Below are 54,528 nucleotides of genomic sequence, written 5' to 3'. Positions count from 1 at the left end.
GCTCGTGCCGATGGCCACCGCCAGGTAGTCGGCCCCCGTGCGCTCCATGAAGATCCGGGCCTCCTCGGGGTTGGTGAGGAGGGCGTCCTTCTCGTCCACGGCCACGTGCTCCTCAATCCCCGCAAGCCGCCCGAGCTCCGCCTCCACCGTGACCCCCACGGCGTGGGCCGCCTCCACCACCCGCTTCGTCTCCCGGACATTCGTCTCAAAGTCCTCGTGGGACTTGTCGATCATGACGCTGGTGAAGCCCTCCCTGAGGGCCTTGAGGACGCTCTCGTAGCTGGAGCCGTGGTCCAGGTGCACGGCCACGGGCACCCGGGCCTCCTGGGCCAGGGCCACCACCATGCGGGTGAGGGCCCGGCCCCCGTACTTCATCGCCCCCTCGGAGAGGGCGAGGATCACGGGGCTTTTTATTTCCTCGGCGGCCTCGAGGATGGCCTGGGTGAACTCCATGTTGTTGGTGTTGAAGGCCCCGACCCCGTAGCCTTCCGCCCGCGCCTTGCGCAAGATCTCTAGACCCGTTACCAGCATAAACGCCTCCCGCCCGATTATACCCCCTCTGGAAGCGTGGAACGGCCCCACCCCCTGGGGGCCCGGAAAAGGGTTCCCAGGGGGCTTCTTCGGGGCCAGGCGGGCAAGGGAAAGGGCGTCAGTAGGTCTGCCCCGTGGCCTTGGTGAGGAGGAGCCGGAACTCGTGGGGGCTGGTGGCGGCGGAGAGGGCGTCCTCCAGGGAGATGAGCCCCTCGGTGTAGAGCTCCACCAGGTGCTGGTCAAAGGTGCGCATCCCGTAGAGGGCCCCCTCCATCATGGCCTCCTTGATCTGGGGCGTCTTCTCCTCGTCCTTGAGAAGCTCCCGCACGTAGGGCGTGGCGATGAGGATCTCCAAGGCGAGGACCCGGCCCTGGCCGTCGGCCTTGGGGAGGAGGCGCTGGGAGAGGATGCCGAGGAGGGACTCGGCGAGGAGAATCCGCACCTGGCGGTGCTCGTGCAGGGGGAAGAAGTCGATGATCCGGTTGATGGTGCGCCAGGCGTCCAGGGTGTGGAGGGTGGAGAGGACCAGGTGGCCCGTCTGCGCCGCCATGAGGGCGGCCTCCACCGTCTCCCGGTCCCGTATCTCCCCCACCATGATCACGTCGGGGTCCTGGCGGAGGGCGTACTTGAGGCCGGTGTAGAAGCTGTCCGTGTCCAGCCCCACCTCCCGCTGGACCACGAGGCTCTTCTTGTGCTTGTGCAGGAACTCAATGGGGTCCTCAATGGTGATGATGTTCTTGGCGTAGTGGAGGTTGATGTGGTCAATGAGGGCCGCCAGGGTGGTGCTCTTGCCGCTCCCCGTGGGCCCCGTGACCAGGATGAGGCCCCGCTCCTTGGCGGCGAGGCTTTCCATCACCTCCCGGGGGAGGCCCAGGGCCTCAAAGCTCGGGATCACCTCGGAGACCACCCGCATCACCAGGCCCAAGCTCCCCCGTTGCCTCAGGAGGTTGCAGCGGAAGCGGGCCACCCCGGGGATGGTGTAGGCGAAGTCCATCTCCTTGCGGTACTCCAGCTCCTCCAGCTGTTCCGGGGTGAGGAGGGCCCGGGCGATGGCCTCCACCTCCTTGGGGGTCAAGGGGCGGTTGCCGAAGGGGCGGAGCCTGCCGTCTATCCGGACGGTGGGCGGGGCCCCGGCCTGCAGGTGGATGTCCGAGGCCCGGGCCTGGACCATGGCCTTTAGCATCTCCACGAGGCTCTGCTTGCCCTGGCCTTGGGCCTCGCTCATGGGTAGACCTCCAGGTTGTCTATAAGCCGCGCCTCGGGGAACCTCCCGGCCACGATCCCCCTGGCCCCCGCGACCCAGTCGGAGAGGGGCAGGAGGGTCTCGGGGTGGACGATGGCAAGGTAGTCCTTGCGGAACTCGGGCACCTCTGCCAAAACCCCCTCGCCCGCCCGCAAGGCCTCGGCCACGCTTCCCCCCTTTAGTGCCACCTCCCGCATGGCGGAAAGGGCCCGGTAGAGCACGGAGGCCTTCTTGCGGGTCTCGGGGGAAAGGTAGACGTTGCGGCTGGAAAGGGCGAGGCCGTCCTCCTCCCGCACCGTGGGCACCCCCACCACCTCCACGGGGAAGCCCAGGTCCCGGACCATCCGCCGCACCACGAGGAGCTGCTGGTAGTCCTTCTCCCCGAAGTAGGCCCTCTGGGGCTGGACCAAAAGGAAAAGCCGCGCCACCACCGTGGCCACCCCCTGGAAGTGGCCGGGGCGCACCGCCCCCTCCCAAAGGGCGGTGAGGGGACCCTCCACCTGGACCCGGGTGGCGAAGCCCTCGGGGTACATCTCCTCCACGCCGGGGGCGAAGAGGAGGTCCACCCCCGCCTCCTGCAAAAGGGCCCGGTCCCGCTCCAGGTCCCGGGGGTAGCGGTGGTAGTCCTCCCCGGGGCCGAACTGGAGGGGGTTGACAAAGATAGAGACCACCACGAAGGGGTTCTCCCGCCGGGCCCGTTCCACCAGGGCGAGGTGCCCCCGGTGGAGGTAGCCCATGGTGGGGACGAAGCCCACGCCCTCCCGGGGCAGGGCCGCCCGCAGCTCGGCCACGGTGCTCACGGTTCTCACGGTCCCCAGTATACTTTCCCCGTGGGCAAGAAGAAGCGGCAGGAGAAGCTAAAGAAGAAGGCCCTGAAGGAGTGGGAGGCCCGCAGGCCCAAGACCTTCCGGCAGTTCCTCCCCTACCTTCCCGGGATCTTCCTCCGGACCACCCTGGTCATGACGGCGGCCGTGACGGTGATCGTGGTCCTCGGGGCCCTGGGCCTCCCTTGGGCCGCCCACTTCTGGTTCCAGTTCGCCGTCTACCTGGCCTTCTACCTGGTCTTCCAGCGGTTCATCATGGGGCCCCTGGCCCCGCCCAAGGTCTGACCCTACCCCCACGCTGGCTTGCGCCCGCGTGGGGCGGTTCCCAGGGGGCTGGGGTACTTAAAGCCGCTCGGCGTCGGCCCAGAAGCCCTCGAGGTCGTAGTACTCCCGGGCCTCGGGGGTCATGAGGTGGACCACCACCTCCCCGTAGTCCAGAACCACCCAACGGGGACTCTGGCCCGCAGTGGGCCGGGGGCGGAGGTCCTCCTCCTCCAGCTTTTCCAGGAGGTGCCGCTCCAGGGCCTGCAAGTGGGGGGTGCTGGTGGCGCTGGCGACCACAAAGTAGTCCAGGGTCTCCGAGACCCGGCGCAGGTCCAGGGCCACCACGTTTTCCGCCTTCTTTTCCGCGAGGAGCTCCTTGATCCGCTCGATCAGCGCTACCGCCTCCTTGGCCTTGACCATCTGCCCTTAGTGTAGCAGGTCCGGCCCGAGCTCCACCACCACCTCGGCCAAGGGCCGGTGGGGGGCGATGACGGAAAGGTGGAACAGGCCCGCGTAGTAGCGGCCCACCGCCGGGTCGCTGGCGTAAACGGCGCTCCGGGCCACCTCGGCCTCCTCCGTCCGCACCTCCACCCCCTCCCGCTCCAGGAAGGCCCGGCCCCAGGCGATGAGCCCGGCGTCCCCCCGCAGGCGCACCGGGAGGCCGGGGGGCGGGGCGAGGGGCGGCCCCCCGAAAAGGGCGGCAAGAAGCTCCCCCCTGCGCGCCTCGTCCACGTAGAGGTAGGTGCCCGCCCCCTCCCGCGTGGGCAGGGTGGCCAGGGCCACCTGGAAATCCCGGGCGTAGGGGAGGTAGTCCAGAACCTCCTCCAGGCTGAGGTCGGTGTCCAGCTCGCGCCACACCTCCCGCAGGGCGGCCGCCAGGGCGGGCCAGACCCGGGGGTCCTGGGCCTTTCGGGCCACCTGGGTGGCCACGGCCTTGATCCGGTCCAGGCGGGCGTAGTCCCCGAGGGCGTCGTGGCGGAAGCGCATGTACTTCACCGCCTCCTCCCCGGAGAGGTGGAGCCTGCCGGCGGGGAAGTCAATGTAGAGGTTCGCCGCCCGGTCCACGTAGCGCATGGGGCGGTCCAGGTACACCTCCACCCCCCCACGGCGTCCACCACACGGGCCACCCCCTCCAGGGTGAAGATGAGGTGCCGCTCCGCCACGAGGCCCGTGGCCTCCTCCACCGCCCGCTTCAAGAGCTCAGGGCCTCCCCGGCCGTAGGCGGCGTTGATCTTCCCGCCCACAAGGGGGCTGTAGAGGTCCCGGGGGATGGCCACGCCCACGGCCTCCCCCCCGCGGACGCGGACGTAGAAGATGGTGTCCGTCCGGCTTCCCGGGCCGCAAGGGGTGCGGGGGGCGCAGTAGTCAATGTCCCGGGCGGCCACCACCACCCCCATCTCCGGCACCGGGCCCGTCCGCTTGGAGGCGGAGGTGGAAAGGGCGGCGGGCCTCGGCCAGGAGAGGACCCCCCCAAGGGCGAAAAGGGCCAAGGCGAGGAGGAGGAAGGAGAGGCGGGGACGCATCAGAGGCTGTGGTAGACCTCCAGGGTTCTGGGGTGGATGGGGATCTTCTTGGCCTTGAGGTAGTGGACCTTGTTCCGCACCGCCAGGCGGTACGCCTCCTTAAGCCGGCCCGCCAGGGCGAGCTCCCGGATCTCCTCGTTCACCCCCCGGCCGGGCTCGGAGACGTCCGCCACGTAGAGGGCCATGCCGATCCCGTTTTCGGGGTCCACGCCGTAGACGTGGCCCTCGATGGCCTCGAGGACCTCCTCGTCCCGCACCCCCCAGGAGGCGGCCAAGACCCGGGCCGCCCGCCCGTGGAGGGCGAGGGGGTGGGCCTCCTCCACCTCGTTCTCCGGGGGGGCGAGGCGCCTCAGCTCCTCCTCCGGGAGGTCGCGGGCGGCGTCGTGGAGCAGGCCCGCCAGGTAAGCCCGTTCGGGGTCCAGCCCGTTGTTGCGGGCAATCTCCCGGGCGAGCTCCGCCACCCGGCGGATGTGCTCCATGCGCTCGGGACGGACGAGGCTTTGGACCTTGGCCTCCAGATCAGCGATAGAGACCGTGCTTTTCAATGTACACCTCCACCGCGCGCGGAACCCAGTAGCGCACGCTCCTTCCCTCCTTCAGCCGGCGGCGGATCTCGGTGCTGGAGATGCCCACCTCGGGCACGAAGAGGGGCACCACCGGGAGGGGCGCCTCCTTCAAAGGGTAGCCGGGCCGGGCCACGGCCACCAGGGTGGCGTACTCGGGAAGCCGCTCTCCTTCTTTCCAGGCAAGGACGTCCCGGTAGGCGTCGGCCCCGGTGATGAAGAAAAGCTCGTCCTCAGGGAAAAGGCGCCGCGCCTCGCGCAGGGTGTCCACCGTGTAGCTCGGGCCCGGGCGGTCCAGCTCCAGGCGGGAAACCGTAAACCGCGGGTCCTCCGCCACGGCCAGGAGGGTCATCTCGTAGCGGGCCTCGGCGGGGGCCACGGGGACCTTGTGGGGCGGGCGGGCCGCCACCACGAAGAGCACCCGGTCCAGGCCCAAAACCTCCTGGGCCTGGCTCGCCGCCAGGAGGTGGCCCAGGTGAATGGGGTCAAAACTCCCCCCGAAAAGCCCGATCCGCACTCAGACCTCCGGGATGTACTCAAACTCCAGCCCGCCGATGCGCACCAGGTCCCCCGCCCGCACGCCCTTGGCCCGGAGGGCGGCCTCCACCCCGTGGCGCCGGAAGACCTCCTGCAGGTACCCGGCCGCCTCCATCAAATCCCCCTTGATCCGGGCGAGGTACCGTTCCACCTCGGGGGCCCGGACCTCGTAGACACCCTCGGCCACGGGCACCACCTCCACCCCGGCCTGGACCCCCTTCCGGGGCACGGGCTTGGGCATCTCCGGCGGAGGCGTGGAACGGACCAGGGCGTGGAGCGCCTCCTTGAGGGCGGCAAGCCCCGCCCCCGTGAGGGCGCTCACGGGAAGCACGGCGAGCCCCTCCCGGGCCAGGGCGTCCGCCAGGGCCTTCACCGCCCCCTCCTCGAGGAGGTCCACCTTGTTGAGGGCCACAAGGCTCGGCCGGCGCAGGAGGGCGGGGTCGTAGGCCCCAACCTCCTTCCTGAGGGTCTCTAGGGTCTTGAGGGGTTCGTCTGCGGCGTCCAGCACGTAGAGCAGGACCCGGGTGCGGGCAATGTGGCGCAGGAACTCGAGGCCCAAACCCTTCCCTTCGCTTGCCCCCTCAATGATCCCGGGAATGTCCGCCAGGGTGAAGCGCTCCTCGTCGGAAACCTCCACCACCCCAAGGTTGGGGCTCAAGGTGGTGAACGGGTAGGGGGCGATCTTCGGGTGGGCCCGCGTCATGGCGGCGAGGAGGCTGGACTTCCCCGCATTGGGGTAGCCCACGAGGCCCACGTCGGCGATGAGCATGAGCTCCAGCCGGAGCCTGCGCTTCTCCCCCTCCTCCCCCGCCTCGGCGAAGCGGGGGGCCTGGCGGGTAGGGCTGACGAAGTGCATGTTGCCCCGGCCGCCCGCGCCGCCCCGGGCCACCAGGACCGTCTGCCCTTCCTCGGTGAGGTCGGCGAGGAGTTCCCCGGTGTCCGCGTCAAAGACCCGGGTCCCCCGGGGGACCTCAATGATAAGGTCCTCCCCCCCGCGGCCGTGCTGCTGGCTTCCCCGGCCGTGTTCCCCGTCCTCCGCCTTGTAGGTGCGTTTGGAGAGGCGGGAAAGGGAGTCCACGCTCCCCCGGGCCCGGAGGTAGACGGACCCTCCCCGGCCCCCGTCCCCCCGTCGGGCCCCCCTTTGGGAACAAACTTCTCCCGGCGGAAGGAAACGGCGCCGTCGCCACCCCTACCGGCGGCGACGGTGATCACCAGGACGTCTTGGAACATTACGCCCGCTTAGGCCAAGGGGCGCACGTGAACGTACCGGCCGAGACGGCCCCGGTCCTGGAACTCCACCACCCCGTCCACCAGGGCGAAGAGGGTGAAGTCCCGGCCCATGCCCACGTTCTTGCCGGGCTTGAACCTGGTGCCCCGCTGGCGCACCAGGATGTTGCCCGCCCGGACCACCTGGCCCTCGTACCGCTTGACCCCAAGACGCTTGGCCTGGGAGTCGCGGCCGTTCTTCGTGGAACCTAGACCCTTTTTATGCGCCATGCCTCACCCCCGGATCTCCTTGATGAGGAGCTCGGTGTAGGGCTGGCGGTGGCCCTTCTTCCTGCGGTACAGGACCTTGGCCTTGAACTTGGAGACGAGGATCTTCTTGCCCCGGCCGTGGCCCAGCACCTCGGCCACCACGCTGGCCCCCTCCACCACCGGGGTGCCCACCACGGTCTTCTCCCCGCCCAGGAGGAGGACGGGAAGCTCCACGGTGGCCCCGGGCTCCGCGTCCAGCTTCTCCACCCGAAGCTTAAGGCCGGGCTCTACCCGGTACTGTTTGCCGCCAGTCTTCACGATCGCGAACATGCCACACCTCTGCCGGGCCCCCGGGCCCTACCGGTCTTCCACTATAGACCAGCGGGGGCGTAACCGCAAGCTAAAACCCCCCTTGCGGGGGGTGTTTTGGTGGAGCCGAGGGGATTCGAACCCCTGACCTCCTCAATGCCATTGAGGCGCGCTCCCAACTGCGCCACGGCCCCAGGCAACGCCCATGGTACCGGGGAGGGCCCGCTTTGTCAACGGGGCCAGAGGCCGATGACCAAGGCCAGGGCCGCGAAGACCACCCCCAGGATCACCGTGAGGCGGTAGAGCCCTCCCGTCACGCCCCGGGCGGAGAAAAGATCGGCCGAGCCCCCCATGAGGTCCCCGGCTCCCTGCTTGGGCTCCTGCACCAGCACGAGGTAGACCAATAGCCCGGCCACGCCCAGGTAAAAGAGGATGACCAAGGTGTAGAGCAGGTCCATGCCCCCCACTCTACCAGAGGGGCACCGGTTGCGGGAAGTGGCCCCTTGGTTTACACTCTCTAGGGGCGGGCCGGTGTAGCTCAGCGGTAGAGCAACCGCCTCGTAAGCGGTAGGCCGCCGGTTCAAATCCGGCCACCGGCTCCAGCCGAGGCCCCGGGCGCGCCCGGGGCTTTCTCCTTGCCCTCAGGCGCAAGCCTTGACGCATAACGCATACGAGCTTAGCTTAAGGGTAAGCCCGGGCCGGTTGGCCCGGACGTTGTTTTTAGAGGAGGGCCTTATGTTCTTTGAGAAGATCGCCCCTTACACCTACCGCATCCCCCGGCAGGGGAAGATGCGGGTGGACGCCGTCTTTTTCGCCTCCGAGGCGATTTTGAAGGACCTCGAGGCGGAAAACTTCGCCTCCTTGCAGCAGCTCATGAACGTGGCCACCCTCCCGGGCATCGTGGAGCCCGCCCTGGCCATGCCCGACATCCACTGGGGCTACGGCTTCCCCATCGGGGGAGTGGCGGCCTTTGACCCGGAGGAGGGCGGGGTGGTGAGCCCGGGCGGCGTAGGGTTTGACATCAACTGCCTGCCTCCGGGAACCCGGATCCTCTTCCGCGACGGGTACACCCGCCCCATAGAGGAGCTGGCGGAGGAAAGAGCCCCCAACCTGGTGGTGTGGCGGCTTGGGGAGCGCCCGGAAGCGGCCCAGGCGGCGCTTCTCCTTTCACGGGAAGCGGAGGAACTCCTTAGGCTCCGCACAGAGGGCGGGTTTGTCCTGGAGGCGACCCCGGACCACCCCCTCTATACCCCTGAGGGGATGCGGCCTGCGGGCACCCTGGGGCCGGGGGACCGGGTGGCGGTCCACCCCTTCCGGGGCCTTCCCTACGAGCCCCCTCCACCCCTATCCCTCCTCGAGGAGGAGGAAGCGGAGGCCTGGGCCCGAACCCTCGGCTTTCCCCAGGCGCCCCGGGAGCTCCGGGCGCGGGGCCTTCTCCCCCTTCGGGCGGACCATCCCCACCTTCCGGCCATCCTCCGCCTCCTGGGCTACGCCCTGGGGGACGGCACCCTCTACCGCTCCGGGGGGCGGGCCTACCTGGTCCTCTACGGGGAGGAGGAGGGGTTGCGGGAGGCCAAAGCCGACCTGGAACGTCTGGGGTTCCGGGCAGGGGGACCCTACTTGCGCCGCCGCAACCACACCTTCCGGGGGCGAACCTTTGACGCGGTGGAGGCGGGTCTGAAGGTGTCCTCTCGTGCCCTCTTCCTCCTCTTCCGTGCCCTCGGCCTCCCCGAGGGGGCCAAGGCCAAGCAGGGCTTCAGACTGCCCGCTTGGCTCTTTGCCCTTCCCCCCTGGCTTAAGGCGAACTTCCTCGCAGGCCTTTTCGGGCAGAGCTTTCCGCGCCCAAGGCCGTAAGCGGCCACGGGTACAACCTGATCCCTCCGGTGCTTTCCCAGTCCAAGCGCCGAAGTTTCCTGGAGGAAGGGCGGGCCTTCATGGAGGACCTGGCCCGCCTGGTGGCCTCCTTGGGCCTCGAGGTCCAGGACCTTCGCGAGGAAGCCGACTGGGAGGAACCCGAGGACCCTTCTCACCGCTTCAAGCTCATCCTTCGCTCCACCCCGGAGAACCTCGCCCGGCTCTACGAGGAGGTGGGCTACGCCTACGCTCCTAAGAAGGCGCGCCTCGCCCTTCTCGCCGCCCTTTACCTCCGCCTGAAACAGGCCCACCTGGCTCGGAGGGAGGCTATGGCCGCGGAGGTTTTGGCCCTGCGGGAGGCCGGCGAGAAGGTGGCGGCCATCGCCCACCGGCTTGGGGTCTCCCGCCGCTTCGCGGAGCGGACGCTTTATGAGAAGCGGGGCGCTTTCCGGCCCCAGGGCTTTTCCACCTTCCCCGAGTTCGTGGCCGCCAACCCGGGGATGCTCTTTGACCGGGTGGTGGCCGTGGAGCGGGTGCCCTATGGGGGCAGGGTTTACGACCTTTCCATGGCCCACCCGGACCACAACTTCGTGGCCGAGGGGTTCGTGGTCTCCAACTGCGGGGTCCGCCTCCTCGCCTCCCACCTCACCCTAGAAGACCTCCTCCCCCGCCAGAAGGAGCTCGCCGACACCCTCTACCGCCTCGTCCCCTCGGGGGTGGGAAGCGAAAGAAGGGACGTGCGCTTTAGCAAGCGGGAGCTCAAGGAGATCCTCAAGGAGGGGGCGGGCTGGCTCGTGAAGCGGGGGTACGGCTACCCCGAGGACGTGCGCTTCATTGAGTCCCAAGGCCGTCTTCCCTGGGCCAACCCCGACAAAGTGTCGGAAAGGGCCTTTGAGCGGGGGGCGCCCCAGATCGGCACCTTAGGAAGCGGGAACCACTTCCTCGAGGTGCAGTACGTGGACGAGGTCTACGACCTTGAGGCCGCCGAGGCCTACGGGCTCTTCAAGGGCCAGATCACCGTCCTCATCCACACGGGAAGCCGGGGCCTAGGCCACCAGGTCTGCCAGGACTACGTGGAGCGCTTCCTTAAGGTGGCCCCCCGCTACGGCATTGAGCTTGTGGACAAGCAGCTGGCGGCGGCCCCCATCAAAAGCCCCGAGGGCCAGGACTACCTCCAGGCCATGGCCGCCGCCGCCAACTTCGCCTTCGCCAACCGCCAGCTCATCGCCCACTTCGTGCGGGAGGCCTTTGAGAAGGTGGGCTTTACCCCCAGGGACCACGGGCTCAGGGTCCTCTACGACCTCGCCCACAACAACGCCAAGTTTGAAGAGCACAGGGGTAGGCGGGTCCTCGTCCACCGCAAGGGGGCCACGCGGGCCTTCGGCCCCGGCCACCCGGAGGTCCCCGAGGAGTACCGCCGGGTGGGGCAGCCGGTCCTGGTGCCCGGGGACATGGGTCGCTACTCCTACGTCCTCGCGGGGACGGAGAAGGCCATGGCGGTTTCCTTCGGGAGCAGCTGCCACGGGGCCGGGCGCAAGATGAGCCGCCACCAGGCCAAAAAGGTGGCCCGGGAGCGGAACCTGGTGAAGGAGCTCGCAGAAAGGGGCATCCTGGTGCGGGCCGCCACCCGGGCTACGGTGGACGAGGAGATGCCCGAGGCCTACAAGGACGTCTCCTTGGTGGTGGAGGCGGTGGAGGGGGCGGGGATCGGGAAAAAGGTGGCCCGCCTCAGGCCCCTCATCGTGGTCAAGGGGTAATACCACCCCATGCTGGCTTGCGCCAGCATGGGGGCCCCGGCAAAGGGCTTCCTCGGGCTGGCTGGGCCAAGGAAGCTCGGGAAAAGGGTATAAGGCTCCATCCGCTTCTCAGAAAGATTTGGTTTCCTAGGAGGATGAGGCGGTTCGCCCTCCTCCTCTTTTTTGGCCTCGCCCTGGGCCAAACCCTCCTTCCCGTGGAAAAGCTGGGGCTCACCTTCCGGGAGGAAGGGGGGGCCTGGGTGTACCAGGGGGGCGGGAAGCGCTTCGTCTACGTCCCCGGGGTGGGCTGGGCCGAGCCCCTTGGGGCGGAGCTCCCCCCGCCCCAAGAGGGCCTCTTTCCCTTGGAGGCCCTAAAGGCCCTGGGCCACTTCCGGGTGCCCGAGGCGGGGGTGCGCTTCGGGGAGAAGCCCAAAGGCCTCCGGGTGGTCCTGGACTTGCCCGCCCCCTACCCGGCCGAGCCTCGGGAAGAGCGGGGTAAGGCGGGGGCCACCCTCTACCTGCCCTACCTCGCCCCGGACCTCCTCAAGGCCCCCTGGCCCCCAGGCCTAAAGGCCAGGGTCCGCTTTCTTCCCGAGGCCACCGAGCTCGCCTTGAGGGCGGAACGGGGCCAGCTCTACTACCGCCTTTTTCCCCTCGAGGACCCCCCCCGCCTGGTCCTGGACCTCTACCTCCTCGCCCCCGAGGTGGAGGAGGTTCTGGCCCCCGGGGTGCGCTACCGGGAGGTCTACGGCTTCACCCCCGAGCCCCTGAGGCTTTACCTGGTGGAGGCGGAACGGGGAAGGCTCCTCCCCGTGGGCACCCCGGGAAAGCGGGCTTTGCCCAGGGACCTAGCCCCGGGGGCCCTCGCCGTCCTGAACGGGGGGTACTTTGACCCGAAGACCGGGACGCCCATCGGCCTTTGGGTCCAGGACGGGGTGACGGTGGCCTACCCCTACGGGCGGGTGGCCCTCCTTTGGGACGGGTTTTCCTTCTTCCTGGGCTTTCCCCAGTTCGTGGCCGAGGTGGTGGGGCCCAGGGGGGAGAGGGCCCGGGTGGGGGTGAACGCCTCGAGGGCCCGCTACACCGCCCACACGGTGCCGGGCCTGGTGGGCCGGGAAGGGGAGGCGGTGGCCCTGGTGGAAGGGGACCGGGTGAAGGCCATCCTTCCCGCCCCCGCCGAGCTTCCCCCAGGGCTTTGGGCCCTTAGCTTCCCCAAGGGAAGCCCCCCCTTTCCCCTCGCCGTGGGGGACCGGTTAAGCCTCTACGCCAGGCTGGACCCCCCTTTCCGCTACGCCCTGGAGGGAGGCCCCCTCCTCCTCAAGGAGGGCCGGTACGCCTACGACCCCGCCAAGGAGAACTTCAAGGACCCGAGACCCCTTCAGGCCGTGGCCCTCCAGGCGGCGGTGGCCTGGACCCGGGAGGGGAGGCTTTGGCTTGTGGTCTCCGAGCCCACCACCCCGGGTGTTTTGGCCCGGGCCCTCCTCTCCTTGGGGGCCTGGAACGCCCTCCGGATGGACGGGGGCGGCTCGGCCCAGCTTTGGGTGCGGGGCGCCTTGCGAAGCCCCTACCAGGGAAGCCCCCGGCCCGTGGTGAGCGCTTTGGCCCTGTACCTGGAGTAGCCCCTTAAAATAAGGGGTATGGCTTTAGCCCCGTTTTTGGGCCCGGCGCACCTTTGGGAAGCGCCAAAAGCGGGATCAGGGGGGTAAGAGCGCTATGCCTTTGGACATTTCCACGCTGGAAAACTGGCTTTGGGAGGCCGCCTGCGCCATCCGCGGCCCGGTGGATGCGCCCAAATTCAAGGACTACATCCTGCCCCTCATCTTCCTCAAGCGGCTTTCGGATGTCTTCGAGGACGAACTGGCCCGCCTGGCCCAGGTATACGGCAGTCCTGAGGTGGCCGCGCACATCGTTGAAGACGAGCGGGAGCGGGGGATCATCGCTGCAGGCCGCGGGTCGGTGCGCTTTTACATCCCCGAAGCGGCCCGCTGGCCCCACATCCGCCGCCGCACCACCGGCCTGGGGCAGCACCTGACCGACGCGGTGCGCGCCGTGGCCCGCGAAAACCCCCGCCTGCAGGGCGTCATCGACATTGTGGATTTCAACGCCACCACCGCCGGGCAGCGCATCGTCCCCGACGAATACCTCGCCCGACTGGTGGAGGTGCTCTCCCGCCACCGCCTGGGCCTGGACGATGTGGAGCCCGACATCCTGGGCCGGGCCTACGAGTACCTTTTGCGCAAGTTCGCCGAGGGCCAGGGCCAAAGCGCCGGCGAGTTCTACACCCCCCGCGAGGTGGCCGTGCTCATGGCCCGCATCCTGGAGCCCCAACCGGGCATGACGGTGTACGACCCGGCCTGCGGCTCAGGGGGGCTCCTCATCAAGTGCCACCTGCGCCTGCTGGAAACGCACGGCGTGGAACAAAATGGCCACCGTCGCCTGCCCTCCCAACACGCGCCTTTGCGCCTCTTCGGCCAGGAGATCAACCCCACCACCTTCGCCATGGCCCGCATGAACGCCGTCATCCACGACATGGAGGCCGACATCCGCCTGGGCGACACCATGCGCCAGCCAGCCTTCCGAGACAACGCCGGCCGTCTCCAGACCTTCGACCTGGTGGTGGCCAACCCCATGTGGAACCAGGAGTTCCCCACCGACGTCTACGAGAACGACCCCTACGAACGCTTTGCCTTCGGCATTCCGCCAGCTTCCACCGCCGACTGGGGCTGGCTCCAGCACATGTACGCCTCCCTCAAGGACGGCGGCCGCATGGCAGTGGTTTTGGACACCGGCGCGGTGAGCCGGGGCAGCGGCAGCCAGGGTTCCAGCCGGGAGCGGGACATTCGTAAGGCCTTCGTCGAGCGGGACCTGATTGAAGCTGTGATCCTGCTCCCAGAAAACCTCTTCTACAACACGACGGCGCCCGGGATCATCCTGGTGATCAACAAGGCCAAGAGGCACCCGCGCGAGATCCTGTTGGTCAACGCCTCGCAGCTGTTCCTGAAGGGCCGGCCAAAGAACTACCTCGGCGAGGAGCACGTGGAGCGCATCGCCGCTGTTTACCACGGCTGGACGGCTGAGGAAGGGCTTTCCGCGATCATCTCCCTCGAGGAGGCCGCCCGCAACGACTACAACCTCTCGCCGAGCCGGTACGTGGCCCAAAACGGCGGCGAGGAGGTCCTTTCGCTGGAGGAAGCGGTTCTGCGGCTGCAGGAGGCGGAGGAGGAACGGGCGGCCGCCGACCGCGAGCTGCAGAGGATCCTGGAGTTCCTGGGGATGGGAGGTACCAGACGGTGGAAACGGTAGCGGAGGCAACGGCGGACCTCCCGAGGATTTCAGGTTCACTGAGATTGGGCGCCTGCCCGAAGAGTGGCAGGTGGTACGGGTTGGAGATTTGTTCGAGATCCAACAGGGTAAAGCGCTTTCCCCCAAACATCGAAGGGGTCAGAGCTTAAGGCCATTCTTGCGTACGGCCAACGTTTATTGGGGTCGCATCGACATCACAAAACTGGACTACATGGATTTCGACGATGATGAAGTGAAGCGTCTTGCTTTACGACCAGGAGACCTTCTTGTCTGCGAGGGTGGTGATATTGGGCGAACGGCCATGTGGGAAGGACAGTTGCCCCTGTGTTTGTTTCAGAACCATCTGCACCGACTTCGATCAAGGAGTGCTGATGTTGAGCCGGCTTTCTACATGTACTGGATGCAGGCAGCCTGGACTTTGCTGAATCTCTACAGTGGTGCTGGAAACAGGACTACCATTCCTAACCTTTCAAAGTCACGACTTGCGTCTTTTCTGGTTCCATTTCCGCCGCTAAATGAGCAGCGCGCAATCGCGCATGTTCTTCGGACGATCCAACGAGCTAAAGAAGCGACCGAAAAAGTCATTATCGCCACGAGAGAACTAAAGAAAAGCCTCATGCGGTACTTGTTCACCTACGGCCCGGTGCCGGTGGAAGAGGCCGAGCGGGTGCCGTTGAAGGAGACGGAAATTGGTCCTATTCCAGCCCACTGGCGGGTAGTGAGGCTGGGTGACATCGGTAAGGTCATCACGGGGCGTACACCGTCTACTTCTTGTCCGGAGTACTGGAATGGTTCAATTCCTTTCATAACTCCAGTCGACCTGAAAGGTGGGCCAGTTCGAGTTGCCCAGCGTTCTATCACGGAGGAGGGACTCCGAGAGGCGAAGGCCCTTCCTAAAGGTGCGGTGCTCGTCAGTTGTATTGGCTACATTGGGAAAGTCGGTGTTGTAGATGCGGAAGTTGCTGCTTCAAATCAGCAAATTAATGCTGTGATTTGTCAAAAAGCAGATAACTGGTTCGTCGCCTACGCAATAATGCACGAGGTACCACTATTAGAGTCTTTTGCCAGGATGACTACCATTCCGATTCTAAGCAAAACAAACTTGGAACCAGGACTTTACCCACATCTCCGTTTCGTGGTAAATCTCCCCTTGCGGGCGCAGCCCGTATCTGGTACCGGGGGTGATCCATGGACATGCTCAAGGTGGCCGAGGCCAGGCTCCAGGAGTTCACGGGCCGTTTTGCGAGCGTTTTCCCCCGATAAGCGCCTCCACCGACGGTTTGAAGAGGTGGTGCGGGGCGCCTTGGCCGCAGGCTCAGCCCGGGTGAGCGAGATGGTGGCCTCGCTCCCTTCTCCCCTCCAGAACCGCTTCCACCAGGCCAAAGCCCTTTACCGCTTCCTGTCCAACCCACGGGTGGAGGCAGAAGCCCTCCTTGACCGGGTCTATCAGGAGAGCGCGACTGCTCTGGAGGGTGAGGAGGTTCTGGTCCTCCTGGACCTGAGCCCGGTGGCCAAGCCCTATGCCCGGGCCCTGGAGGGGATAGCCCGGGTGGGGAAGGATAGGCGGCCCGGGTACGAGCTCCTCACCGCCCTGGGGTTGGACCCCGCGGGGCGGCTGGCCCTGGGGTACGCCCACCTGGTGGCCTACGGGGAGAGGGGGTTTGCCAGCCTGCCCAAGGAGGTGGAGGGAGCCATTGAGGCGGCCCGGGAGCGATTGGGGGGCGTGGGCAGGAGGCTGGTGTATGTGGCGGACCGGGGGTTTGACGACCGGAAGGTGTTTGGGCAGGTGCTGGCCCTGGGGGAGGAGTTCGTGGTGCGGGTCTACCGGGACCGGAAGCTTGGGGAGGGGGGTTCTCTGGCGAAGGTGGCTTCTTCCCTGGCCCTTCCCTGTGGGGAGGAGGTGGAGCTGAGGGTAGGGGGCAGGTACCAGCGGGTGCGGCTCCACTTCGGATGGAGGGAGGTGGAGGTGGAGGGGAGGCGGCTCCACCTGGTGGTCTGCCGGGTGCCAGCCCTGGGGCGGCGTGGGGAGTGGTGGCTACTGACCAGCTTGCCGGTGAGGGGGAGGGAGGAGGCGGCGCAGGTGGTGGAGGCGTACCGCAGGCGGTGGGAGGTGGAGCGGTTCTTCCGGCTTTTGAAGACGGGGCTGGGGCTTGAGACCTTCCAGGTGCGGGGGCTTGCCCGGATCCGGAAGGTGGTGGCGGTTTTGCTGGGGCTGGCGGTGTTCCTTTGGGAAGTTGAGCGGTTGGGGGATCCGTTCAAGGGGTTTCTTTTGCAGCTCGGGGGCAAGCTGGGGCTGCCCAGCGAGAGGGATGGTCCGTACCTGCTCCTGAGGGGCCTGGTTCGCCTGCTCAACTATGAAGTCACCCAAGAACTCTTGAAGCAGGCTAAGGGAGGGCGAGGAAGGAGTTTTGGGTAAAGCCCTGTTGGAACGTGTCCCCATCCCATTCCCCCCTCCTTCCGAACAACGCGAAATTGCCTGCATGCTACGCGAGGTGGACCGCAAGATCGAGGCCGAGGAAGCTCGATTGCAGGCCCTAGATACCTTGTACAAGACATTGCTCCACCTTCTCATGACCGGCAAAATGCGTGTAAAGGACCTGCCCATGCCCGAGACGAAGGGAGTGACGTGATGCCTCTCGGCGGTGAACGCGGCGCAGTGCAGAACCCCCTCATCCGCTACGCCGTGGAGGCCGGCTGGACGTACCTCCCGCCGGATGAGGCCCTACGCCTGCGGCGGGGCGAGACAGGCATCGTGCTGCACGAGGTCCTGATCCGGCAACTCCAGCGGCTCAACCCCGGCGTGGTGGATGACGCGGTGAAGGCGGAGGAAGTCGCCGGGCGGCTGACCCGTGTCATGCCCAGCATCGAGGGCAACCTCCAGGCCTGGGAGTGGCTGAAGGGCCTGAAGACGGTCTTCGTGGAGGCCGAGCGCCGGGAGAAGAACCTGCGCCTTTTGGACACGGAGCGCCCGGAGGTCAACACCTTCCACATCACCGACGAGTTCCGCTTCACCAACGGCCGCTTTCGCATCCGGGCCGATGTGGTCCTCTTGGTGAACGGCATCCCCGTGGTGGTGGTGGAGACCAAGGCCGCCACCAAAGAGGAGGGTATCACCGAGGCTTGGGACCAGATTCGGCGCTACCATGAAGAGGGTCCCGAGCTCATGGCCCTGGCCCAGCTTTTCGCCCTCACCCACCTGGTGCAGTTCTTCTACGGCCCCACCTGGAACCTCAGCCGGAAGGCCCTCCTCAACTGGCGGGACGAGGCGGCGGGGGATTTTGAAACCCTGGTCAAGACCTTCGTGGCCCCAAGCCGGCTCCTTAGCGTGCTTCGCGACTACATCCTTTTTGTGCGCAAGGACGGGGAGCTTTCCAAGGCGGTCCTCCGCCCCCACCAGATGCGGGCTGTGGAGAAAGTCCTCGCCCGCTGCCAGGACCTCAAAAAGCGCCGCGGCCTCGTCTGGCACACCCAGGGCTCGGGCAAGACCTACACCATGCTCACCGTGGCCAAGCGCCTTTTGGAGGACCCCCACTTTCAAAACCCCACCGTGCTTTTGGTGGTGGACCGGAACGAGCTCCAGCAGCAGCTTTTCCAGAACCTCGAGGCCGTGGGCTTCGGCCACGTGCACGAGGCCAAGAGCAAGCGCCACCTCCGCCAGCTCCTAAAGAACGACACCCGGGGCCTCATCGTCACCATGATTCACAAGTTTGACGACGCGGACGCCAACCTCAATACCCGTTCCAACATCTTTGTGCTGGTGGACGAGGCCCACCGCTCCACCGGGGGGATTTGGGCAACTACCTGATGGGCGCCCTGCCTAACGCCACCTTCATCGGCTTCACCGGCACCCCCATTGACAAAAGCGCCCACGGCAAAGGCACCTTCAAGGTCTTTGGCGGGGAGGACCCTAGGGGCTACCTGGACAAGTACTCCATCCGGGAGTCCATCGCCGACGGCACCACCGTGCCCCTCTACTACCAGATGGCCCCCAACGACCTGGTGGTGGACCGGGAGACCATGGAGCGGGAGTTTTGGGCCGCTGCTGAGCTGGAGGGTGTGGCCGACATTGAGGAGATCAACCGGGTCTTGGACCGGGCCGTCACCCTCAAAAACATGCTCAAGAACCGGGAGCGGGTGGACAAGATCGCCCGCTTCGTGGCCGAGCACTTCCGTAAGTACGTCCAGCCCATGGGTTACAAGGCCTTCCTGGTGGCGGTGGACCGCGAGGCCTGCGCCCTCTATAAGGAGGCCCTGGACCGCTACCTGCCGCAGGAGATGAGCCAGGTGGTCATCAGCCGTGGGCATAACGACCCGCCTGCCTTGCGCCGTTACCACCTGACGGACGAGGAAGAAGCGCAGGTGCGCAAAACGTTTCGCAGACCGGACGAGAACCCCCAGATCCTCATCGTCACGGAAAAGCTTCTCACCGGCTACGATGCCCCCATCCTCTACTGCATGTACCTGGACAAGCCCATGCGGGACCACGTGCTCCTCCAGGCCATCGCCCGGGTCAACCGCCCCTACGAGGACGAACAAGGGCGGCGCAAGACGAATGGGCTCATCGTGGACTTCGTGGGGGTTTTCGCCAACTTGGAGCGGGCCTTGGCCTTTGACTCCCAGGACGTGGAGGGGGTGGTTGAGGGCTTGGAGGTGCTCAAGGAGCACTTTGCCCGCCTGATGGAAAGGGGGCGGCAGGCCTATTTCCCCCTTGTCCGGGGCCAAGGCGGCGACAAGGCGGCGGAAGCGGTCTTAGAGCACTTCCGGGACAGGGAGGAGCGGGAGGCCTTTTACGCCTACTTCCGCGAGCTGGAAGAGGTCTACGAGATCCTCTCCCCCGACGCCTTCTTGCGGCCTTACCTCGAGGACTACCAGACCCTGGTGGAAATTTACCGGCTGTTGCGGAGCGCCTACGAGCCCCATGTTCCGGTGGACAAGTCCTTCCTGCGCAAGACGGCGGAGATCGTCCAGAAGCACACAGCTACCCCCGGGGTGGGGGAACTCACGGAAACCCACGTCCTTGACATAGCGGCCCTGCTCGCCCTCGGGAGCAAAGACGCCCCCGACACGGTCAAGGTCTTCAATCTGCTCAGGGCCCTCCACCACCTGGTGGAGGCCAAGGGGCGGGAAGCGCCCTACCTCATCCCCATCGGGGAGCGGGCCGAGGCCATCCGCCGCGCCTTCGAGGAGCGCCAAGTGAACAGCCGGCAGGCCCTGGCCGAACTGGAAGCCCTGGTGCAAAGCCTGGGCGAGGCCGAAGAAGAGCGCCGCCAAAGCCACCTGTCGCCCGAGGCCTTTGCCGTGGCCTGGTGGCTGCGGGTGCAGAAAGGGCTGGCGGCGGATCGGGCCCAGGCCATCGCAACCGCTGTCGACCCCCTCTTTCGGCAATATCCCCACTGGACGGTGAGCACGCGCCAGGAAGGTGACCTGCGCAGGGCGCTTTACAAAGTCCTCATCGATCACGGCATCCGCGAGGTGGTGGCCTGGGCCGACGAGCTACTCACCCTGCTAAGGAGGGCCGCCGCATGAGGCCCACTTCTCCCCTGCAAGAGGCGGTCAGCCGCGACGTCCTGGTCGCCGAGGTGTGGGCCTGGGCCCGCCGCATCGGCGTGGAAGACCGCCTGCGCGAGGTGCATGTGCGCCCCATGAAGCGCAAATGGGCCAGCGTCTCCACCCGGGGACGGCTTACCTTGAACGCTGAGCTGTTTCGCCAGCCGGCGGCGTTCCGTCGGGAGGTGATCGTCCACGAGCTGGTGCATCTCAAGCTCAACCAGGGGGCGCACACGAAGCTTTTCCGCGCCTTGGTGAAGGCGTATCTGGCCCAGGCCCTCGAGGCGCAAGGTCCGCTTTAAAGCCTCCTTCCAAGGCCTAAAATGCCCTTGTGGGCCCCGGCTTCCACCGCGCTTACGCGGGCCGCCTCGCCTGGCGGTACCGCTTTCTCCTTGCCACGCTCCTTGCCCTCCTTGGGCTTCTCCATCCGCTTTTCGCCCTCCTTTCTCCCTTGGGGCTTCTGGTTCCAAGCCGCCTCTTGGAGGGTAGGGCCCTAAGGGAGATCGCCCGGATAAGCCTCGCTTACCCCACGGCCTTGGCCTACGGGGAGGAAAGGCTTTGGGCCGAGGCAAGGAGGGTCCCGGCGAGGCTTCCCCCCTTCCCCTGGGGCCTCCTCCTGGCCTACGGGCTGGCGCTCTTTCTTGCCTTAGGGTTCCACCTGGCGAGGCCCGCCCCCCTCCCCTTCCCCAGCCCCGCCGGGGCGGAAAGGGTGGCCCCCCTATCCCGGGAAGACCAGGCCCAAGACGGGGCCGCCGGGAAAGAGGCGGCCCAGAGCGGGGCGAAGAGCGAAGGCCAGGCCGCTCCCTCGGAGGGCGAGGAGCAGGCCGCCCCTTCGCAGGGGAGGGAGCAGGGCGCCCCCTCGGAAGCTCCCGGGGAAGGCGCCCCCCAGGCCGAGGGCCCAAGCCCCGCCCGGCCTAAGGAAGGCGCCCCCGCCCGGGCCCTCCCCGGGACCGGAAGCCCGGGGGAAGAGGCCGGGCCTGCGGAAGCCCCCCCTAGGGAGGACGGAGGAGGCCAGGAGACGCCTTTGCCCCAGGCCTCGAGGCGGGGGCCCAACGCGGGGGGCGCCCTGGGGGAGAAAGAGGGCAGCCTCACCCCCACCCAGGCCCAAGGGCCGGAAGTGGGGCTTTTGGGCGAAGGAGAGGACGGGGACAAGGCCGCCCTCCCCTCCCCCTGGCCTGGGGGCCAGCCCCCGGAGAAGGTGCGCCGGGGGGTGGAGGTCTACCTGGAGAAGACCCTCCTCCCCCCGAGGCCCGGGAGCTCCTTAAGCGCTACTTCTCTCCTTGAGGCGGGAGAGGGCCTCTTCCAGGGAGACCGCCCCCACCTCCACCCGGTCGGCCACGGGAAAAGCCCCCAAAGAGCCCCCGTGGCCGAAGCGGGCCCCCACTTTGAGGGCCACGTCCTTGAGGAGTTCCCGCATCTTGGCGTGCTTCTCCTCCCCGTGCTCCTTGGCGTAGGGGTTTTCCCGGATTTCCAAAAGCCGGAGTTCCTCCTCGGGCCCCACCTCGTAGATGGCGTACCGGGGGGCGTGGCCGAAGGGGCCGGGGTAGACCCGCTCCCCCTCCTTGGTTAAGGCGATGGCGATCCGCATATCCTCAGAATACACCCCTGGGGTAGGACTATTCCTCCCTGCGCCACTCCCCGCTCTTACCCCCCGCCTTGTGGAGGAGCTGGACCTTAGAGATTACAAGCCCCTTGGAGGCCGCCTTGAGCATGTCGTACACGGTGAGGGCGGCGACAGCGCAGGCGGTCATGGCCTCCATCTCCACCCCCGTTTCCGCCTTGGTCTTCGCCGTGGCCTCCACGCGCACGCGCCTCGCCTCCTTAAGGAGCTCCACCTTGACCTCCACCCCGGTGAGGGGCAAGGGGTGGCAGAGGGGGATGAGGTCCGCCGTCCTCTTGGCGGCCATGATCCCGGCGAGCTGGGCCACGAAAAGGGGGTCTCCCTTCCCCACCCCGCCCTTTTCCAGGGCGGAAAGGGCCTCCTCCGTAAGCTCCACGAAGGCCTCGGCGGTGGCGGTGCGGAAGGTCTTGTCCTTTTCCGTCACGTCCACCATGTGGGGCTTCCCATCCTTGAAGTGGGTAAGGTCCATGCCCTGAGTCTATCCCCTCGGGGTGGGGAGCCTCAGGCCAAGCCTCCGGCCGAAGAGGCGGAGGGCCATGGTGGTCCCGGCGCCCAGGAAGAGGGCCAGGCCCGGCCCCAAGGGGTAGGCCAGATAGACCACCCAGGCCCCGAGGAGGGCCGCCGAGGCGTAGAGGTCCCCCGCCCGGTAGAGAATCCCAGGCACCTCCCCCGAGAGCACGTCCCTTAAGACCCCGCCCCCCACCCCAGAGAGGGTGCCCGCCAAGGCCACCCCGAAGGGCCCAAGCCCCGCCTGCAGGCCCCGCTCCGCCCCCAAGGCGGCGAAGAGGCCAAGGCCTAGGGTGTCCAGGTAGTAGATGAGGGGCCCGAGGGCCTGCACCCGGGGGTGGAAGCGGAAGACCAGAAGCCCCACCAGGACCACGCTCCAGAGAAGGGGCTCGTTCCTCAGGGCGGTGGGGGGCAGGGTGCCCACCAGGACGTCCCGGATGGACCCACCCCCCACCGCGGTCACCGTGGCCAGGACCAGGACCCCGAGAAGGTCAAACCCCTTCTCCACCCCCTTGAGGGCCCCGGTGGCGGCGAAGACCAGGGTGCCGAGCCAGACCAGGGCCTCAACCATCCAAAAGCACCACCGCCCGGGCCTGGACGTGGGAAGGCGCCAGGCCCTCCGAGGTCTTGAAGGTGAGGCCGATGCGGTCCTGGGGAAGGCCTAGGAGGCGGGCGAGGTTCTCCACCATGGCCTCGCGGTAGGGGTCGAGCTTAGGCCGGTCCAGGATGAGAACAAGGCTTGCCTGAACCAGCCTCCCCCCCCGGGCTTCCACGAGGCGGAGGGCCTCCCGGAGAAAGACCTCGCTCCGTTCGCCCCGCCAGCGGGGGTCGGTGTCGGGGAAGAGGAGGCCGATGTCCCCAAGGCCGTAGGCGGAAAGGAGGGCGTCGGTGAGGGCGTGGAGGGCGGCGTCCCCATCGGAGTGGGCCAGGGCCCCCACGGGGCTTGGAATGAGGAGGCCGCAGAGGTAAAGCGGCCTCCCCTCCTCCAGGCGGTGGCTGTCCTCGCCGTAGCCGATGCGCATGGATATACTTTAGGGCATGCCGAGCTTTGAGGAAGCCCTCGCCCTCATGGAGGCCTGGACGGAAAGCGCCTCCCTGAGACGGCACATGCGGGCGGTGGAGGTGGCCATGCGGGCCTACGCCCGCCGCTATGGGGAGGACGAGGAGCTTTGGGCCATCGCCGGCGTCCTCCACGACATGGACTACGAGAAGTACCCCGAGGAGCATCCCTACAGGGCCGTGGAGGAGCTTAGGCGCCTGGGCTACCCCGAGGAGGTCCTCGAGGCCATCCTGGGCCACGCCAGCTACACCGGCACCCCCCGCAGAACCCGCATGGCCAAGGCCCTCTTCGCCGTGGACGAGCTCACGGGCCTCATCACCGCCGCGGTGTACGTACGGCCGGACCGGTCCATCCTGGGCCTGGAGCTCCCCAGCCTCAAGAAGAAGTTCAAGGACAAGGCCTTCGCCAAGGGGGTGAACCGGGAGGAGATCCGGCTTGGGGCCGAGGAGCTCGGGGTGCCCCTGGAAGAGCACATGGCCTTCGTCCTCGAGGCCATGAAGCAGGAGGCCCGCCTCCTTGGCCTAGAGGGCGCCTAACGGCCCGGGCGCAAAAGGGCGCTTGCCCCGCCGCCCTCCCCGCGCTAGGGTGGGAACCGTGGAGCTACCCGACCTCACCCCCTACCTGGGCCAGATCACCTTTGGCGGCCTCGCCGGCTACGCCGTGGGCTACGCCCTGAAGAAGGTGGGGCGGCTTCTGGCCATCGCCCTCGGCCTCCTCTTCGTGGCCCTCCAGCTCCTGGCCCAGGCGGGCTACGTGGAGGTGGACTGGACCCGGATCCAGCGGGACGTGGAGCCCCTTTTGCAACAGCCCGCCCTCCAAAACCTTTGGGACAGGCTCCTCGCCACCCTCACCTACAACCTCCCCTTCGGCGCGAGCTTCGTGGGCGGCCTCGTCCTGGGCCTCAGGGCCGGCTGAGCCAAGCCACCCCCAGGGCGAGCAGAAGGAGCCCAGCCGAGGCCCAAAGGGCCCCCACCCCCGAGCCCACGGCCTCGGCCGCCAGGCCGGAAAGCCCCGGGCCTAAGGCCTGCCCCAGGGCGAAGGCGGCGGTGGAAAGCCCCATGGCCCGGGGCCAGGCCGGAGGCGGCAGGACCGCCCGGAAGGCCTGGGTGATGGCGGTGATCACCCCGAGGAAGGAAAGGCCGAAGAGGAAGGCGCTCAAGGGGAGGAGGTGGAGGGCGAGGGGCGGGAGGCTCCCGAGGAAGAGCAGGGAAAGGACGTGCACAAGCCCCCGCCTTCCCCCCACCCGCTCCACCCAGGGCCCCCAGAAAAGGCCGGTGAAAAGCGCCCCCACGCCCAAAAGGCCGAAGAGAAGGGCCCAGTCGCCCACCGCCGTGGTGACGAAGGTCATGTAGCCGATGTACCCCGCCCCGTAGAGGCCGTAGGCCCAGAGGAGGGCACGGACGGGCCCGAGGTCCCCCTTCCCCCTTACCGGGGGCGGGGGCTCTTGGAGGAGGGGAAGGGCGGGAAGGGCAAAGAGCCCCAGGGCCCCGGCGCCAAGCCCCAGCCGGACCCAGGCCACGGCGGGGTCCTGGACGGCAAGGAGGAGCCAAGGCCCCAGGAGAAGCCCGAGCCCCACGCCCCCGTAGTAGGCGCCAAGCGCCCGGCCCGAGCGGCCCAAGGCCATGAGGAGGGCGGCCCCGCCCACGAAGATCCAGGCCCCGAGCACCCCCTGGACGAACCGGAGGAGGAGGGCGGGGAGGTACCCCGTCCCGGTGAGGGCGAGGACCGGCCCCTGGAGGAGGAGGGCCCCGTAGAAGCCCAGGCGGTAACCCACCCGGCCCCACACCAGGGGGCTGGAGAGGGCCCCGAGGAAGTAGCCCAGGGTGTTGGCGCTCCCGAGGAAGCCCGCCTCCGCATAGGAGAGCCCCCAGACGGCCTGCATCAGGGGCAGGACCAAGGCGTAGGCGAAGCGCCCGAGGCCAAGCCCCGCCGCAGGGCCCCAAGGCGAGGAGGAGGGCCCTAGCCGCCATCCTTAGGGGTCCAGCGCGAGCGGTCCCGGGCCCGGTACTTGGCCATGACCCGGCGGAAGGCGGCCTCGAGGTCCACCCCCTCCCGGTTCGCCAGGGAGATGAGGACGAAGAGCAGGTCGCCGAGCTCCTCAGCGAGGTCCCCCTCCGCCTCCCCCGGCTTCGGCGTCTTGCCGTGACGGTGGGCCAGGACCCGGGCAAGCTCGCCGAGCTCCTCCGCAAGACGGGCGAGCATCAGGAGGGGCGGGAAGTAGCCCTCCCGGAACGAGGAGATCCAGGCGTCCACCTCCTCCTGGGCTTCGCGGAAGGTGAGGGCCATGGGCTACCTCCCACCCCTGTTCCCGGCCCTAAGCGCCCCACCCCGGCTTTCGCCGCGGTGGGGTCTCCCCCAAGCCCCAGCCTGGGCGTCCCGTGTGGCGAAGCCAACCTGCGGACCTCCAAAACCCCAAAGCGCGCGCCCCATGCCCCAAGCCTACAATATGCCCATGAAGGCCCTGGCCCTCATCGCCCACGACGCCAAGAAGGACGAGATGGTGGCCTTTTGCCTGCGGCACAAGGACGTCCTGGCCCGCTACCCCCTACTCGCCACGGGGACCACGGGGGCCCGCATCCAGGAGGCCACGGGCCTTGCCGTGGAGCGGGTGCTCTCCGGTCCCTTGGGCGGGGACCTGCAGATCGGGGCCCGGGTGGCCGAGGGAAAGGTGTTGGCGGTGGTCTTCCTCCAGGACCCCTTGACCGCCAAGCCCCACGAACCGGACGTCCAGGCCCTGATGCGGGTCTGCAACGTGCACGGGGTGCCCCTGGCCACCAACTTGGTGGCGGCGGAGGCCCTCATCGCCTGGATCCGCAAGGAAGCCCCCCTATAGCGCGGCCGGAATTTGCGCCTCGGCCCCAATCCTGCTAGCCTAAGAAAGTGCGCGCCGGGATGCCCAGGAAGCGCTCCGTGGCCCTGGCCGCTTGGGGCGAGGAAGGGCTCCTCCTCGTCCTCCGCCCCCAGGACGACCCCGAGTTCGCCGGGGCCTGGGGGCTTCCCGCGGTGAGCCTCGAGGGGGAGGAGACCCTGGAGGAGGCCGCCTTAAGGGTCGCCCGGGAGAAGCTCGGCGCGGAGGTGGCCGAGGCCGGGCCCATAGCCTTCGGCGTGGAGGAGCGGCCCGGCTACACCCTGGAGCTTTGGGTCTACGAGGGAAAGCTTCTGGGAAGGCCCCGCCTCCCCGAGCCCAAGCCGGGCAAGACCTACTACGCGGCCTTCCGCTTCGGCCGGCCCGAGGAGCTTAAGGCGGCCGCGAGGCAAGGCTCCCTTTGCAGCCGGCTCTTCCTCGCAGTCAAGGGGCTTTGCCCCTAGAAAGGACGTCATGGAAACCCTGCTTCTCGTGCAACTCTTCCACGAGCTCGCCCTTAAGGGGAAAAACCGCCCCTTCTTCCTCAAGCGGGCCAAGGCCCACGTGCGGCGGGCCCTAAAGGGCCTGGGGGTGGCCCTCGAGGGGGAGTGGCCCATGGCCCTCCTCTTCCGCCTCCCCGAGGAGGCCTGGTCCGAGGCCAAGGCCCGCCTCCAGGACACCCTGGGGGTGGAAAGCTTCGCCCGGGTCTACAGGACCCCGCCCGACCTCGAGGCCCTGAAGGCCGCCCTAGAAAAGGCCCTGGAAGGCCAGGCCTTCGGGAGCTTCCGCATCACCGCCAAGCGCTCCGACAAGGCGTTTCCCCTCACCTCCCCGGAGATAGAACGGGCCCTCGGGGCCTTCGTGAAGGGGAAAACGGGCGCCCAGGTGCGGCTCAAGGGGGCGGAGCGGGAGTTCGTGGTGCGGGTGCTCCCCGGGGCGGCCCTCCTGGAGGTGGAGCGCCACCCGGGCCCCGGGGGCCTTCCCCCGGGGTCTCGGGGCGGGTGGTGGCCCTCCTCTCCGGGGGGATAGACTCTCCCGTGGCCGCCTACCGCCTCATGCGCCGGGGGGCGGAGGTGGTCCTCGTCCACTTCCACCCCTTCCCCCTCCTCTCGGGGGCGAGCCGGGAGAAGGCCAAGGCCCTCGCCGAGCGCTTGGCGCGCTTCCAGCACCGCCTGAGGCTCCACCTCGTCCCCTTCAGCGAGGTCCAGCGCCACATCATCGTGGAGGCCCCCACGGCCTACCGGGTGGTCCTCTACCGCCGCTACATGCTGAGGATCGCCGAGGCTATCGCCAGGGAAGAAGGGGCCCTCGCCCTTTGCACCGGGGACAGCCTAGGCCAGGTGGCCTCCCAGACCCTGGAGAACCTCCACGCCGTGAACCAGGCGGCCACCCTCCCCGTCTTCCGGCCCCTCATCGGGTGGGACAAAGAGGAGATCGTGGCCGAGGCCCAGAGGATCGGCACCTACGAAACCTCCATCCTCCCCGACGAGGAGTGCTGCACCCTCTTCGCCCCCAAGCACCCCGTGACCCGGGCGAGGCTGGAGGTGGTCCTAGAGACGGAGGCCCGCCTGCCCACGGAGGAGCTTTTGGCCCTGGCCCTAAAGGAGCGGGAGGTCCTCACCTACACCTGGCCCGGAAAGCCCCTACCCGAGGAGCCGGAAGGCGCTTTTATAATGGAGCATGGACCTGCTTGAAGCGAAGCGGCTTCTGGAGACCGGGGCCACCACCCCCATCGCCCTTTTGGAGGAGGCCCTGGAGCGGGCCAAGGCCTTCCAGGACCGGAACGCCCTCGCCTACCTGGACGAGGAGGCCGCCCGCAAGGAGGCCCTGGCCCTCACGGAGGAGCTCAGGCGGGGCCAGGTGCGGGGGCCTCTCCACGGCCTTCCCCTCACCATAAAGGACCTCTTCCCCGTGAAGGGGATGCCCACCCGGGCGGGGACGAAGGCCCCCCTCCCTCCCCTTCCCGAGGAGGCGAGGGCGGTGCGCCGCCTGAGGGAGGCCGGGGCCCTCCTCTTCGCCAAGACCAACATGCACGAGATCGCCCTGGGCATCACCGGGGAGAACCCCTGGACGGGCCCGGTGCGGAACGCCGTGGACCCCACCCGCCAGGCCGGGGGGTCTAGCGGCGGGAGCGCCGTGGCCGTGGCCTTAGGGATCGGCCTCGCCTCCCTGGGCACGGACACCGGGGGGTCCATCCGCATCCCCGCGGGCTTCAACGGGGTGGTGGGCTTCAAGCCCTCCTACGGCCGGGTGAGCCTGGAAGGGGCCCTTCCCCTCTCCCGCTCCACGGACCACGCCGGGCCCCTCACCCGGAGCGTGCGGGACGCCCACTTCCTCACGGAGATCCTGGCCGGGGAGAGCATCCCCTTGGAGGGCCCGCAGAACCCCACCTTTGGCGTGCCGCTGGACTTCCTGGAAGGGCGGCTCGGGGTGGAGGTACGAAAGGCCTTCCAGCGCCTGCTGGAAGACCTCCCCTCCTTGAGGGCCGAGGTGCGGGAAGTCGCCTTGCCCCTCCCCGGGGTCTACGAGGTCTACACCCGCCTGGTGCGCTACGAGGCGGCCCGCATCCACGAAAAGGCCCTGAAGGAGCACCCCGAGGGCTTCTCCCCTCAGGTACGGGAGGCCCTTTTGGCGGGGCTTGCCCTCACGGAAAAGGACTACCGGGATGCGGTGGCGGAACGGGAGGCCCTCCGGCTCCAGCTGGTCAAGGCCCTGCGGGGCGTGGACGCTCTCCTCCTTCCCGCCCAGCCTCTCCCCGCCCCTCCCTTGGGCACGGAGGAGGTGGAGCTGGAATCAGGGAGGAAGAGCCACCGGGAGGCCTTCATCACCCTCACCCTGCCCTTCAGCCTCCTTGGGGTACCCACCCTCACCCTACCCTTCGCCCGGGTGGAGGGGATGCCCGTGGGGCTTCAGGTGGTGGGCCCCTATGCGGAAGACGGCCGGGTGCTGGCCATTGGGGGGTGGCTCGAGGCCCGGCTCAGGTAGCGGTAGACCTCGGGGTCAAAGTGGCGCGGGAAGGTGGGCGAGGCTTAAGGGCTCCAAGCGCACGTACCGCCCCTCAAAGCGTTCGGGGAAGGCCCACATGAGGCCATTATGCTGGGAAGGTGGAGGCGCTGGAAGAGGTCTTGGAGCTCCTTAAGCTCCCCCACCGGGGAAGCGCCACGGCCCTCGAGGCCGAGGCTTTCCGCAGGCTCCGGGGCTTCCTGGAGGCGCAGGGCCTTAAGCCCTCGGAGATCCCCTTCCGAGGCATGCCAAGCTATGGCCCCGAGCTTTTGGCCCTAAGCCTCCTCCTGGGCCTCGGCTTCCTCTCTCCCCTTTTCCCCCTGGCGGGGGCCTTGGGCTTCTACCTCTACTTCACAGGCAGGAGGCCCTGGGGGCGGCTTTTGGACCGCCACCCCTCGCGAAACCTCCTTGCCTGGAAGGGGGAGGGAACAAGGGCCCTTGTCCTCATGGCCCACGTGGACACGGCCAAGACCTACTTCCTCTACCACCCCAAGCGGGTGAAGGGCTTCCGGAGGAGCTTCCTCCTCAACGCCTGCCTCGCCCTTCTCTCCCCCCTTTTGGCCCTCACCCCCCTGAAATGGCCCCTAAGCCTCTACTTCCTCCTCCAGGCCGCCCTCCTCCTGCACCGGGAGCTTTCTGCTCCCTACGTGGAGGGGGGCAACGACAACGCAAGCGGCGTGGCCGTGGCCACGGCCCTCTTCCTGGAGACCGACCCCCCTCCGGGCTTCCGGCTCGGCCTCGCCCTCACGGGGTGCGAGGAGGTGGGGGCCTTGGGGGCCAAGGCCCTCCTCCCCCACCTGCCCGAGGGGACGCTCGTCCTCAACCTGGACAACGTGGGCCGGGGGGAGCTCTTCTACGCCGAGGGGGAGGGGATGCTCCGCTACGTCCCCTACCGGGGGCCGCTCCTCGAGGCCGCCCGCAAGACCCCAGGGGCGAGGCCCGTGCGCTACCGCCTGGCCTACTTTGACACCCTCCCCCTGGCGCAAAGGGGCCTTCCCACCCTCACCCTGATCCGGCTGGAAGGGGGTGTGCCCCCAGACTGGCACTGGCCCACGGACACCTTCGCCCGCCTGGACCAAAAGGCCCTAAAGGACACCTTGGCCTACGCGCGAAGCCTCCTTAAGGCCCTGGTTGACAAAGGCCAAGGGGATTTGCTACATTAATCAATGGCGACGCGGGGTGGAGCAGCCTGGTAGCTCGTCGGGCTCATAACCCGAAGGTCGCGGGTTCAAATCCCGCCCCCGCAACCAGAACCAAGCCCCGGACACCATGGGTCCGGGGCTTTTCCCTTACCCTGGAAGGCATGGACTGGGAAGAGCGGGAAAGCCCCAGGCGGCTCGTCAAGACCTTCGCCTTCCCCAACTTCCGGGAGGCCCTGGACTTCGCCAACCGGGTGGGGGCCCTGGCCGAGCGGGAAAACCACCACCCCCGCCTCACCGTGGAGTGGGGCCGGGTGACGGTGGAGTGGTGGACCCACTCCGCGGGCGGGATCACCGAGAAGGACCGGGAGATGGCGAGGCGCACCGACGCCCTCCTCCAGCGGTAACCTGGGGAGGCTATGGAGGCGCGAACCCTAGAGCTCGTCTTCCCCGAGCACACCAACCCCTTGGGGGCCGCCTTCGGCGGCTTTGTCCTCGGGCTCATGGACAAGGTGGGCTCCTACGCCGCCGCCCGCCGGGCCAGGCGCCCCGTGGTGACCGTGGCGGTGGGCAGCGTGGAGTTCAAGGTGCCCATCCGCACCGGGGACCTCCTGGAGGTGGTGGCCCGGGTGGTGCGGGTGGGCCGGACCTCCCTCACCGTGGAGGTAGAGGTCTACAAGGAGCGCTTTGGGGAGGGGAACCAAAGGGTCCTGGCCACCCAGGGGGTCCTCACCTACGTGGCGGTGAACGAGAAGGGGGAGCCGGTCCCGGTGGAGGCCCATGCGGGTACTGATTGACGGCGCCTGCCCCTACTGCCGCGCCCTGGGGCGGACCCTCAAGGCCCTGGACCTTGGGGGCACCCTCCAGGTGGTGCCCTTGCAAGAGGCCTCCGGCCTGGACCCGAAGGCGCTTCTGGAGGAGCTTCACGTCCTGGAGGGGGACCGGACCCACCGGGGCTACGCCGCCCTCCTCGCCCTGGCCCGGCGGCTTCCCCTCCTCTGGCCCCTTTACCCTTTTCTCCTCCTCCTCGTCCCCTTCGGGACGGGCGAGCGGCTCTACCGCTTCCTGGCGAAAAGGAGGCCCCGTGCCCGAGCTTCCCGAGGTGGAGACCACCCGTAGGCGGCTGCGTCCCCTGGTCCTGGGCCAGACCCTTAGGCAGGTGGTCCACCACGACCCCGCCCGCTACCGGAACACGGCCCTCGTGGAGGGGAGGCGGGTCCTGGAGGTGGACCGCCGGGGGAAGTTCCTCCTCTTCGCCCTCGAGGGCGGGGTGGAGCTCGTGGCCCACCTGGGGATGACGGGGGGGTTTCGGCTGGAGCCGACGCCCCACACCCGGGCGGCCTTGGTCCTCGAGGACCGGACCCTCTACTTCCACGACCCCCGGCGCTTCGGGCGCCTCTTGGGGGTGCGGCGCGGGGACTACCGGGAGATCCCCCTCCTCCTCCGCCTCGGCCCCGAGCCCCTCTCGGAGACCTTCGCCTTTCCCGGGTTCTTCCGAGGGCTGAAGGAGAGCGCGAGGCCCCTCAAGGCCCTCCTCCTGGACCAGCGCCTCGCCGCCGGGGTGGGCAACATCTACGCCGACGAGGCCCTCTTCCGCGCCCGCCTAAGCCCCTTCCGCCCCGCCCGAAGCCTCACCGAGGAGGAGGCGCGGCGCCTCCACCGGGCCCTGCGCGAGGTGCTGGCGGAGGCCGTGGAACTCGGGGGAAGCACCCTCTCGGACCAAAGCTACCGCCAGCCCGACGGCCTCCCTGGGGGCTTCCAGACGCGCCACGCCGTCTACGGCCGGGAGGGCCTCCCCTGCCCGGCCTGCGGGCGCCCGGTGGAGCGGCGGGTGGTGGCCGGGCGGGGCACCCACTTCTGCCCCACCTGCCAAGGGGAAGGCCCCTAGCCGAACCGCCCCCGGCCCCGGTCCAGCAGGTAGAAGAGCCCGGCGGAGAGGAGGGCGAGGACCAGGGCCAGGGCCACCGCCTCCCGGAAAGGGCCCTCCCCGGGGCGGCCCAGCCGCTCGTAGATGGCCAGGGCCAGGGTGGTCCACTCGGGCCGCCAGAGGACGAGGCTCGCCCCGAACTCCCCCAAAAGGGCCGCCAGGGCCAAGGCCGTCCCCGAAGAGAGGGCGGGGAGGAGGAGGGGAAGCTCCACCCGAAAGAAGGCCCGGAAGGGGCCCGCCCCCAGGACCCGGGCCGCCTGGAGGAGGCTCGGGGGGAGGCCCCGGAGGGCGGGGAGGAGGGCCCGGGCGAGGAGGGGGTAGGCGAGGAGGGCGTAGGCGGTGAGGAGGAGAAGGAGGGAGCCCCGGAGGCCAGGGTAGGCCACGAGGTACCCGAGGCCCACGGCCACCGGGCTCACCATGAGGGGCAGGAGGCCCAAGAGGTCCACCCAGAGCCTTCCCCGGGCGGCGAAGGCGTAGGCCACCCCCAAAAGGAGGGCCAGGCCCAAGCCTCCCAGGCTGAAGCGGAGGGTGTTGGCCAGGGCCAGGGGCAAGGGGGTGAAGTCCTCCGAGGCCCAGGCGGAGACCAAGGCCAGGGGCTCCAGGCGCAGGGCCAGGGCGAGGAGGGGGGCGTAAACCCCGAGGAAGAAGACCCCCATCCCCAGGGCCAGGGCCCACCCCCGCCCCCGCGGGAGGGGGCGGGGCGGAACGGGGGGCGGGAGGACCGCCCCCTGGAGGCGGAGGTAGAGGAGGGCCACCCCGCCCAAGGTGGCCACCTGGAGGAGCATGAGGGCGCTGGCCTCGGGGAAGGCCAGGCGGTAGGCGAGAAGGGTGTAGACCTCCACCTCCAAGGTGGCGTACCGGGGCCCCCGAGCAGGAGGGGCACCCCGAAGGCGGAGAAGGCGTAGAGGAAAACAAGGAGGCCCGCCGAGCCCAAGGCGGGGAGGAGGAGGGGGAGCCCCACCCGAAGGAAGGCCCGCAAAGGGCTTGCCCCCAGGACCCGGGCCGCCTCCAGGGGCCTTTCCAGCGCCAGGGCCACCGGGAGGAGGATGCGCAGGGCGAGGCCCAGGTTGTAGAAAAGGGCGGCCCAGTAGAGGACGGCCCGGGTGCCGTAGAGGTCCAGGCCCAGAAGCCCTCGAGGCCCCACCAGGGCCAAAAACCCCAAGGCCACCACCGGGGTGGGCAGGACGAAGGGCAGGGTGGAAAGGGCGAGGAAGCCCGCCCTACCCGGGAAGCGCCAGCGGAAGAGGAAGGCGAGGGGCAGGGCCAAGGCCAGGGTGAGGAGGGCGGAGCCGAGGCCGTACTCCAGGCTGAAGAGGTAGCGCTCCCAGTAGTAGGGGTTGGCCAGGGCGCGGCCGAACCCCTCCCCCACCCCCAGGACCAGGACCCGGCCCAAGGGGTAGAAGAGGGCAAAGGCGAGGAAGGCGAGGACCAGGGCGGCCGCGCCCACCGGGGCTCACCGCCGCCCGGCCCGCACCGCCTCGGGGTCTTGGCCCTGGAGGACCACCCGGGTCCACTCCTCAATCCACCGCTCCCGGTTCGCCGCCATGCGGGCCGGGTCCAGGCGCACGGCCCCGGGGGGAGGCGGGGTGAAGCGGAAGACCTCGGGCAGGCGGGCGTCTCGCCTGGCGGGGTAGACCCACATCTCCGTGGGGATGTTCTCCTGCACGGGGCGGGAAAGGAGCCAGTCCACGAAGCGGCGGGCGGCCTCCAGGTTCTTGGTCCCCTTGAGGATGCCCACGAACTCCACCTGGAAGAAGGCAAGCTCCGGGAAGAGGTTCCCGGTGGGCGGCTCCTTGTACTTGCCCTCGGAGTAGTAGACCTCGGCGGCGGGGCTCGTGGTGTAGGAAACCACCAGGGGCCGGTCGCCGCCGTGAAGGGTGAAGTGGGTGTAGTAGGCCTCGCTCCAGCCCTTGGCCACCCGGACACCCCCGTCGCGGAGCCTGGCCCAGAAGTCTAGGTATCCGTCCTCCCCGAAGCGGGCCACCGTGGCCATCAGGAAGGCGAGGCCCGGAGAGCTGGTGGCCGGGTTTTGCACCACGAGAAGCCGGGCGTACTCCGGGCGGGCGAGGTCCTCCGGCTTTTGCGGCAGGGCCTTGCCCCGGAAGTAGGCCCGATCGTAGTTGAGGCTGACGAAACCGTAGTCCACGGGGATGGCCCGGAAGCTGGGGTCCAGAAGGAGCTCGGAGCGGAGGTTTCGGATCTCCGGGCTCACGTAGGGGAGGAGGATGTCCGCCTCGAGGGCCCGGGAGAGGAAGGTGTTGTCAAAACCGTAGAGGACGTCGGCGATGGGGGCCCCCTTAGAGAGGATGGCCTTGTTCAGGGTCTCCCCCGCATCGCCCCCCTTGAGGAAACGGAGCCGGATCCCCGTCTCCTCCTGGAACCGGGCGATAAGGGCCTTGTCCAGGGAGAAGCTGGAGTGGGTGAGGACCACAAGCTCCTGGGCCAAGCCCAGGGTCAGGAACGCCAAAGCCGCCAGGATTTTCCGCATCGCGCCCCTCCTTGTCACCGGGAGGGGATGGCCGTCACCTTCCCTACGCCGGCATGACCCGGATCAGGTTCCAAGGGTATGCTCTCAGCCCCTTTGGGGCACCCCCGGTGACGGCCTCAGTCTACCAGAGGCCCGCGGAGGGCGGGGACCAAGGCGGCGAGGGCCTCCTTGAAGGCCTCTTCAAAGGCCTCGGGGGCGTCAATCCAGGGGTAGTGGCCCGCCTCCGGGAGGACCCGGATGGGGGCGCGGAGCCTCGAGGCCACCTCCTCGGCGTAGGGGTAGCTCGTCCCGTCCCGCTCCCCCACGAGGACGTAGAGGGGGCGGCGCTCCGGGGTGAGGTAGGGGGTGTAGTCCAGGCGCCAAAGCCCGTTCTGCAGGAAGGCGAGGCCGGGCGCGTCCGAGCCCAGGATCCCCGCCCCCTCGGCGAGCCACTCGTAGGCCATCCGCCCCCGGGGGGTGGGGAACATGAGGCGGTCAAAGAGGACCTTGGGCTCCTCCCGCTTGAGGGCCTCCTTGAGGTTCTCCTCCGGGTCGGGGAGGGGGGCAAGCCCCGCCGCCTCCGCCAGGCGGGCGGCGAGCCAAGGGAAGTTGACCCAGGGAGCGAGGAGGATGGCCCCTTCCGCCTGGGGAAAGCGCCTGAGCACCTCCAGGGCCACCACCGCCCCGAAGCCGTGGGCGAGGAGGCCGAAGCGCTCAATCCCCAAGGCCTCGGCGAGGAGGAGGGTGTCCTCCACCAACGCGTCCACGGTGAAGAGCCTGGGGTCTTGGGGAAGCTCCAGGCTCCGCCCCGAGCCCCGCTGGTCAAAGTAGACCACGCGGAAGCCCTCCAGGTAGTCTTGGAGGCCTTCCCGCAGGACGTAGGCGTTCCCCCCGGGACCGCCGTGGAGGACGAGGAGGGCGGGCCCCTCCACGGGACCCACGTCCTCCACGTAAAGCTCCGCCTCCCCTACGGGGACGTACCCGATCTCTTCCCGCATCCCCTATAGACTACCCCATCCTCCAGGCGGAAGGCCCAGACCCTGACCCCAGGCACGGCCTCGGCCCGGGCCCGGGCCTCCTCCCCGGCCCGAGGACCTGGAGGAGGAAGACCCCTTCGCCCTGAAGGAGCCAGTAGGGATGGGGAAGGGCCTCCGCCAGGGCCACCAGGGCCTCCCGGTCCTTCCCCTCCACGAAGAGGACCCTCATTCCCCACCCCCAAGGCGGGCCCCGCCCCCTGCCAGAGGCGGTGGTAGAGGAGGATCTGGGCGCTCTCCTCCAGGGTGGTCATGAGGCCGTAGGCCTCGAGGAGGGCCTCCTCCGGGGCCCCCTTCAGGCCCACGGCGAAGGCCCCGTGCCCCCTCAGGAGGCAGGCCCGGTGCTCCCGCAAGGCCTCGGCCACGCTCAAGGCCGCCTCCTCCGTGGCGGAGACCGTCTTGGGGGCGAGGACCGGGACCTCCTTCAGGTAGTGCTGGCCCTCGAGGTCCAAAGGCTTCAGGCGGGGAAGGTGGAAGGAGAGGGCCACGGCCACCCGGGGGTGGGCGTGGACCAAGGCCTTGGCCCCGGTCCTGCGGTAGACCTCCCGGTGGACCACGCTCTCCACGCTCGCCCCTTCGGGGATGGGCCCTTCCAAGGGCACCTCCAGAAGGTCCTCCGGGGTGAGCCTCGCCTTCTGCACCCCGCTTTTGGTGATGAGGAACCCCCCCTTGGTGCGCACGGAGAAGTTCCCGGCCGTGGCGGAGATGAGGCCCTGGGCGAAGAGGTCCTCGCCCACCTGACGGAACGCGGCGTACAACCGGGCGCGCACGGGCCCATTATGCCGGAAAAAGGCCCCCGGGGAAACCGGGGGCCTTACGCCTGCGGGGGGGCTTAAGCCTGCTTTCCGGGCTGCTCCCGCTTGACCCCGCGCCGGGCGGCGGGTCGCTCCTTGGCCTCCACCGCCTCCTTGCGGGCCTCCTCAATGGCCTTCAGGGTCTTCTGGTCCACCACCTGGGTGAAGCGGACGAAGTCCGAACCCGTGCCCGCCGGGATCAGGCGGCCCAGGATGACGTTCTCCTTGAGGCCGATGAGCTCGTCCTTCTTCCCGGCGATGGCCGCCTCGGTGAGGACGTGGGTGGTGTTCTGGAAGCTGGCGGCGGAGAGCCAGCTCTTGGTGGAGAGGGCGCTCTTCGTGACCCCCATGAGGAGGGGCTTCCAGGCCACCGGGGTCTTGCCCTCGGCGATGAGCCGCTCGTTCAGGGCCTCCACGTCCCACTTCTCCAGGACCTGGCCCTCCAAGAGGCGGCTATCCCCAGGGTCGGTCACCTCCACGTACTTCAGCATCTGGCGGACCACGATCTCAATGTGCTTGTCGTGCAGCTTCACGCCCTGGGCCCGGTAGACCTTCTGGATCTCCTCCACCAGGTAGCGCTCCACCGCCTCGGGGCCCTTGGCCTCCAAAAGCTGGTGGGGGTCAATGGCCCCGCGGGTGAGGGGCTGGCCCGCCTCCACGTAGTCCCCGTCCTTGACGAGAAGGCGCGCCTCCTTGGGGAGCTTGTACTCCTTGGAGAAGCCCTCGGACTCCACGAAAACGGAGAGTTTCTCCTCCGTTTCCTCAATGCGCACCACGCCGTCAATCTCGGAGATCACCGCCTTGGCCTTGGGGCGGCGGGCCTCAAAGAGCTCAATGACGCGGGGCAGACCCTGGGTGATGTCCGCGGCCCCGGCCACGCCGCCCGTGTGGAAGGTGCGCATGGTGAGCTGGGTGCCGGGCTCGCCGATGGACTGGGCGGCCACGATGCCCACCGCCTCGCCGATGGAGACGGGCCGGGCCATGGAGAGGTCGTACCCGTAGCACTTCTGGCAGACCCCGTAGCGGGTCTGGCAGGTGAGGGGGCTGCGGACGGGCACCTCCTGGATCTCCCCGGCCTCGGCGGCCTTGATGAGGAGGTGGACGTCGTCCATGGAGAGGTAGCGGCCCTCCTCGAGGCGCACCCCCAGGACCTCCACCTCCCGGGCCAGGACGCGCCCGTAGAGGCCCGCCTCAATGTCCGCGCGCTTCCTCAGGCGCAAGGAGCGGGTCACCTCGTCGGGCTGGAAGAGGGGAACGGAGATGTAGTTGGTGGTGCCGCAGTCCGCCTCCCGCACCACGATCTCGTGGGTCACGTCCACGAGCTTGCGGGTAAGGTACCCGGAGTCGGCGGTGCGGAGGGCGGTGTCCGCCCCACCCTTACGGGCCCCGTGGCTGGAGATGAAGTACTCCAAGACGGTGAGGCCCTCGCGGAAGGAGGAGCGCACCGGCACCTCAAAGGTCTCGCCCGAGGGCTTCTGCATGAGGCCCCGCATGCCGCAGAGCTGGCGGATCTGCTGCGGGTTGCCCCGGGCCCCGGACTGGGCCATGACGTAGAGGGGGTTGAAGGGGTAGTTCTCCTCAAAGTTCTTGAAGACCGCCTGGGTGACCTTCTCCGTGGTCTCGGTCCAGAGCTGGAGGATCTGGTCGTACCGCTCCCGGTCGGTGAGGAAGCCCATCTCGTAGGCCTGCTCAATCTGGAGGAGCTTGCGGTCGGCCTCCTCCAGGTACTGCTTCTTCTCCTCCGGGATCACGGCGTCGTCAATGCCGATGGTGATGCCGCTCGTGGTGGAGAAGGTGAAGCCGTAGTACTTAAGGGCGTCCAGAAGCCTGGCGGTCTTCTCCATCCCCAGGCGGAGGAAGGCCTGGTAGACCAGGTCCTTGAGGGAGTTCTTCTCCTGGGGCACGTCCAGCTGGATGAGTTCCCAGGCCACCTTCTCGTCCTCCACCGCCTCGGCCACGATGCGGGCGAAGAGGATGCGGCCCGGGCTCGTCTCCAGCCGCTTGCCCATGTAGCGGACGGTGACCACGTCCTGCAGGTCCACGATGCCGTGGGCCACGGCGAGGAGGGCCTCGTCGGGGTTGGCGAAGACGTACTTGAGCCGGCCCACGCTGGTCTCCCTGCCCGCCACCTTGATGGGGGTGTTCAGGGCCACCTCGCCCCGCTCGTGGGCGGCCAGGGCCTCCTCGGGGGTGGCGAACTCCAGGCCCGCCCCCTTCTTCTCCTTGCGCACCTGGGTGATGTAGTAAAGGCCCAGGATGATGTCCCGGCTGGGCTTGGCCAGGGGTTCCCCGGAGGCTGGGGAGAGGAGGTTGTGGGCGGAGAGCATCTGGATGCGGGCCTCGGCCTGGGCGAAGGAGGAAAGGGGCACGTGCACCGCCATCTGGTCCCCGTCAAAGTCGGCGTTGAAGGCCTCGCACACCAGGGGGTGGAGCTGGATGGACTGCCCCTCCACCAAGACGGGCTGGAAGGCCTGGATGCCCAGGCGGTGCAGGGTGGGGGCCCGGTTAAGGAGGACCACCTTGCCGTGGATCACCTCCTCCAGGGCGTCCCACACCTCGTCCTTGATGTCCCGCTGGCGTTCCAGCATGCGCCGCGCCGCCTTGACGTTGGGGGCGATGCCCTTCTCCTCCATCCTCTTGAGGAGGAAGGGCTTGAAGAGCTCCAGGGCCATGCGCTTGGGCAGGCCGCACTGGTGGAGCTTGAGCTGGGGGCCCACCACGATCACGCTTCGGCCCGAGTAGTCCACCCGCTTGCCCAGGAGGTTCTGGCGGAAGCGGCCCTGCTTGCCGGAGAGGATGTCGGTGAGGCTCCTGAGGGGCCGGTCGGAGCCGGGGTTGGTCACGGGAGCGCCGCGGCGGCCGTTGTCCAGGAGGGCGTCCACCGCCTCCTGCAGCATCCGCTTCTCGTTGCGGATGATGATCTCGGGGGCACCCTGGGCCAAAAGCTTCTTCAGGCGGTTGTTGCGGTTGATGAGACGCCGGTAGAGGTCGTTGAGGTCGCTGGTGGCGAAGCGGCCCCCGTCCACCTGGACCATGGGCCGCAGGTCCGGGGGCAGGACGGGGACGGCCTCGAGGATCATCCACTCGGGCCGGTTCCCCGAGTCCAGGAAGGCCCGCACCACCTCCAGGCGCTTGCGGGCCTTGGCCCGCCGGGCCCGGGAGGGGTGCTTCATCTCCTCCAGAAGCTCTTTTTCCAGGGCCTCGAGGTCCAGCTCCCTAAGGAGCTGCTGGATGGCCTCGGCCCCCATGCGGGCGTCAATGTCGTAGGACTCCACCACCCGGACCACGTTGCGGACCAGGTCCACCTCCACCCGGCCGTAGATCTCGCTTTTGACCTTACCCCCATCGGCCAGCACGTCCCCAGGGGCCACCCGGTCCCCGGTGGAAACCTCCACGTCGTCCTCAAAGGGGTAGACCCGGGCCTTGACCACCAGGATGCTGGCGGGCTCGTGGAGGTGGACGATCCCTTCGGCCTCGGCGATGACCTCCTCCTCGGGGTCAATGGCGGCCACGATCCTGTCCCCGGGCTCCACCCTGGCCCCCTCGGGGACCACCACGTTCATGTGGGGCTGAACGCGGTAGTCCTTGGGCTCCGTCCACTCCAGGAAGAGGGTGAGGTAGACCGTCTCCCCCTCCTCCTCCGCCTCCACCTGGGCGGCCCGGACCTGGCGGGGCATGCGGAGAAGGCCCTTGGCCTCGGCCAGGGGCTGGCCCTTCTCCACGATTTCCCCGTGGACCACGAGGGGCGTCATGCCCACGGGGAGGAAGTAGGTGGCCACGGGCTCGTCCTCCTGGCGGAGGACGAGGAAGGCCCCTTCCTCCAGCTCCCTAAGCTCCACCACGCCCTCCTCCTCGGCCCGGAAGAGGTAGGGCTCGGGGAGCTCGGCGAGGACCTCGCCGGGCTTGTAGGCCTCCTTCTCCACCCAGGCGGCGAGGGGAAGCCTGAGCCCGGCCCGCTCCTTCTTCACGTACTCCACCCGGACGCGGCGGGGGAAGCGGTAGAGGGCCACGCCGTCCAGGCGGCTCACCACCCCAGGGGCAAGCTCCTGGCCCTTCACCACCTCCTCCCCGTCCTTCACCAGGGCGTCCACCCCAGGGGGCAGGGGATAGGTCTCCTGCTTGCCGTAGCGGAGCTCCCGGTACTCCTCGTCGGTGAGGAGCTGGCGCTTTTCCACCGGGACCCCGTTCAGGACAGCCCCCTTGGGGTCTAAGACGATGTACTTGCTGAAGTAGAGGACCTGCTCCAGCTCGGTGGCGGAGAGGTCCAAGAGGGTCCCGATCTTGGAGGGGACGTCCTTGACGAACCAGATGTGGGCGGCGGGGGTGGCGAGCTCAATGTGGCCCATGCGGTAGCGGCGGACGATGCTCTTCGTCACCTCCACGCCGCACCGCTCGCACACCTTGCCCTCAAAGCGCTGGCGCTTGTACTTGCCGCAGGCGCACTCGTAGTCCTTGATGGGGCCGAAGATGCGCTCGTCAAAGAGGCCGTCCCGCTCGGGCTTGAGGGTGCGGTAGTTGATGGTCTCGGGCTTCTCCACCTCCCCGTAGCTCCAGGAGCGGATCTTCTCCGGGGAGGCCAAAGCGATGCGAACCTTACGAACCTCTTTTTTCATGCTTCACCTCGGGGGAACCGCCTTCACCCTCACCGCTTGGAAGCCAACCCCTCAAAAATGTCCACGGGGTTGTCCTTCTCATCCAAGGTCTGCACGTCCAAGGCCAGGGCCTGGAGCTCCTTCACCAGCACGCGGAAGGACTCGGGGACGCTGGGCTCGGGAACATCCTCCCCCTTGATGATGGCCTCGTAGGCGGCGTTCCTGCCCTCGATGTCGTCGGACTTGAGGGTGAGCATCTCCTGGAGGGTGTGGGCCGCCCCGTAGGCCTCGAGAGCCCAGACCTCCATTTCCCCGAAGCGCTGGCCGCCGAACTGGGCCTTCCCGCCCAGGGGCTGCTGGGTGATGAGGGAGTAGGGCCCCGTGGAGCGGGCGTGCATCTTGTCCTCCACCATGTGGTAGAGCTTCATGATGAACATCTGCCCCACCACGATGGGGCCCTCAATGGGCTCGCCCGTGCGGCCGTCGTAGAGGACCACCTTGCCCTGGAGGAAGAGCTCCTTAAGCTGCTCCTCCGGGGGCTTGCCCGGGGTGACGAGGCCAAGCTTCTCCGCCCGGCGGAGGACCTCCACCTCCCGCTTGTCCACGCCGAAGCCCTCGCCCTTGCGCTTGCCGAAGTAGACCTCAAAGGCCTGGGCGAGGAGTTCCTTGATCTCGGGCTCCTTGGCCCCGTCGAAGATGGGAGAGATGTAGCGCTGCCCCAGGAAGTAACCGGCGAGGCCCAGGTGGGTTTCCAGGATCTGCCCCAGGTTCATCCGGCTGGGCACGCCGAGAGGGTTCAGGATCACGTCCACGGGGGTGCCGTCGGGCAGGTGGGGCATGTCCTCCACGGGGAGGATCTTGGCCACCACCCCTTTGTTCCCGTGGCGGTTGGCGAGCTTGTCCCCCACCTGGAGCTTGCGCTTCTGGGCCACGTAGACCCGGACCACCTCCCGCACCCCGGGCTTGAGCTCCACCCCGGGGTCGCCCCGCCGCAGCCGGACGGTGCGGACCACGATCCCCCCTTCCCCGGGCGGCACCCGGAGGGAGGTGTCCTTCACGTCCCGGGCCTTCTCGCCGAAGATGGAGCGGAGGAGCCTTTCCTCGGGGGTGGGCTCGGACTCGCCCTTGAAGCTGGTCCGCCCCACGAGGATGTCCCCCGGCTTTACCTCGGCGCCGATGCGCACCACGCCCTCCTCGTCCAGGTCCCTTAGGGCGGCCTCGGAGAGGTGGGGGATGTCCCGGGTGATCCGCTCGGGGCCGAGCTTGGTGTCCCGGGCCTCAATCTCGTAGCGCTCAATGTGGATGGAGGTGTAAAAGTCCCGCTTGAGGAGCTCCTCGCTGATGACGATGGCGTCCTCAAAGTTGTACCCGTCAAAGGGCATGATGGCCACGAGGACGTTCTGCCCCAGGGCCAGGAAGCCGTTCTCAGAGGCGGGGCCGTCGGCGAGGAGGTCCCCTTTGCGCACCCGCTGTCCCACCCGCACCCTTGGGCGCTGGTCCAGGGCGGTGCCCTGGTTGGAGCGCACGTAGCGGCGCAAGGGGTGCTCCACCAGGCGGCCGTCCTCGTAGCGCACGACGATGCGGTTGCCGTCCACCTGGGCCACCTCCCCGTCCTCCTCGGCGTAGAGGGCGGCCAGGGAGTCCCGCACCACCCGCTCCTCGAGGCCCGTCATCACCACGGGGGCCTGGGCCCGGATGAGGGGCACGGCCTGGGTTTGCATGTTGGAGCCCATGAGGGCCCGGTTGGCGTCGTCGTGCTCCAGGAAGGGAATGAGGTTGGTGTTCACGGAGAAGACCTGCTTGGGGCTCACGTCCATGAACTCCACTTCTTCCGGGCTCACGATCACGGGCTCCCCCTTCCTCCGGGCCACCACCCGCTCGGCCGCGATCCGGTTCCCCTCCAGGGGGGTGTTGGCCTGGGCGATGGTGTAGCGGTCCTCCTCGGTGGCCGTCATGTAGACCACCTCGTCGGTAACCACCCCGCCCACCACCCGGCGGTAGGGGGTGCGGATGAAGCCCAGCTCGTCCACCCGGGCGTAGGCCGCCAAGGAGGTGATGAGGCCGATGTTGGCGCCCTCGGGGGTCTCCACGGGGCAGATGCGCCCGTAGTGGGTGCGGTGGACGTCGCGCACGTCAAACCCCGCCCGCTCCCGGGTGAGGCCGCCCGGGCCCAGGGCGGAGATCCGCCGCTTGTGGCGCAGGGAGGAGAGGGGGTTGGTCTCGTCCTTGAACTGGGAAAGCTGGCTGCGGCTGAAGAACTCCCGGATGGCGGCCTCCAAGGGGCGGCTGTTCACCAGCTTGGCCGGGGTGAGGCTGTCCTCTGAGCCCATGAGCATCCGCTCCCGCACCCCCCGGGCGAGGCGGGCGAGCCCCACCCGGAACTGGTCGGTCATGAGCTCCCCCACGGTGCGGATGCGGCGGTTGCCCAGGTGGTCGATGTCGTCCACCTCGTGGCCCGGGACCCCGGCGGTGAGGGCGAAGAGGTAGCGGAGGGTGGGGAGGAAGACCTCGTCCTTGAACTCCCCGTCCTCAAAGCGGGCCAGGGTGCGGCCCGAGAGGCGGATCCCCAGCTTCTCCTCCGCCTTGTACCGCCCGGCCTCGCCCAGGTCGTACCGCCTGGGGTCGGCGATGAGGCCGTAGACGTAGGCCACGGCCTTGTCCCGCTTGGGCGGGTCCCCGGGGCGGAGGAGGGTGAAGAGGCGGATCAGAGCCTCCTCGGGGCGCATGGCGAAGACGCTCTCGTCCATGAGGCCCTGGACCAGCTCCCCGTAGGCCCCAAGCTCCCGGGCCAGGGTCTCCTGGTCGTACCCCAGGACCCGAAGGAGGAGGACCAGGGGGAACTTCCGCTTGTTGACCTTCATGGAGACGACGCCGTTCGGCTCCACCTCCAGGTCAATCCAGGGGCCCCGCTTGGGCAGGGGGATGATGCTGGCGATGTAGCGCCCGGGCCGGGCGGGGTCGGGGGTGAAGTAGACCCCGGGGAGCGGTGGATCTGGGAGACGATGACCCGGTCGGCCCCGTTGATGATGAAGGAGCCGTCCTCGGTCATCAGGGGGATGTGCCCCAGGAAGACCTCGTCCTCCTTGATGAGGCCCGTGTCCTTGTGGATGAGCTGGAGCCGGGCGTAGAGGGGGGCCTGGTAGGTGAGGTCCTTCTCCCGGCACTCGTCCTGGGGGAAGGGGGGCTCGCCCAGGCGGTACTCCAGGAAGTCCAGCACTAGACCGCCCTTGCCCTTGTCCTCCTCCTCAATGGGGAAGGTCTCCCGGAAAGCTGCCTGGATGCCGACGTTTTCCCGCTTTTCGGGAGGAACATCGGCCTGCAAGGCCCTGCGGTAAGACTCCACCTGGATCTCGGTGAGGGGTGGAAGGGGGATAACCTCTCGGATGCGACCGAACCGCTTGATCTCCATGCGTCACCTCAAGGAAGGCGGGCCGCCCGAGGTAAGCTAACAGGGTTCTTCCGCAAGGGGGCCATCCCCTTGCGGCGGCTGGCTCTTACCGTGCTCCCTTGGCCCGACCAAAGAGCACAAACCCTAATCTATACCGGAAGGCCCACTTCCGTCAATCCGGCTCGCCGAAAACGGGACCGATTCCTCCTCCTACCGCTCCACCTCCACCTTGATTTTATAGTTGCCCCGCACCGTCTTGCCAACCACCTCCAGAAGCCTGAGGGTCCCGAGCCCCTCGGCAAAGAGGGTATCCCCCGGGGCCACCTCGTCCTTGGGGGAGGCGGGCCTCCCCTTGAGGCGCACCTTGCCCGCCTTGACCCCCTGGGCGAAGTAGGACCGGGAGACGCCGAAGCCCTTGGCCCCCACGGCGTCCACCCGCAAGGAGGGGACGACCAGGGTGCGCACCCGCTCCCTAGGGGGCCTCAGGGCCCCTTCGGGAGGGGGAGCGAGGCGGTAGCCCTGGGCCTCGAGGGCCTTCCTCCCTTCGGGGAGGAGGGCGGCCAAAACCCCTTCCTCCCCCTCCTCCACCTCGCCCAAAACCTCCCCCAGGTCGGCGGGCGGGGGGCGGTCCAGGAGGACCACCTCCACGGGGTCGGAGACGGAGGGCACCTCCTCGGGGTAGAGGACGGCCACCTTGCGCTCCGCCAGGGGAAAGCCGCCGAAGAAGGCCACCCGGATCCCCTCCCGGCGGGCCATCTCCTCCAGGCGGGCCTGGTCCTCGGGGTCCAGGAAGCCCGTGCGCACCACCCGGCCGCCCCGGGCCCGCTTGAGGTAGCGCTCCAGGTCCGCCATCAGGAGGCCCCCTGGAGGACGAAGGTCAGGGTGGCGCTCGCCCGCTCCTCCCCCTCCACCAGGGCCCGGACCGCCACCTTGCCCACGCCCCGGCGGAAGGCGAGGAGCTCCCCCTCGAGGATCAGGGTGTCCCCCGGGTAGACGGGCCGCCGGAACCGGGCCCCCTCCACCCCGGCGAGGAAGGCGAGGCCCCCTTGGGGAAAGCCCGGCTGGCGCACCAGCGCCCCCACGGCCGCCTGGGCCATGGCCTCCAGGATCAGCACCCCGGGCATGACGGGGTGGCCGGGGAAGTGCCCCTGGAAGTGGGGCTCGTTGAAGGTCACGTTCTTGAGGGCCTTGAAGCGCCTCTCGTCCGCCTCCAGCACCCGGTCCACGAGGAGAAAGGGGTAGCGGTGGGGCAGGACCTTGAGGATCTCCCGGATGTCCACAGGGCCTCACCTCCTCAGGACGTCGTCGGAGGAGAGGATGGTGTCCTCGAGGACGTGGAGCATCTCCAGGGCCTTCCCGGTGCCCAGGGCCACGGCCTCAATGGGGTTCTCCGCCACCACCACGGGGACGCCGGTGGCCTCCTGCAGGGCCACGTCCAGGTTCCTAAGGAGGGCCCCGCCCCCGGTGAGGAGGATGCCCCGCTCGTAGATGTCCGAGGCGAGCTCCGGGGGAGTGCTCTCCAGGACGTTCCTCACCCCCTGGAAGATCTTGCTCAAGGGCTCCTGGAGGGCCTCCACGATGTCCTCGGCGGGGATCTCGGCGGTGCGGGGAAGGCCGGTGAGGAGGTCCCGGCCCCGGACCTCGGCCACCTCCTTCTCCTCCCCGGGGAGGAGCTTGGCCCGGCCCAGCCGGATCTTGAGCTCCTCGGCGGTGCGCTCCCCGATGAGGAGGTTGTACTTCTGGCGGATGTGGAGGATGATGGCCTGGTCCATCTCGTTCCCGGCGATGCGGAGACTCTCCGAGCGCACGATCCCGCCCAAGGAGATGACGGCGATGTCCGTGGAGCCGCCCCCGATGTCCACCACCATGCTCCCCGTGGGCTCGGCCACGTTGATCCCCGCCCCGATGGCGGCCGCCAAGGGTTCCTCAATGAGGTAGACCTTGTGGGCCAGGGTGGAGACGGCCTGGACCACGGCCCGCCGCTCCACGTCCGTCACCCCGGAGGGAACCCCCACCATGATCCGCACCCGCCCCTTGAAGAGGCGGCTCATGGGGGAGAGGACCTTCTGCAGGAAGAGGAGGAGCATCTTCTCCGTGAGGGCGTAGTCGGCGATGACCCCGTCCTTGAGGGGGCGCACGGCCACGATGTTCCCGGGGGTGCGCCCAAGCATCCGGTAGGCCTCCGCCCCCACGGCCTTCACCTCCCGTTTCCCCTGGACCACGGCGATGACGGAGGGCTCCTTAAGGACGATCCCCTTCCCCCGCACGTAGATGAGGACGCTGGCCGTCCCCAGGTCAATGCCGATGTCTTCGCCTTTAAGCATAGCGCCTCACTTCACCTAGCGTACTCCACCGCCCGGGTCTCCCGCACCACGGTCACCTGGACCTGGCCCGGGTAGTTCATCTCCTTCTCAATGCGGCCCGCGATCTCCCGGGCCAGGAGGGTGGCCTTGGCATCGCTGATCTTCTCCGGCTTGACGATGACCCGCACCTCCCGGCCCGCCTGCACGGCGAAGGCCGTCTCCACCCCGGGGAAGGAGAGGGCGATGCGCTCCAGGGCCTCCAGGCGCTGGAGGTACTCCTCGAGGCTCTCCCGCCTCGCCCCGGGCCGCGCCGCCGAGAGGGCGTCGGCCGCGGCCACCAAAACGGCGTAGAGGGTTTCGGCGTTGTCGGGGTCGTGGTGGTGGGCGATGGCGTCCACCACCTCCTTGGGCTCCCCGAAGCGCCGCGCCAGGGCGATGCCGATCTCCACGTGGCTTCCCTCCACCTCCCGGTCCACGCTCTTGCCGATGTCGTGAAGGAGCCCGGCCCGCCGGGCGAGGGCGGCGTCCAGGCCGAGCTCCGCCGCCATGATCCCGGCGAGGTGGGCCACCTGGACCGAGTGCTTGAGGACGTTCTGGCCGTAGCTGGAGCGGAAGTGGAGCCGCCCCAGAAGCTGGATGAGGCCGGGCTTAAGCCCCACCACCCCGGCCTCCAAAGCCGCCTCCTCCCCCCGCTCGTAGATGAAGGTCTTCATCTCCTGCTTGGCCTTCTCCACCACCTCCTCAATGCGGCTTGGGTGGATCCGCCCGTCCTTCAAAAGCTCCTCCAAGGCCATGCGGGCGATCTCCCGGCGCACGGGGTTGAAGGAGGAGAGGAGGACGGCGTCCGGGGTGTCGTCAATGATGAGGTCCACCCCCGTCAGGGCCTCAAAGGCGCGGATGTTCCGCCCTTCCCGGCCGATGATCCGGCCCTTCATGGCGTCGGAGGGGATAGGGACCACGGTGACGGCGAGCTGGGCTGCGGTTTCCGAGGCCTGGCGCTGCATGGCCTGGGCCAGGATCTTCTGCGCCTCCCGCTTGGCCTCGAGGCGCGCCTTTTCCAGGGCGGCCCGCACCTTTTGGGCCTTCTCCTCCTCCAGCTCCTGGTCCAGGCGCTCCAGGATGAGCCTGCGGGCCTCCTCAGGGGTGAGGCCCGCCACCTCGTAAAGTTTCCGCTCCACCTCCTTAAGCCGCTCCTCCAGGGCCCTGGCCTCCGCCTTGAGCGCCTCCTCCTTGCGGACAAGCTCCGCCTCCGCCTCCTCGAGCCGCGCCGCCCTGGCGTCCAGGGCTTCGGCCCGCTTGGCGAGCCGCTCCCCTTCCCGGCGGAGCTCCTCCCGCTCAGCCTTGAGGCGCTCCCGCTCCTCCTTGAGCTCCTCCTGGAGGGACCTCAGGCGCCCCCGCTCGGCGTGAAGCTCTTCCCGCTCCGCCTTAAGGCGTTCCTCCGCTTCCTGGAGGCGCCTTTTGGCCTCGGCCTCCTGGGCCTCGGACCGCCGCTTAAGCTCCGCCTCCACCTCCTGGCGGAGGGCCTTGGCCCGGGCCTCCGCCTCCTCCCGTAGGGCCTTGGCCTCCTGGCGGGCGGCCTCCAGGATGTCCCGGGCCTCCTTGCGGGCGGCCTCGAGGGCCTCCCTGGCCTCTTCCTTGGCCGCCTCCAAAAGCTCCCGCGCCTCCCGGCCCGCCTGCTCCTCTCCCCGGCGCCTCAGGAAGAGGGCCGCCCCCAAAAGGAGGACCAGGAGCAAAAGCACCAGGTCCAGAAGGCTCATTTACTCCCCCTCTTCCTCGCTGGCGGCCAGCACCACCTCCCCAGCCCGCTCCAACACCTTGGCCCGGATCTCTTCCAAAAGCTCGGGGCGCTCCCGCAGGTACTCCGCCGCCTTCTCCTTGCCCTGGCCCAGCCGGGCCTCCCCGTAGGAGAACCAGCTCCCCGCCTTCTCAATGACGTTCGCCGCCACGGCCACGTTCACCAGGTCGGCCACCGGGTCCAGGCCCCGGCCAAAGTAGATCTCCAGCTCTGCCTCGCGGAAGGGAGGGGCGAGCTTGTTCTTCACCACCTTGACCCGCACCTTGACGCCCACGGCCTCGTTCCCCACCTTGATGGGCTGGCCGCTTTTGCGCACGTCCAGGCGCACGCTGGAGTAGAACTTGAGGGCCCGCCCCCCGGGAGTGGTCTCGGGGTTGCCGTACGTGATCCCCACCTTCTCCCGCACCTGGTTGATGAAGATGGCGGCGGTGTTGCTCTTGGCGAGCACCGCGGTGAGCTTGCGAAGGGCCTGGCTCATGAGCCGGGCCTGGAGGCCCACGTGCTGGTCCCCCATCTCCCCCTCAATCTCCGCCCGGGGGACCAAGGCGGCCACCGAGTCCACCACGATCACGTCCACCGCCCCCGAGCGGGCGAGGAGCTCCACGATCTCCAGGGCCTGCTCGCCCGTGTCGGGCTGGGAGACCAGGAGGTCCTCCACCTGGACGCCGAGGCGCTGGGCGTACAGGGGGTCCAGGGCGTGCTCCGCGTCCACGAAGGCGGCCACCCCGCCCCGCCTCTGGGCCTGGGCGATGATGGTGAGGGCGAGGGTGGTCTTGCCCCCGGACTCGGGGCCGTAGATCTCCACGATCCGCCCCCGGGGGATGCCGCCGATCCCCAGGGCGAGGTCTAGGGCGAGGGAGCCGGTGGGGATCACGTCCACCTGCTGCTTGGGCATCTCGCCCAGCCGCATCACCGCCCCCTTGCCGAACTCCTTCTCAATCGCCTTCAGGGCGTTCTCCAGGGCCTTGCGCTTGCTTTCGTCCATGCTCACCTCTCAGGGAAAACTTCTCCAAAACGGTGTACACCGGCCCCTTGGGCTTAAGCTCCGAGCGCACCAGGGCGAAGCCCTCCACCGGCCACTCCAGGCCGAAGAGGACGGGGGGCACCCGGGGCGCCGGGGCCTTCCTGCGGGCCAGGGTGATGTGGGGCTTGAAGGGCTTGTCCCAGCCAGGGATCCTCACCGCCTCCTCGCCCAGAAGCTCCTCCACCCCGGCGCGAAGCCCCTCGGCGAGGCGGAGGAAGCCTTCGGCCTCCGCCTTGGCGAACCAGACCCGGGGGGTTCCTTCGTTGGGGAAGTAGCCCGTCCCGCGAAGCCGCGCCCGGAAGGGGGCCTCGAGGCGGGCGAGCCTGTGGCCTAGGGCCAGGTAGTCGGGAAGCTCCTCCTCGGGCCGCTCGCCCAGAAAAAGGAGGGTCAGGTGGAGCTGGTGGGGAGGGACGGGCTTCCAGCCGCGAAAAGGGCGGACCTTGGTCTGGGCTTCCACCAGGGCCGCCCGGACCTCCTCGGGTAAGAAGACCGCGTAGAAGAGCCTCATGTCACAAGGAGCGCCAAGGCCGCGTAGACGCTTCTCAGGCGCACGGTCTCACGATCACCCAGGAAGCGGTAGCGCCGCACCTCCGCGCCCGCGGGGCCCGCCAGGGCCACGTAGACCGTGCCCGGGGGCTCGCCCTCCAGGGGGTCCGGCCCCGCAACCCCGGTGGTGGCCAGGGCGTAGGTAGACCCGAAGAGGGACCGCGCCGCCTCCGCCATGGCCCGGGCGGTCTCGGCGGAGACCGTCCGGGAAAGGAGGTCCTGAGGCACCCCGAAGCGGGCCTTGGCCCCTACGGAGTAGGATACCACGCCTCCCAAGTAGAAGCGGCTCGCCCCCGGCACGCGGGTGATCTCCGCCCCCAAAAGCCCCCCGGTGAGGCTTTCCATGGTGGAAAGGGTGGCCCCCTCCCGCTCCATACGCCTTTTTACCGCCTCGGCCAGGGTTATCTCCCCCTCGCCCCAGACCTCCTTGAGAAGTTTCTTCTTGATCTTCTCCGCAAGCTCCGCCACCCGGTCCTCCCGGCCCCGGACGACCACCTCCACCCCGTGGAGCTTGGGGTAGGTGCCCACCTCCACCTCTTCTTCCCGAACGAAGAGGGGGCCAAGCCGCTCCACGATCTCCGACTCCCCGATGCCCCAGGTCTTCAAGACCCTTTCGGCGTAGGGCCTTCGCGGCAGGCCCAGGCGGGGCAGGACCTCCTGCCACATGGGGCGCCACTCGGGAGGGGGCCCGGGGAGGAGGACCAGGTCCTTGCCCCCTTTGCGCACCCACCACCCGGGGGCGGTGCCCCGGGGGTTTTTGAGCCAGGTGGCGGAGGGGATCCGCATGGCCTGCTTGCGGTTGGCCTCGGGCATGGCCCGGCCCCGGGCGCGGAAGAAGGCCTCAATCTCCCCAAGCACGGCCTCGTCCAGCTCCAAAGGCTCCCCCAAGGCCAGGGCCACCGCCTCCCGGGTCACGTCGTCCGGGGTGGGGCCGAGGCCGCCGGAGAGGACCACAAGCCTGGCCCGGGCGAAGGCCTCCTCCACCTCCCGGGCCAGGGGCGCCACCTCGTCCGCCACCCTCAGGGTCCTCTCCACCTTGAGGGCGTAGGGCTTGAGGCTTCTTGCGATCTCCGCCGTGTTGGTGTCCAGGGTCTCCCCGTAAAGGAGCTCGGTGCCTACCCCGAGGATCTCTGCCCGCTCCATACCGCCTCCTTAAAGGGGAGGGCCTCCACGCGGTACCGCCCCCCGCCTCCTTCCACCTCCGCCCCCACGGGCACCTCCTTCCGCACCAAGGCGAGGCCCAGGAGGCCGAAGGGGGTTTCTAAAAGGCGCTTCGCCTCGCCCACGCGCTTTCCCTCCAGGGTGAGGGCCGCCGGGGCCTCGCCCCCCTCCAGGGCCCTCAGGCCCACGAGGCGGTAGGGCACCTCCTTTCCCTCGGTCCTGGCCATGATCTCCTGGCCCACGTAGCACCCCTTGCCGTAGTCCACCAGGTGGAGGAGGCCCACGCTCTGGGGGAGTTCCCCCCGGATGTCCGAGAGGAGGGGGAGGCCCTTGAGGAGGGTGTAGAGGGGGTAAAGCTCGGCGGGAAGCGCCCCTTCGGCCCTCTCCCCCACCTCCTCGCGGCCGTCCGCGTGGAGGAGGCGGAAGAGGGAAAGCGCCACAAGCTCCACCTGGTCAAAGACGATGTAGCGGCGGAGGCGCCTTTCCAGCCCCTCGAGGCTCCCCCACGGGGCCAAAAGGAAGCCCTCGGGATGGGGAAAAAAGGTAGCCGCTTCCTCTATCTGCCCCTTGTGGTTAAGAAAAAGGGCCCCCGCAGGCCCCTGAAGCCGCCTTAGGTCCCGGGTGCCCTGCCCCTGGAGGAAGGAGAAGGCATCGGGCCCCCGGACGAGCAAAACCCCTGGGAAGGCGAAGAAGCCTTTTCCAGATAGGGCCTTGGCCAGAAGGGCCTCCATGCCTCCCATTATTGACCAAAGAGCAAGGAATGAGGAGAATGCAGTCCGTGCGCTTTCTCGCTGGCTCCTTCCTGGCGCTTTTTCTGGTGGGGGTGATCGTGGCTCTCCCGGGGGCGGCCCTGCCCCTTTGGCGGGCGCGGTACGGGGTGGGGGAGGAGGTCTCCTTTTTCTACACCGCCCTTCTTTTGGGCCTTCTCCTGGGGGTGCGCTTGGGCCAAGAGGAAAGGCGCCATCCCCTTTTCCCCTTGGCCTTGGGCCTGGTAGGGCTCGCCTTCCTGGGCTTGGCCTGGGCCCCCACCTACACCTGGGTGGTGCCCTTGGCCTTCCTTTTGGGCCTGGGGGAAGGGGTGATGAACGTCCACGGGAATAGCCTGGTGGGGGAGCTTTACCCGGAAAGGCGGGTGGAGCTGTTAAACCGGGTAAACGTGGCCTTCGGCCTGGGGGCGGTCTTCACCCCCCTGGCCCTCACCCAGCTCCCTTACCCCCTGGTCCTCAGCCTGGTGGGGCTCATCGCCCTCGGGGCAGGGCTTCTGGTCCTGGGAGCCCCGCCTGCAGCCAGGCCACCGGGAAGGCCCCGGGGGCCCTCTGGCCCTTCCTCCTCGCCGTGGGGCTCTATACGGGCCTCGAGGGAGCGTTGGCCACCTGGAACAGGGTCTGGCTCGAGGCCCTGGGCCATGCCACGGCCCTAGGCGGTCTCCTCCTCACCCTCTACTGGCTCTTCCTCGCCTTGGGCAGGCTCCTCCTCGCAGGAAGAGTGGCCAAGGACCCCTTGAGGGCCCTCCGGGGGCTTCTCCTCGGGGTGATGGGCCTCCTCCTCTTAAACTTCCTCCCCCAGACCGCCCTCCTCTTCCCCCTCGCGGGCTTCCTCCTCGGCCCCCTCTTCTCCACCCTCTTCGCCCTGGTCCAGGCCCGCTTCGGCCACCGGGCCCTGGGCGGGCTCATGTACGCCGGGGCGGCGGGGAGCACCTTGATCCCCGGGCTTTTCGCCCTCCTGCCCGACCGGGGGATCCCCTTGGGGCTCTTCGCCCTAAGCCTCGCCCTCTACCTCCTCCTCCGGGGCGCGGAGCGGGAGGTGGTCCGTGCTTAAGTCCGTGCTTAAGGCGGTCCTCTTTGACCTGGACGGCACCCTGGCGGACACCGACCCCCTGCACCTCCTCGCCTGGCGGGAGGTCCTGGCGCCCTACGGCCTCAAGGTGGACCCCGCCTTCTACCGGGAAAGGATCTCGGGAAGGCTCAACCCCGAGATCGTGCGGGACCTCCTGGGCCTGGAAGGCGAGGAAGCGGAAAGGCTCATCGCGACCAAGGAAGCCCGCTTCCGGGAACTCGCCCAGGGGCTAAGGCCCACCCCGGGGCTTCCGGAATTTTTGGAGCGAATCAGGGAAAAGGGGCTCCTCTGGGGCGTGGTGACCAACGCCCCCAGGGAGAACGCCCGCCACGTCCTCGAGGCCCTGGGCCTGAGGCCGCCCCTCCTTGTCCTGGCGGAGGAGGTGGGCCGGGGGAAGCCCGACCCCCTTCCCTACCAACTGGCCCTAAGGCGCCTTGGGGTGGCCCCCGAGGAGGCCCTGGCCTTTGAGGACTCCCCTTCCGGGGTAAGGAGCGCCGTGGGGGCGGGGATCCCTACCTACGGCCTCCTCACGGGGCATAAGGGGGAGGCTCTTTTGCAGGCGGGAGCCAAGGGGGTTTTCCGGGACTTCCGGGAAGCCCTAAACCTCCTTTAGGGCGTACCGGGCGAAGGCCGCCTCGTCAAAGCGGCCCTCCACCAGGTCCTCCCAGTAAAGCCACCCCTCCCGGAAGGCGGGGAAGGGGAAGAAGCCGCCCTCGGCCTTGAGGTGGAAGGCGAGCTCGCAAGGCTCCGTCACCCCCTGCTGGAAGGCGAGGAGGGCGGACTGGTAGGCCCCGAAGGCGCTTTGCGCCTGGCTTCCCACCATGGCCTTTTTGCCCTTTTCCCGGGCGAGGGCGAGCATCTCCAGGGTCCAGGTGACGCCCGTGCGGGCGGGCTTGAGGTTTAGGACGTCAAAGGTGTTGAGCGCAAGCTCCCGCTTGAGGTCCTTCGGGGTCATGGCCGCGTCGTCGGCGATGAGGGGGAGGATCCCCTTCTCCCTCAAGGCCCGCCTCGCCTCCACCTCCTCCACGGGCAAGGGCTCCTCCACGTAGCGGAGGCCAAGCTCCTTCCAGGCCCAAAGGTAGCGCTCGGCCTCCTTGGGGGGAAGGGACTCGTTGGCGTCGGCGTAGAGCTCGGCCTCGGGGAAGGCCTCCTTCAGGCGGAGGATGCGGCGGGTGTCCGCCTCCAGGTCCCGCCCCACCTTCACCTTGAAGACCCTAACCCCCGCCCCGTAGGCCATGCGGGCGTCCTCCAGAACCTCTTCCTCTTTCCCCAGGCCCAGGATGTAGGCCACCCGCACCCGGTGCTTGGCGGGCTTGAGGACCTGGTAAAGCTCCTCCCCCTCGCTCCTCGCCCACGCCTCCCAGAGGGCGGTGTCCAGGGCGCCCTTGAGGCCGAAGTTAAAGGGGAAGGCCTCGAGGACCGCCCGGATCCCCTCCTGGTCGTCGGCCTCGAGGCCCAAAAGCCTGGGTCTCAGGTACTCAAGCCCCGCCCTCACGCTCCCCAGGGTCTCCCCGTAGATGGTGGGGCGGATGGCCACCTCGGCCCGGCCTATGGAGCCGTCGGAAAGCTCCACTTCCAAAAGGGCATGCTCCAAGGCGGCAAGCTCCGAGGCCTTCCCCCAGCGCAAGGGGGCCTTCAGGGGGATGCGGAAGGGGATGAGGCGCAGGTCCCGTACCGTCGGCATAGCCTCCATTCTACGCGCTAGCGAAGCCCCTCCTGGAGGAAGCGCCGCACCGCCAGGACCTCCTCCTCGGGAGAGAGGGCCTCCGTGTCCAG

General features: G+C 68.6%; 47 protein-coding genes, 3 tRNA genes, 14 pseudogenes and 1 riboswitch (2 of these 65 cut by a window edge). Of the genes and pseudogenes, 27 read left to right on the top strand and 37 right to left on the bottom strand.

All coding sequences use genetic code 11. The features are described from left to right. From fba to panC, 3 genes are all read right to left on the bottom strand, one after another. A protein-coding gene (gene fba, locus AV541_RS01880) for a class II fructose-1,6-bisphosphate aldolase (RefSeq protein ID WP_060384112.1) crosses the window boundary here: on the bottom strand, positions 1-531 show its 5' portion. 387 nt of this gene lie to the left of the window's left edge; the window shows 531 of its 918 coding nt (coding positions 1-531); the start codon lies at positions 529-531; the stop codon falls past the left edge of the window. Positions 532-649: 118 nt separating this feature from the next. Next, positions 650-1,756, bottom strand: coding sequence for a type IV pilus twitching motility protein PilT (locus tag AV541_RS01875; RefSeq protein WP_060384111.1), 1,107 nt, complete (start codon positions 1,754-1,756; stop codon positions 650-652). Then, a complete protein-coding gene (gene panC, locus AV541_RS01870; RefSeq protein ID WP_060384110.1) occupies positions 1,753-2,583 on the bottom strand; it encodes a pantoate--beta-alanine ligase in 831 nt (276 codons plus the stop codon). The genes AV541_RS01875 and panC overlap by 4 nt, the downstream gene beginning before the upstream one ends. 21 nt (positions 2,584-2,604) lie before the next feature. On the opposite strand from panC, the gene AV541_RS01865 reads away from it, so the two are divergent. After that, positions 2,605-2,883 carry a hypothetical protein gene (locus AV541_RS01865; protein ID WP_008633571.1) on the top strand — a complete coding sequence of 93 codons (279 nt, stop codon included), beginning with the start codon at positions 2,605-2,607 and terminating at the stop codon, positions 2,881-2,883. A 57-nt stretch (positions 2,884-2,940) separates the two neighbouring features. Here AV541_RS01865 and rsfS read toward each other — a convergent pair whose 3' ends face one another. The 9 genes and pseudogenes from rsfS to secG form a co-directional block, all read right to left on the bottom strand. Further along, positions 2,941-3,282 (bottom strand): ribosome silencing factor, encoded by a 342-nt coding sequence (rsfS, locus tag AV541_RS01860; protein WP_008633572.1) that lies wholly within the window; start codon positions 3,280-3,282, stop codon positions 2,941-2,943. A 6-nt stretch (positions 3,283-3,288) separates the two neighbouring features. Next, positions 3,289-4,385, bottom strand: a pseudogene (locus AV541_RS12985) (LCP family protein). Beyond that, positions 4,385-4,930 carry a bis(5'-nucleosyl)-tetraphosphatase (symmetrical) YqeK gene (gene yqeK, locus AV541_RS01850; protein ID WP_060384109.1) on the bottom strand — a complete coding sequence of 182 codons (546 nt, stop codon included), beginning with the start codon at positions 4,928-4,930 and terminating at the stop codon, positions 4,385-4,387. Before yqeK ends, AV541_RS12985 begins: the two are co-directional and overlap by 1 nt. Next, positions 4,905-5,465, bottom strand: coding sequence for a nicotinate-nucleotide adenylyltransferase (nadD, locus tag AV541_RS01845; RefSeq protein WP_008633577.1), 561 nt, complete (start codon positions 5,463-5,465; stop codon positions 4,905-4,907). Before nadD ends, yqeK begins: the two co-directional genes overlap by 26 nt. Next, positions 5,466-6,715 (bottom strand): annotated as a pseudogene (gene obgE / locus AV541_RS01840) (GTPase ObgE). A 9-nt stretch (positions 6,716-6,724) separates the two neighbouring features. Then, the gene (gene rpmA / locus AV541_RS01835; protein ID WP_008633580.1) at positions 6,725-6,982 is read right to left on the bottom strand and encodes a 50S ribosomal protein L27; all 258 of its coding nucleotides are present in this window, start codon (positions 6,980-6,982) and stop codon (positions 6,725-6,727) included. A gap of 3 nt (positions 6,983-6,985) precedes the next feature. Beyond that, entirely contained in the window at positions 6,986-7,291 is a 306-nt protein-coding gene (rplU, locus tag AV541_RS01830) for a 50S ribosomal protein L21 (RefSeq protein ID WP_060384108.1), read from the bottom strand. A 97-nt stretch (positions 7,292-7,388) separates the two neighbouring features. Then, positions 7,389-7,464: transfer RNA gene (locus AV541_RS01825), tRNA-Ala, on the bottom strand. Between the two features lie 36 nt (positions 7,465-7,500). Then, positions 7,501-7,728 (bottom strand): preprotein translocase subunit SecG, encoded by a 228-nt coding sequence (secG, locus tag AV541_RS01820; RefSeq protein WP_008633583.1) that lies wholly within the window; start codon positions 7,726-7,728, stop codon positions 7,501-7,503. Positions 7,729-7,797: 69 nt separating this feature from the next. Between secG and AV541_RS01815 the strand changes: the two genes are divergently transcribed. The 12 genes and pseudogenes from AV541_RS01815 to AV541_RS01780 all read left to right on the top strand — a co-directional run bounded on the left by AV541_RS01815 (position 7,798) and on the right by AV541_RS01780 (position 20,012). Beyond that, positions 7,798-7,872 (top strand) — tRNA-Thr (locus tag AV541_RS01815). Between the two features lie 133 nt (positions 7,873-8,005). Beyond that, positions 8,006-8,461 (top strand): annotated as a pseudogene (locus AV541_RS13300) (RtcB family protein); the annotation flags it as partial. 743 nt (positions 8,462-9,204) lie between these two features. Further along, on the top strand, positions 9,205-10,881 hold the full coding sequence (locus AV541_RS11950) for an RtcB family protein (protein WP_338064764.1): 1,677 nt from the start codon (positions 9,205-9,207) through the stop codon (positions 10,879-10,881). 134 nt (positions 10,882-11,015) lie between these two features. Then, complete coding sequence (locus AV541_RS01805) at positions 11,016-12,479, top strand: phosphodiester glycosidase family protein (protein ID WP_060384107.1); 1,464 nt, start codon at positions 11,016-11,018, stop codon at positions 12,477-12,479. 94 nt (positions 12,480-12,573) lie between these two features. After that, positions 12,574-14,163, top strand: coding sequence for a type I restriction-modification system subunit M (locus AV541_RS01800; protein ID WP_008633588.1), 1,590 nt, complete (start codon positions 12,574-12,576; stop codon positions 14,161-14,163). Positions 14,164-14,233: 70 nt separating this feature from the next. Then, positions 14,234-15,211 (top strand): annotated as a pseudogene (locus tag AV541_RS13470) (restriction endonuclease subunit S); the annotation flags it as partial. Between the two features lie 243 nt (positions 15,212-15,454). After that, a complete protein-coding gene (locus AV541_RS11945; protein ID WP_008632315.1) occupies positions 15,455-16,579 on the top strand; it encodes a transposase in 1,125 nt (374 codons plus the stop codon). After that, a pseudogene (locus AV541_RS13465) lies at positions 16,572-16,640 on the top strand (hypothetical protein); the annotation flags it as partial. The gene AV541_RS11945 and the pseudogene AV541_RS13465, both read left to right, overlap by 8 nt. A gap of 15 nt (positions 16,641-16,655) precedes the next feature. Beyond that, positions 16,656-16,793 carry a restriction endonuclease subunit S gene (locus AV541_RS11940; protein WP_238530149.1) on the top strand — a complete coding sequence of 46 codons (138 nt, stop codon included), beginning with the start codon at positions 16,656-16,658 and terminating at the stop codon, positions 16,791-16,793. After that, positions 16,793-18,147, top strand: a pseudogene (locus AV541_RS11935) (type I restriction endonuclease subunit R); the annotation flags it as partial. The gene AV541_RS11940 and the pseudogene AV541_RS11935, both read left to right, overlap by 1 nt. Beyond that, positions 18,145-19,689, top strand: coding sequence for a type I restriction enzyme subunit R domain-containing protein (locus AV541_RS11930; protein WP_420855388.1), 1,545 nt, complete (start codon positions 18,145-18,147; stop codon positions 19,687-19,689). The pseudogene AV541_RS11935 and the gene AV541_RS11930, both read left to right, overlap by 3 nt. Next, the gene (locus AV541_RS01780; RefSeq protein WP_008633701.1) at positions 19,686-20,012 is read left to right on the top strand and encodes a M48 metallopeptidase family protein; all 327 of its coding nucleotides are present in this window, start codon (positions 19,686-19,688) and stop codon (positions 20,010-20,012) included. Before AV541_RS11930 ends, AV541_RS01780 begins: the two co-directional genes overlap by 4 nt. Here AV541_RS01780 and AV541_RS12980 read toward each other — a convergent pair. The 5 genes from AV541_RS12980 to ispF form a co-directional block, all read right to left on the bottom strand. Next, entirely contained in the window at positions 20,009-20,137 is a 129-nt protein-coding gene (locus tag AV541_RS12980; RefSeq protein ID WP_276325498.1) for a hypothetical protein, read from the bottom strand. The two genes, AV541_RS01780 and AV541_RS12980, sit on opposite strands and share 4 nt — an antisense overlap. A gap of 834 nt (positions 20,138-20,971) precedes the next feature. Further along, entirely contained in the window at positions 20,972-21,298 is a 327-nt protein-coding gene (locus AV541_RS01770; protein ID WP_008633714.1) for a NifB/NifX family molybdenum-iron cluster-binding protein, read from the bottom strand. 28 nt (positions 21,299-21,326) lie between these two features. Then, on the bottom strand, positions 21,327-21,800 hold the full coding sequence (moaC, locus tag AV541_RS01765) for a cyclic pyranopterin monophosphate synthase MoaC (protein WP_008633715.1): 474 nt from the start codon (positions 21,798-21,800) through the stop codon (positions 21,327-21,329). A gap of 9 nt (positions 21,801-21,809) precedes the next feature. After that, on the bottom strand, positions 21,810-22,409 hold the full coding sequence (locus tag AV541_RS01760; protein ID WP_008633717.1) for a trimeric intracellular cation channel family protein: 600 nt from the start codon (positions 22,407-22,409) through the stop codon (positions 21,810-21,812). Beyond that, complete coding sequence (gene ispF / locus AV541_RS01755) at positions 22,402-22,860, bottom strand: 2-C-methyl-D-erythritol 2,4-cyclodiphosphate synthase (protein WP_060384106.1); 459 nt, start codon at positions 22,858-22,860, stop codon at positions 22,402-22,404. The genes AV541_RS01760 and ispF overlap by 8 nt, the downstream gene beginning before the upstream one ends. Before the next feature lie 16 nt (positions 22,861-22,876). On the opposite strand from ispF, the gene AV541_RS01750 reads away from it, so the two are divergent. Continuing rightward, on the top strand, positions 22,877-23,434 hold the full coding sequence (locus AV541_RS01750) for an HD domain-containing protein (RefSeq protein WP_014630273.1): 558 nt from the start codon (positions 22,877-22,879) through the stop codon (positions 23,432-23,434). 58 nt (positions 23,435-23,492) lie between these two features. Beyond that, positions 23,493-23,813, top strand: coding sequence for an FUN14 domain-containing protein (locus tag AV541_RS01745; protein ID WP_038035626.1), 321 nt, complete (start codon positions 23,493-23,495; stop codon positions 23,811-23,813). On the opposite strand, the pseudogene AV541_RS01740 reads toward AV541_RS01745, so the two are convergent. Together AV541_RS01740 and AV541_RS01735 are read right to left on the bottom strand one after the other, a co-directional pair. Next, positions 23,800-24,868: pseudogene (locus tag AV541_RS01740) on the bottom strand (YbfB/YjiJ family MFS transporter). The gene AV541_RS01745 and the pseudogene AV541_RS01740 overlap by 14 nt on opposite strands. Beyond that, complete coding sequence (locus AV541_RS01735) at positions 24,858-25,184, bottom strand: nucleotide pyrophosphohydrolase (RefSeq protein WP_008633725.1); 327 nt, start codon at positions 25,182-25,184, stop codon at positions 24,858-24,860. Before AV541_RS01735 ends, AV541_RS01740 begins: the two are co-directional and overlap by 11 nt. Positions 25,185-25,350: 166 nt before the next feature. On the opposite strand from AV541_RS01735, the gene mgsA reads away from it, so the two are divergent. From mgsA to AV541_RS01715, 4 genes and pseudogenes are all read left to right on the top strand, one after another. Next, the gene (mgsA, locus tag AV541_RS01730; RefSeq protein WP_008633728.1) at positions 25,351-25,731 is read left to right on the top strand and encodes a methylglyoxal synthase; all 381 of its coding nucleotides are present in this window, start codon (positions 25,351-25,353) and stop codon (positions 25,729-25,731) included. Between the two features lie 59 nt (positions 25,732-25,790). Next, on the top strand, positions 25,791-26,207 hold the full coding sequence (locus AV541_RS01725) for an NUDIX hydrolase (protein WP_008633730.1): 417 nt from the start codon (positions 25,791-25,793) through the stop codon (positions 26,205-26,207). A 10-nt stretch (positions 26,208-26,217) separates the two neighbouring features. Beyond that, a pseudogene (thiI, locus tag AV541_RS01720) lies at positions 26,218-27,437 on the top strand (tRNA uracil 4-sulfurtransferase ThiI). After that, on the top strand, positions 27,424-28,728 hold the full coding sequence (locus AV541_RS01715; protein WP_060384105.1) for an amidase: 1,305 nt from the start codon (positions 27,424-27,426) through the stop codon (positions 28,726-28,728). The pseudogene thiI and the gene AV541_RS01715 overlap by 14 nt, the downstream one beginning before the upstream one ends. Here AV541_RS01715 and AV541_RS11925 read toward each other — a convergent pair. Then, positions 28,701-28,827, bottom strand: a pseudogene (locus AV541_RS11925) (GNAT family N-acetyltransferase); the annotation flags it as partial. The gene AV541_RS01715 and the pseudogene AV541_RS11925 overlap by 28 nt on opposite strands. Positions 28,828-28,847: 20 nt before the next feature. Here AV541_RS11925 and AV541_RS01710 point away from each other — a divergent pair. The 6 genes from AV541_RS01710 (at position 28,848) to AV541_RS01685 (ending at position 31,773) form a co-directional block, all read left to right on the top strand. Next, positions 28,848-29,909, top strand: coding sequence for a M28 family metallopeptidase (locus tag AV541_RS01710; RefSeq protein WP_060384104.1), 1,062 nt, complete (start codon positions 28,848-28,850; stop codon positions 29,907-29,909). 10 nt (positions 29,910-29,919) lie between these two features. Next, positions 29,920-29,996 (top strand) — tRNA-Met (locus tag AV541_RS01705). A gap of 53 nt (positions 29,997-30,049) precedes the next feature. Further along, positions 30,050-30,292, top strand: a complete 243-nt coding sequence (locus tag AV541_RS01700) for a 4a-hydroxytetrahydrobiopterin dehydratase (protein ID WP_060384103.1) — start codon at positions 30,050-30,052, stop codon at positions 30,290-30,292. A gap of 12 nt (positions 30,293-30,304) precedes the next feature. Beyond that, a complete protein-coding gene (locus AV541_RS01695) occupies positions 30,305-30,682 on the top strand; it encodes an acyl-CoA thioesterase (RefSeq protein ID WP_060384102.1) in 378 nt (125 codons plus the stop codon). After that, complete coding sequence (locus tag AV541_RS01690; RefSeq protein WP_014510867.1) at positions 30,666-31,004, top strand: DCC1-like thiol-disulfide oxidoreductase family protein; 339 nt, start codon at positions 30,666-30,668, stop codon at positions 31,002-31,004. Before AV541_RS01695 ends, AV541_RS01690 begins: the two co-directional genes overlap by 17 nt. Next, complete coding sequence (locus AV541_RS01685) at positions 30,970-31,773, top strand: DNA-formamidopyrimidine glycosylase (protein ID WP_060384101.1); 804 nt, start codon at positions 30,970-30,972, stop codon at positions 31,771-31,773. Before AV541_RS01690 ends, AV541_RS01685 begins: the two co-directional genes overlap by 35 nt. On the opposite strand, the pseudogene AV541_RS01680 reads toward AV541_RS01685, so the two are convergent. The 15 genes and pseudogenes from AV541_RS01680 to AV541_RS01610 form a co-directional block, all read right to left on the bottom strand. Continuing rightward, a pseudogene (locus tag AV541_RS01680) lies at positions 31,770-33,259 on the bottom strand (ABC transporter permease). The gene AV541_RS01685 and the pseudogene AV541_RS01680 sit on opposite strands and share 4 nt — an antisense overlap. Before the next feature lie 6 nt (positions 33,260-33,265). Continuing rightward, entirely contained in the window at positions 33,266-34,300 is a 1,035-nt protein-coding gene (locus AV541_RS01675; RefSeq protein ID WP_060384100.1) for a thiamine ABC transporter substrate-binding protein, read from the bottom strand. A 22-nt stretch (positions 34,301-34,322) separates the two neighbouring features. Further along, a riboswitch (TPP riboswitch) is annotated at positions 34,323-34,416 on the bottom strand. Then, positions 34,417-35,277, bottom strand: a complete 861-nt coding sequence (locus AV541_RS01670) for an alpha/beta fold hydrolase (protein WP_060384099.1) — start codon at positions 35,275-35,277, stop codon at positions 34,417-34,419. Then, a pseudogene (locus AV541_RS12975) lies at positions 35,247-35,485 on the bottom strand (hypothetical protein). The gene AV541_RS01670 and the pseudogene AV541_RS12975 overlap by 31 nt, the downstream one beginning before the upstream one ends. A gap of 1 nt (position 35,486) precedes the next feature. After that, positions 35,487-36,083, bottom strand: a pseudogene (locus AV541_RS01660) (fuculose-1-phosphate aldolase); the annotation flags it as partial. Between the two features lie 62 nt (positions 36,084-36,145). Continuing rightward, complete coding sequence (rpoC, locus tag AV541_RS01655; protein ID WP_060384098.1) at positions 36,146-40,720, bottom strand: DNA-directed RNA polymerase subunit beta'; 4,575 nt, start codon at positions 40,718-40,720, stop codon at positions 36,146-36,148. A 29-nt stretch (positions 40,721-40,749) separates the two neighbouring features. After that, positions 40,750-44,108: pseudogene (rpoB, locus tag AV541_RS01650) on the bottom strand (DNA-directed RNA polymerase subunit beta). 189 nt (positions 44,109-44,297) lie between these two features. After that, a complete protein-coding gene (locus tag AV541_RS01645) occupies positions 44,298-44,939 on the bottom strand; it encodes a S4 domain-containing protein (protein ID WP_060384097.1) in 642 nt (213 codons plus the stop codon). Continuing rightward, entirely contained in the window at positions 44,939-45,367 is a 429-nt protein-coding gene (gene fabZ, locus AV541_RS01640; RefSeq protein WP_011173839.1) for a 3-hydroxyacyl-ACP dehydratase FabZ, read from the bottom strand. Before fabZ ends, AV541_RS01645 begins: the two co-directional genes overlap by 1 nt. Before the next feature lie 6 nt (positions 45,368-45,373). After that, complete coding sequence (gene mreB / locus AV541_RS01635) at positions 45,374-46,411, bottom strand: rod shape-determining protein (protein ID WP_011173840.1); 1,038 nt, start codon at positions 46,409-46,411, stop codon at positions 45,374-45,376. A gap of 11 nt (positions 46,412-46,422) precedes the next feature. Then, the gene (gene rny, locus AV541_RS01630) at positions 46,423-48,147 is read right to left on the bottom strand and encodes a ribonuclease Y (protein WP_060384096.1); all 1,725 of its coding nucleotides are present in this window, start codon (positions 48,145-48,147) and stop codon (positions 46,423-46,425) included. Beyond that, on the bottom strand, positions 48,148-49,170 hold the full coding sequence (recA, locus tag AV541_RS01625) for a recombinase RecA (protein ID WP_008633762.1): 1,023 nt from the start codon (positions 49,168-49,170) through the stop codon (positions 48,148-48,150). Beyond that, a complete protein-coding gene (gene thpR, locus AV541_RS01620; protein WP_008633763.1) occupies positions 49,121-49,717 on the bottom strand; it encodes an RNA 2',3'-cyclic phosphodiesterase in 597 nt (198 codons plus the stop codon). The genes recA and thpR overlap by 50 nt, the downstream gene beginning before the upstream one ends. Beyond that, positions 49,714-50,898 carry a CinA family nicotinamide mononucleotide deamidase-related protein gene (locus AV541_RS01615; RefSeq protein ID WP_060384095.1) on the bottom strand — a complete coding sequence of 395 codons (1,185 nt, stop codon included), beginning with the start codon at positions 50,896-50,898 and terminating at the stop codon, positions 49,714-49,716. Before AV541_RS01615 ends, thpR begins: the two co-directional genes overlap by 4 nt. Further along, complete coding sequence (locus AV541_RS01610) at positions 50,871-51,647, bottom strand: YgfZ family protein (RefSeq protein WP_060384094.1); 777 nt, start codon at positions 51,645-51,647, stop codon at positions 50,871-50,873. Before AV541_RS01610 ends, AV541_RS01615 begins: the two co-directional genes overlap by 28 nt. A gap of 38 nt (positions 51,648-51,685) precedes the next feature. On the opposite strand from AV541_RS01610, the pseudogene AV541_RS13460 reads away from it, so the two are divergent. Both AV541_RS13460 and AV541_RS01600 read left to right on the top strand, forming a co-directional pair. Continuing rightward, a pseudogene (locus tag AV541_RS13460) lies at positions 51,686-52,734 on the top strand (MFS transporter). Positions 52,735-52,738: 4 nt separating this feature from the next. Continuing rightward, positions 52,739-53,365, top strand: a complete 627-nt coding sequence (locus AV541_RS01600; protein ID WP_038035631.1) for an HAD family hydrolase — start codon at positions 52,739-52,741, stop codon at positions 53,363-53,365. Here AV541_RS01600 and AV541_RS01595 read toward each other — a convergent pair. Both AV541_RS01595 and AV541_RS01590 read right to left on the bottom strand, forming a co-directional pair. After that, positions 53,351-54,436, bottom strand: a complete 1,086-nt coding sequence (locus AV541_RS01595) for an enolase C-terminal domain-like protein (protein WP_060384093.1) — start codon at positions 54,434-54,436, stop codon at positions 53,351-53,353. The genes AV541_RS01600 and AV541_RS01595 overlap by 15 nt on opposite strands. A 17-nt stretch (positions 54,437-54,453) precedes the next feature. Next, positions 54,454-54,528, bottom strand: partial view of a DEAD/DEAH box helicase family protein gene (locus AV541_RS01590; RefSeq protein ID WP_060384092.1) — the 3' end only. Its footprint extends 639 nt past the window's final position; only the last 75 of its 714 coding nucleotides appear in the window; the start codon falls outside the window, past its right edge; it ends in the stop codon at positions 54,454-54,456.

The organism is Thermus parvatiensis (genome assembly GCF_001535545.1).
GTDB classification, from domain to species: domain Bacteria; phylum Deinococcota; class Deinococci; order Deinococcales; family Thermaceae; genus Thermus; species Thermus parvatiensis.
This window is presented reverse-complemented; position numbering and strand designations above follow the sequence as displayed.

Excerpts from the sequence above, each read along its gene's own strand:
- AV541_RS01875 (WP_060384111.1), bottom strand. The coding sequence starts at position 1,756 with ATGAGCGAGGCCCAAGGCCAGGGCAAGCAGAGCCTCGTGGAGATGCTA.
- rsfS (WP_008633572.1), bottom strand. The coding sequence starts at position 3,282 with ATGGTCAAGGCCAAGGAGGCGGTAGCGCTGATCGAGCGGATCAAGGAG.
- rpmA (WP_008633580.1), bottom strand. The coding sequence starts at position 6,982 with ATGGCGCATAAAAAGGGTCTAGGTTCCACGAAGAACGGCCGCGACTCC.
- rplU (WP_060384108.1), bottom strand. The coding sequence starts at position 7,291 with ATGTTCGCGATCGTGAAGACTGGCGGCAAACAGTACCGGGTAGAGCCC.
- secG (WP_008633583.1), bottom strand. The coding sequence starts at position 7,728 with ATGGACCTGCTCTACACCTTGGTCATCCTCTTTTACCTGGGCGTGGCC.
- AV541_RS11950 (WP_338064764.1), top strand. The coding sequence starts at position 9,205 with ATGGAGGACCTGGCCCGCCTGGTGGCCTCCTTGGGCCTCGAGGTCCAG.
- AV541_RS01805 (WP_060384107.1), top strand. The coding sequence starts at position 11,016 with ATGAGGCGGTTCGCCCTCCTCCTCTTTTTTGGCCTCGCCCTGGGCCAA.
- AV541_RS01800 (WP_008633588.1), top strand. The coding sequence starts at position 12,574 with ATGCCTTTGGACATTTCCACGCTGGAAAACTGGCTTTGGGAGGCCGCC.
- AV541_RS11930 (WP_420855388.1), top strand. The coding sequence starts at position 18,145 with ATGGCCCCCAACGACCTGGTGGTGGACCGGGAGACCATGGAGCGGGAG.
- AV541_RS01780 (WP_008633701.1), top strand. The coding sequence starts at position 19,686 with ATGAGGCCCACTTCTCCCCTGCAAGAGGCGGTCAGCCGCGACGTCCTG.
- AV541_RS12980 (WP_276325498.1), bottom strand. The coding sequence starts at position 20,137 with ATGGAGAAGCCCAAGGAGGGCAAGGAGCGTGGCAAGGAGAAAGCGGTA.
- AV541_RS01770 (WP_008633714.1), bottom strand. The coding sequence starts at position 21,298 with ATGCGGATCGCCATCGCCTTAACCAAGGAGGGGGAGCGGGTCTACCCC.
- moaC (WP_008633715.1), bottom strand. The coding sequence starts at position 21,800 with ATGGACCTTACCCACTTCAAGGATGGGAAGCCCCACATGGTGGACGTG.
- AV541_RS01760 (WP_008633717.1), bottom strand. The coding sequence starts at position 22,409 with ATGGTTGAGGCCCTGGTCTGGCTCGGCACCCTGGTCTTCGCCGCCACC.
- ispF (WP_060384106.1), bottom strand. The coding sequence starts at position 22,860 with ATGCGCATCGGCTACGGCGAGGACAGCCACCGCCTGGAGGAGGGGAGG.
- AV541_RS01750 (WP_014630273.1), top strand. The coding sequence starts at position 22,877 with ATGCCGAGCTTTGAGGAAGCCCTCGCCCTCATGGAGGCCTGGACGGAA.
- AV541_RS01735 (WP_008633725.1), bottom strand. The coding sequence starts at position 25,184 with ATGGCCCTCACCTTCCGCGAAGCCCAGGAGGAGGTGGACGCCTGGATC.
- mgsA (WP_008633728.1), top strand. The coding sequence starts at position 25,351 with ATGAAGGCCCTGGCCCTCATCGCCCACGACGCCAAGAAGGACGAGATG.
- AV541_RS01725 (WP_008633730.1), top strand. The coding sequence starts at position 25,791 with ATGCCCAGGAAGCGCTCCGTGGCCCTGGCCGCTTGGGGCGAGGAAGGG.
- AV541_RS01715 (WP_060384105.1), top strand. The coding sequence starts at position 27,424 with ATGGACCTGCTTGAAGCGAAGCGGCTTCTGGAGACCGGGGCCACCACC.
- AV541_RS01700 (WP_060384103.1), top strand. The coding sequence starts at position 30,050 with ATGGACTGGGAAGAGCGGGAAAGCCCCAGGCGGCTCGTCAAGACCTTC.
- AV541_RS01695 (WP_060384102.1), top strand. The coding sequence starts at position 30,305 with ATGGAGGCGCGAACCCTAGAGCTCGTCTTCCCCGAGCACACCAACCCC.
- AV541_RS01690 (WP_014510867.1), top strand. The coding sequence starts at position 30,666 with ATGCGGGTACTGATTGACGGCGCCTGCCCCTACTGCCGCGCCCTGGGG.
- AV541_RS01675 (WP_060384100.1), bottom strand. The coding sequence starts at position 34,300 with ATGCGGAAAATCCTGGCGGCTTTGGCGTTCCTGACCCTGGGCTTGGCC.
- AV541_RS01670 (WP_060384099.1), bottom strand. The coding sequence starts at position 35,277 with ATGCGGGAAGAGATCGGGTACGTCCCCGTAGGGGAGGCGGAGCTTTAC.
- rpoC (WP_060384098.1), bottom strand. The coding sequence starts at position 40,720 with ATGAAAAAAGAGGTTCGTAAGGTTCGCATCGCTTTGGCCTCCCCGGAG.
- AV541_RS01645 (WP_060384097.1), bottom strand. The coding sequence starts at position 44,939 with ATGGCGGACCTGGAGCGCTACCTCAAGCGGGCCCGGGGCGGCCGGGTG.
- mreB (WP_011173840.1), bottom strand. The coding sequence starts at position 46,411 with ATGCTTAAAGGCGAAGACATCGGCATTGACCTGGGGACGGCCAGCGTC.
- rny (WP_060384096.1), bottom strand. The coding sequence starts at position 48,147 with ATGAGCCTTCTGGACCTGGTGCTTTTGCTCCTGGTCCTCCTTTTGGGG.
- recA (WP_008633762.1), bottom strand. The coding sequence starts at position 49,170 with ATGGACGAAAGCAAGCGCAAGGCCCTGGAGAACGCCCTGAAGGCGATT.
- thpR (WP_008633763.1), bottom strand. The coding sequence starts at position 49,717 with ATGAGGCTCTTCTACGCGGTCTTCTTACCCGAGGAGGTCCGGGCGGCC.
- AV541_RS01615 (WP_060384095.1), bottom strand. The coding sequence starts at position 50,898 with ATGGAGCGGGCAGAGATCCTCGGGGTAGGCACCGAGCTCCTTTACGGG.
- AV541_RS01610 (WP_060384094.1), bottom strand. The coding sequence starts at position 51,647 with ATGGAGGCCCTTCTGGCCAAGGCCCTATCTGGAAAAGGCTTCTTCGCC.
- AV541_RS01595 (WP_060384093.1), bottom strand. The coding sequence starts at position 54,436 with ATGCCGACGGTACGGGACCTGCGCCTCATCCCCTTCCGCATCCCCCTG.